29 protein-coding genes, 1 tRNA gene and 2 pseudogenes are annotated in these 48,321 nt (G+C 68.0%); 14 read left to right on the top strand and 18 right to left on the bottom strand.

The window, feature by feature from the left end:
* From AC6EXY_RS26185 to AC6EXY_RS26170, 4 genes are all read right to left on the bottom strand, one after another.
* Positions 1-1,861, bottom strand: a 1,861-nt coding sequence (locus AC6EXY_RS26185; protein WP_499842422.1) for a helix-turn-helix domain-containing protein, incomplete at its 3' end; no start/stop codon positions are given.
* A gap of 651 nt (positions 1,862-2,512) precedes the next feature.
* On the bottom strand, positions 2,513-2,737 hold the full coding sequence (locus AC6EXY_RS26180; RefSeq protein ID WP_499817800.1) for a hypothetical protein: 225 nt from the start codon (positions 2,735-2,737) through the stop codon (positions 2,513-2,515).
* 939 nt (positions 2,738-3,676) lie between these two features.
* Entirely contained in the window at positions 3,677-6,163 is a 2,487-nt protein-coding gene (gene fxsT / locus AC6EXY_RS26175; protein ID WP_499817799.1) for an FxSxx-COOH system tetratricopeptide repeat protein, read from the bottom strand.
* A 4-nt stretch (positions 6,164-6,167) separates the two neighbouring features.
* Positions 6,168-6,590, bottom strand: coding sequence for a chromosome partitioning protein (locus tag AC6EXY_RS26170; RefSeq protein WP_499817798.1), 423 nt, complete (start codon positions 6,588-6,590; stop codon positions 6,168-6,170).
* Positions 6,591-6,749: 159 nt separating this feature from the next.
* Here AC6EXY_RS26170 and AC6EXY_RS26165 point away from each other — a divergent pair, with 159 nt between their 5' ends.
* The gene (locus tag AC6EXY_RS26165; protein ID WP_499817797.1) at positions 6,750-7,520 is read left to right on the top strand and encodes a tetratricopeptide repeat protein; all 771 of its coding nucleotides are present in this window, start codon (positions 6,750-6,752) and stop codon (positions 7,518-7,520) included.
* 918 nt (positions 7,521-8,438) lie between these two features.
* Here AC6EXY_RS26165 and AC6EXY_RS26160 read toward each other — a convergent pair.
* From AC6EXY_RS26160 to AC6EXY_RS26140, 5 genes are all read right to left on the bottom strand, one after another.
* Positions 8,439-9,161, bottom strand: coding sequence for a M48 family metallopeptidase (locus tag AC6EXY_RS26160; RefSeq protein WP_499817796.1), 723 nt, complete (start codon positions 9,159-9,161; stop codon positions 8,439-8,441).
* Complete coding sequence (locus AC6EXY_RS26155) at positions 9,148-12,234, bottom strand: type I restriction endonuclease subunit R (protein ID WP_499817795.1); 3,087 nt, start codon at positions 12,232-12,234, stop codon at positions 9,148-9,150. The genes AC6EXY_RS26160 and AC6EXY_RS26155 overlap by 14 nt, the downstream gene beginning before the upstream one ends.
* Positions 12,231-13,511, bottom strand: a complete 1,281-nt coding sequence (locus AC6EXY_RS26150; RefSeq protein WP_499817794.1) for a restriction endonuclease subunit S — start codon at positions 13,509-13,511, stop codon at positions 12,231-12,233. The genes AC6EXY_RS26155 and AC6EXY_RS26150 overlap by 4 nt, the downstream gene beginning before the upstream one ends.
* Positions 13,508-15,922, bottom strand: a complete 2,415-nt coding sequence (locus tag AC6EXY_RS26145; protein ID WP_499842421.1) for a type I restriction-modification system subunit M — start codon at positions 15,920-15,922, stop codon at positions 13,508-13,510. Before AC6EXY_RS26145 ends, AC6EXY_RS26150 begins: the two co-directional genes overlap by 4 nt.
* Positions 15,923-16,491: 569 nt before the next feature.
* Positions 16,492-16,567, bottom strand: a tRNA-Thr gene (locus AC6EXY_RS26140).
* A 1,063-nt stretch (positions 16,568-17,630) separates the two neighbouring features.
* Here AC6EXY_RS26140 and AC6EXY_RS26135 point away from each other — a divergent pair.
* Entirely contained in the window at positions 17,631-18,443 is an 813-nt protein-coding gene (locus AC6EXY_RS26135; protein ID WP_499817791.1) for a NucA/NucB deoxyribonuclease domain-containing protein, read from the top strand.
* 74 nt (positions 18,444-18,517) lie between these two features.
* Entirely contained in the window at positions 18,518-18,997 is a 480-nt protein-coding gene (locus tag AC6EXY_RS26130; protein WP_499817790.1) for a hypothetical protein, read from the top strand.
* 261 nt (positions 18,998-19,258) lie between these two features.
* Here the strand turns inward: AC6EXY_RS26130 and AC6EXY_RS26125 are convergent, their stop codons facing one another.
* On the bottom strand, positions 19,259-21,205 hold the full coding sequence (locus AC6EXY_RS26125) for a hypothetical protein (protein ID WP_499817789.1): 1,947 nt from the start codon (positions 21,203-21,205) through the stop codon (positions 19,259-19,261).
* 590 nt (positions 21,206-21,795) lie between these two features.
* Here AC6EXY_RS26125 and AC6EXY_RS26120 point away from each other — a divergent pair.
* The 5 genes and pseudogenes from AC6EXY_RS26120 to AC6EXY_RS26100 all read left to right on the top strand — a co-directional run.
* Positions 21,796-21,990: pseudogene (locus AC6EXY_RS26120) on the top strand (IS21 family transposase); the annotation flags it as partial.
* A gap of 51 nt (positions 21,991-22,041) precedes the next feature.
* Positions 22,042-22,800, top strand: a complete 759-nt coding sequence (istB, locus tag AC6EXY_RS26115) for an IS21-like element helper ATPase IstB (protein WP_499817788.1) — start codon at positions 22,042-22,044, stop codon at positions 22,798-22,800.
* A gap of 1,101 nt (positions 22,801-23,901) precedes the next feature.
* The gene (locus AC6EXY_RS26110; RefSeq protein ID WP_341477269.1) at positions 23,902-24,168 is read left to right on the top strand and encodes a type II toxin-antitoxin system RelE/ParE family toxin; all 267 of its coding nucleotides are present in this window, start codon (positions 23,902-23,904) and stop codon (positions 24,166-24,168) included.
* Entirely contained in the window at positions 24,165-24,491 is a 327-nt protein-coding gene (locus AC6EXY_RS26105) for a helix-turn-helix domain-containing protein (protein ID WP_499817787.1), read from the top strand. Before AC6EXY_RS26110 ends, AC6EXY_RS26105 begins: the two co-directional genes overlap by 4 nt.
* A 1,017-nt stretch (positions 24,492-25,508) precedes the next feature.
* On the top strand, positions 25,509-25,712 hold the full coding sequence (locus AC6EXY_RS26100; RefSeq protein ID WP_101834362.1) for a hypothetical protein: 204 nt from the start codon (positions 25,509-25,511) through the stop codon (positions 25,710-25,712).
* A 233-nt stretch (positions 25,713-25,945) separates the two neighbouring features.
* On the opposite strand, the gene AC6EXY_RS26095 is transcribed toward AC6EXY_RS26100, so the two are convergent.
* The gene (locus AC6EXY_RS26095; protein ID WP_207770520.1) at positions 25,946-26,935 is read right to left on the bottom strand and encodes an ice-binding family protein; all 990 of its coding nucleotides are present in this window, start codon (positions 26,933-26,935) and stop codon (positions 25,946-25,948) included.
* A 1,094-nt stretch (positions 26,936-28,029) separates the two neighbouring features.
* On the opposite strand from AC6EXY_RS26095, the gene AC6EXY_RS26090 reads away from it, so the two are divergent.
* On the top strand, positions 28,030-29,157 hold the full coding sequence (locus tag AC6EXY_RS26090) for a hypothetical protein (protein ID WP_165818601.1): 1,128 nt from the start codon (positions 28,030-28,032) through the stop codon (positions 29,155-29,157).
* A 337-nt stretch (positions 29,158-29,494) separates the two neighbouring features.
* Entirely contained in the window at positions 29,495-30,931 is a 1,437-nt protein-coding gene (locus AC6EXY_RS26085) for a hypothetical protein (protein WP_133150845.1), read from the top strand.
* Positions 30,932-30,971: 40 nt separating this feature from the next.
* Here the strand turns inward: AC6EXY_RS26085 and AC6EXY_RS26080 are convergent, their stop codons facing one another.
* The 4 genes from AC6EXY_RS26080 to AC6EXY_RS26065 form a co-directional block, all read right to left on the bottom strand.
* Positions 30,972-31,706 carry a DUF11 domain-containing protein gene (locus AC6EXY_RS26080; RefSeq protein WP_101834370.1) on the bottom strand — a complete coding sequence of 245 codons (735 nt, stop codon included), beginning with the start codon at positions 31,704-31,706 and terminating at the stop codon, positions 30,972-30,974.
* 129 nt (positions 31,707-31,835) lie between these two features.
* Positions 31,836-41,225 carry a beta strand repeat-containing protein gene (locus tag AC6EXY_RS26075; RefSeq protein ID WP_101834372.1) on the bottom strand — a complete coding sequence of 3,130 codons (9,390 nt, stop codon included), beginning with the start codon at positions 41,223-41,225 and terminating at the stop codon, positions 31,836-31,838.
* A gap of 46 nt (positions 41,226-41,271) precedes the next feature.
* Positions 41,272-42,144 carry a hypothetical protein gene (locus AC6EXY_RS26070; protein WP_243407978.1) on the bottom strand — a complete coding sequence of 291 codons (873 nt, stop codon included), beginning with the start codon at positions 42,142-42,144 and terminating at the stop codon, positions 41,272-41,274.
* Positions 42,145-42,477: 333 nt separating this feature from the next.
* The gene (locus AC6EXY_RS26065) at positions 42,478-43,020 is read right to left on the bottom strand and encodes a hypothetical protein (protein ID WP_499842420.1); all 543 of its coding nucleotides are present in this window, start codon (positions 43,018-43,020) and stop codon (positions 42,478-42,480) included.
* A 684-nt stretch (positions 43,021-43,704) separates the two neighbouring features.
* Here AC6EXY_RS26065 and AC6EXY_RS26060 point away from each other — a divergent pair.
* Complete coding sequence (locus tag AC6EXY_RS26060) at positions 43,705-44,526, top strand: CLIPPER-2 domain-containing protein (RefSeq protein WP_165818602.1); 822 nt, start codon at positions 43,705-43,707, stop codon at positions 44,524-44,526.
* A gap of 77 nt (positions 44,527-44,603) precedes the next feature.
* Positions 44,604-45,239: a class F sortase gene (locus AC6EXY_RS26055; protein WP_165818603.1), complete on the top strand. Its 636-nt coding sequence runs from the start codon at positions 44,604-44,606 to the stop codon at positions 45,237-45,239.
* Here the strand turns inward: AC6EXY_RS26055 and AC6EXY_RS26050 are convergent.
* Positions 45,163-46,281 (bottom strand): slipin family protein, encoded by a 1,119-nt coding sequence (locus AC6EXY_RS26050; RefSeq protein ID WP_499817786.1) that lies wholly within the window; start codon positions 46,279-46,281, stop codon positions 45,163-45,165. The genes AC6EXY_RS26055 and AC6EXY_RS26050 overlap by 77 nt on opposite strands.
* Positions 46,282-46,410: 129 nt before the next feature.
* Positions 46,411-46,938, bottom strand: coding sequence for a DUF5994 family protein (locus tag AC6EXY_RS26045; protein WP_101834382.1), 528 nt, complete (start codon positions 46,936-46,938; stop codon positions 46,411-46,413).
* 35 nt (positions 46,939-46,973) lie between these two features.
* Between AC6EXY_RS26045 and AC6EXY_RS26040 the strand changes: the two genes are divergently transcribed.
* Both AC6EXY_RS26040 and AC6EXY_RS26035 read left to right on the top strand, forming a co-directional pair.
* On the top strand, positions 46,974-47,252 hold the full coding sequence (locus AC6EXY_RS26040; protein ID WP_101834384.1) for a hypothetical protein: 279 nt from the start codon (positions 46,974-46,976) through the stop codon (positions 47,250-47,252).
* A gap of 162 nt (positions 47,253-47,414) precedes the next feature.
* Positions 47,415-47,561, top strand: a pseudogene (locus tag AC6EXY_RS26035) (phosphoketolase family protein); the annotation flags it as partial.
* Here the strand turns inward: AC6EXY_RS26035 and AC6EXY_RS26030 are convergent.
* Positions 47,558-47,842, bottom strand: a complete 285-nt coding sequence (locus AC6EXY_RS26030; protein ID WP_499817803.1) for an ANTAR domain-containing protein — start codon at positions 47,840-47,842, stop codon at positions 47,558-47,560. The pseudogene AC6EXY_RS26035 and the gene AC6EXY_RS26030 sit on opposite strands and share 4 nt — an antisense overlap.
* Between the last annotated feature and the right edge of the window lie 479 nt (positions 47,843-48,321).

The raw sequence follows: 48,321 nt of genomic DNA, 5'->3' as shown, positions 1-48,321 counted from the left end.
CACCGAGCAGCCGGGTGAAGTCGGCGACCACCCGCTCCTCCAGGCTGATGGCCTCGCCGGTGCGTCCCGCCTGCCCGTAGGAGGTGGCGAGGTTGGCGCGGGCGGTCAGCGTGTCGGGGTGCTCGTCGCCCAGGAGGCGGGTGGCCTGGTCTGTCGTGTGTTGCCAGTAGGTGACGGTGGTGGTTTGCAGACCGGCGTCGAGCCGACTGATTCCGGCCCGGTATAGCAGCGGGTGCCCGTGGGGTTGCCAGAGCAGGTCGCCGGCGAGGCGGGTGAGGGTGGTGGTGTTGGCCTGCAGGGTGGTGATGAGGTCGGGGCGGGTGTAGTCGGCGGCGGGCCACACGGCCAGGAGAGCGTCAGCGGCGGCATGGCTGACAGCGGCCAGCTCCGCCGTGTTCTCCCGGATGGCGCGGGCGGTCAACGCGTGGATACGCACCGCACGGGTGCTGTCGGTGGGGGTGTGGGTAAGCAGTCCGTAGCGGTGCAGCAGCCGCACCACCTGGTAGGCCTGGTCGGCGGTGACGGGCCGCCCGGCGGTGTTGGTGCGGTGGGTGGTCAGGTAGCCGGCAACAGGGGCGGTGGCCCACAGCGTGTCGGGATGTCCGGCGGGGTCGAGCATGGCGGCCAGGGCCAGGGCAGGGCGGGCCAGCCCGGCGGGTTCGGCCGCATCGGCGGCGTCCAGGGCGAGTAGGAGGGTGACGGCCACGGACCGGCCGTAGCCGTCGGGATCGACCCCGGCGGGCATGAGGTCGCCTAGCCGGCCGTCACCGGCGGTGTAGCGGGCCAGGTAGGCGGTGCAGCCTTCTTCCTGACTGATCATGTAGGCGGCGGCGTTGGAGAGGGCGAGCGGGAGATGGCCCAGCGCCCGAGCCAGATCACGGACGTCCTCGTCCAGTAGATCCGATCGGCCGGCCTGGTCGAGCCGCTCGGTCAGATACGCCTGCGACTCGTCGGGGGTGTACATGTCGACGTCGATCTGCTGGCGTCCCGCGCTGATCAGCGCGACATCACGCAGCCGGGTGGTCGCCAACGTCCCGCCGGTCGACCGCGCCGGTGGCCACCAGCCGGCGAGCGCCGCCGGGTCGACGATGTCGTCGAGGACGACCAGCCACGACCGGCCGGTGGCGTACAGCCACTCCAGGAACGCCTGCGCGTCCGCGGTCAGATCCGTCCCGTCGGCGCCGGGCAACCCGACCCGTGCCGCGGCACGGGCATACCCAGTGATGACCTGGTCGCCGCTGGCGGCGTCCAACCAGATGACCAGATCGGTGCCCTGCGCGAGCGCCCGGTGAGCGAACCAGGCCGCCAACTGCGACTTCCCGACCCCGCCCCCACCCGCCAACACCCGCGTCCCCACCACACCCGCACCCGCGTCCCGACCTGCCCGTTGGGTCAGGACCACGTCCACGCCACTACCGTGCGCTGTTGTCACCCGGTCGCGCAGACCCTGGCGGGGTTGGAACGCCGACGCCAACGCCGGTGGCCGACCTACCACCACCGGCCACACCACAGGCGCCGCCGGCGGGACCGGCTGTGGCGGTGGCGGGTTCTCCTGGTCCCGCCGGCGCTGGCGGTGATGCTCCGCGGCCAGCTCGCGGAACTCCTGCACCGCCGCGGCCGCGCCGCTCTCGCTGCGAGTGCAAGCCCGGATCCACGCCTGGGCCAACGCCTCGTCCGGCGGCCGGGCGATCTGCCCGTTGCGGATGCTGTACAGGTGGGAGCGGCTGTACCCGATCTTCCTCGCCAACGCGTCCGCGGAGATCCCGGCCTGATCCTGCAGCCGTCTGAGGATCGTGCAGATCTCCGCGACCGGCCCGCTCGCCCCCGCCTTCGTATCTCTGTAGGACCGCTCCGCATTCACTGTTCGAGTTCGCGGCGAGTCGGTGCGTGTCCGATGCCATGCCTCGAACCAGGCTGCCTGCTCTAGGGTCGGGACGTCACATGCGGTAAGAAAGGCAGACAGCGAAAGCGCAGTTGTCCGCCCGCTTCTGATCATGTCGTGGGCCGTCGTGTGCGGCAGCGGCATGCCGTGTCGCTGCGCGCGTCGCTCCAGGCTGCGAAGGCTCACCCGTCGCTGCCGGCGGAGACTGTCAAGCGCGGCGGCGAGCTGCGTGGGTGTGTGGATGTCCTCAAGCGGGGACGGTGCGGACGTTCGCGGGGGCGCGTTCGCTTCGGAACCGGGCTGCCGGCGGCGTTCTTGCCTCCAGGCCTTGTGGTCGCGTTCCACGACCGCGCGTCGTTCCTTCCAGGCGTTCAGCTCCGCCTCGGATTTTCCGCAGGCTTTGAGGTAGGCCTGGGTGACGGGCCAGGACGGCACCATGCGTCCCTTGGCGGCCTCCGCTAGGGTCGGTATCGCGTAGTGCGTCAGACGGCTCATGGCCGCGTAGGTCAGATCAGCCGGTCGCTCCTCACGAAGAGCCTGGGCGAACGCCGCGGCGGGGCCGCCGTGTTCGAGATCGATCGGCTGTTCGGGTCGGCCCTGCCGGCGCTTGGCGGCGCGGGGCATCGCGGGTCAGCCAGCCTGCTCGTCACCGCCGTTGCCGGTCTCAGGATCGGGGGCGAGACGGTCGTCCGCATCGCTGTGGCCAGTGCTTTTCTGGATCCGGTTCGTGATCTCCCACGCGGCGAAGGCGATCGCGGAGATCAGGAGGATCGCCGCGTAGGGGTCGTAGCCGGCCAGCGCCAAGACGAGAACGGCCGTCCCGACGAGCACCAGGACCAGCAGATGCAGCCCCACGGCCCGCTGCGTGGTCTGCTTCTGGGACGCTCCATGCCCGAGGCGGGATGCCCGTGTCCTGGGCGAAGGAGGTTCCGAGGGCGGGACACTGGGGGAACGTGGCTCCTCGCCACGATCTGCAGACATGACGCAGCCTTCCGAGAGAGACATGCTGAACGAGGTCCGGACGGGTCCTGCGATGCGGCTGCCACGCCCTGTCCGCCGGTAGCCAGCCGGCGGTAACGCGGTGAAGCCACTACGCATCATCGCAGACAGGTAGCCCCATGAACGTTCTACCCACGAGGACATTTGTCTGGGCTTCCCGCGCTCCGCGCACACGCCCATGCCCAACAAAGAGTTGTTAGGCATGGGCCGTCCAGACCAACCCGCGCACCAAACCCCTAACAAACAGCAAACATGCAGGTCAGAGCATGTATGTCGACCTGCATGTTCGGGTCTGCCCGGGGCAAGCCATGGACAGACGCAGGACGGTCATCCTTGGACTCGTAGTGTGCGTGCCGTTGTGCACCATGGCTGCCCGAGACGACGTCTGATTTGGTCCGGACGGGCGACTCGGCAGGAGGGCCCTCCGCTAGCCACGGAGGGCCCTCCTCACCCTCCCGCAGCAGGCCTTGATTACATAGGCGAGATCGGGCACCACTTGTCGACGAGAGTTGGCCGCGGCCCTGGTGGGTGGGGCCTCCTCCTGGAACGCCTGCAGCCAGCACAGAGAGAACCAGTGAGCACAGCGTCGCCACTGTCAGGGCGCCCTCGCTCATGAACATCGGCTCCGGCCCTTTAATGGGCGATGACGCTTCGCTGGCGGTCAGCCCTGACTCGTCGTGCGCCTAGCCCTCGTCAACGGCGCCGGTCGGTCAACATCACCGCGCAGGAGGCTTATCGTGTGGTGTTGGGGCGTGCCCCACACCGACACTCCTGGCCGCCCCCGGCAAGATCACTCTAGGGGTCGGCGTCGCCTCGCCACTCGCGCAGCACCGCGGCCGCCGCCACAGTGTGCGGATGCTCGTCGCCGAGCAGCCGCGTGAAGTCGTCGACCACCCGCTCCTCCAGACTGATGGCCTCGCCGGTGCGTCCCGCCAGCCAGTACGAGACGGCAAGGTTGTTGCGGGCGCCCAGGGTGTCCGGGTGCTCGTCACCGAGCAGCCGCTCCCGGTCGACGACCACCCTCTCATGAAGGCTGATTGCCTCGCCGGTGAGCCCCGCCTGCCCATACAAAGAGGCAAGGGTGTTGCGGGCGCCCAGGGTGTCCGGGTGCTCGTCACCGAGCAGCCGCGTGAAGTCGGCGACCAGTCGCTCCAGCAGGCTGATCGCTTCGCCGGTGCGCGCCGCCCGCCCGTACGAGGCGGCGAGGTTGCCGCGGGCGGTCAGGGTGGACGGGTGCTCCTCGCCGAGCAGCCGCGTGAAGTTGGCGACCAGCCGCTCCGACAAGCTGATCGCCTCGCTGGTGCGCCCTGCCTGGCGGTACGAGGAGGCAAGGTTGTTGCGGGCGGTCAAGGTGGACGGGTGCTCGTCGCCGAGCAGGCGCTCCCGGTCCGCCACCACCCGCTCCTCGAGGCTGATTGCCTCGCCGATCCGCCCCGCCAGCCCATACGAGACGGCGAGGTTGCCGCGGGCGGTCAGGGTGGACGGGTGCTCCTCGCCGAGCAGGCGCTCCCGGTCCGCCACCACCCGCTCTTGGAGGCTGATTGCCTCGCCGATCCGCCCCGCCTGCCGGTACGAGGAGGCAAGGTTGGCGCGGACGGTCAGGGTGGACGGGTGCTCCTCACCGAACAGCCGGGTGCGGTCGGCGACCAGCCGCTCCCCTAGGCTGATCGCCTCGCCGGTCCGCCCCGCCTGCCCGTACGAGGCGGCGAGGTTGGCGCGGGCGGTCAGGGTGTCGGGGTGGTCGTCGCCGAGCAGGCGGGTGGCCTGGTCTGTCATGTGCTGCCAGTAGGGGACGGTGGTGGTGTGCAGGCCGGCGTCGAGCAGGCTGGTGCCGGCCCGGTAGAGCAGCGGATGGCCGTCGGGTTGCCAGAGCAGGTCGCCGGCGATGGCTGTGAGGGTGGTGGTGTTGGCCCGCAGCGCGGCGGTGAGCGCGGAGGTGGTGTGATCATCAGCGGGCCATAGGGCGAGGAGCGCGTCGGCGGCGGCATGCCTGACCGCAGCCAGCTCGGGGAAGGTTTCCCGGGCGGCGCGGGCGGTCAACGCGTGGATGCGTACCGCGTGGGCGCTGTCGGTGGGGGTGTGGGTGAGCAGGCCGTAGCGGTGTAGCAGCCGCATCGCCCGGCGGGCCCGGTCGGCGCTGACCGGCTGTCCGGTGCCACCGGTGCGGTGGGCGGTCAGGTAGCCGGTGACGGCGGGGGTGGCCCACAGGGTGTCGGGATGGCCGGCGGGGTCGAGCATGGCGGCCAGGGCGAGGGCGGGGCGGGCCAGCCCGGGTGGGTCGGCCGCCTCGGCGGCGTCGAGGGCGAGGAGCAGGGTGAGCGCGACCGCCCGGGGATAGCCGTCGGGCTGGGCGTCGGCGGGCATCAGGTCGGCCAGCTGGCTCTCAGCATGGGTGTAGCGGGCCAGGTAGGCGGCGCATCCTTCTCCCTGGCTGATCATGTAGGCGGCGGCGTGCGACAACGCAAGCGGTAGATGGCCGAGCGCGTCGGCCAGCCCGCCGGCCGGTGTCCTCTGCCCCTCGGTTTTCTTGTCCGGGTCGAGGAGGTGGGGGTGGCCGGCGTCAGTGAGCCGGTCGGTGAGATACGCCTCCGACTCGTCGGGGCTGTACACATCCACATCCACCTGGAGGCGTCCCGCGCTGACCAGGGTCGGGTCGTCGCGCAGCCGGGTGGTCGCCACCGTCCAGCCGGTCGGCCGCGCCGGGGGCCACCAGTCGGTGAGCGCCGCTGGGTCGGTCACATCGTCGAGGACGACCAGCCACGACCGGGGCGTGGTGTGCAGCCACTCCAGGAACCTCTGCGCGTCGACGGTCAGATCCGTCCCGTCGGCGCCGGGCAGCCCGACCCGTGCCGCGGCACGCGCGTAGCTGCTGATCACCTGGTCGGCGGTGGCGGCGTCCACCCAGACGACCAGGTCGGTGCCCTGCGCGAGCGCCCGGTGGGCGAACCAGGCCGCCAGCTGCGACTTGCCGACCCCACCCCCGCCGGCCAGCACCCGCGTCCCAGAACCCCCACGGCTCTGGTGGGTGAGGACCACGTCCGCGCCGCGGCCACGGGCCGCCGTGATCTGGTCCCGCAGGCCGTGGCGGGGTTGGAACGCCGACGCCAACGCCGGTGGACGGCCGACCACCACCGGCCACGCCACCATCGGTGGGTTCGGCGCGGCGTAGAAGTTATTGGTCTGGATGTTGCGGTCTCCCCGCTGCACCGCAGCCGGCCTGGTGAAGACCGTCGTCTCCTCCGGCTCGTCGGGCCGTTCGCCGGGAAGTGGTGTTCCGGCCATCGGGTTAGGCGCCGAAGGTGTTCGTCTGCTCGTTGTGGTCGCCGACCTGTATCGCAGTCGGCCCGTGGAAGGTGTTCCCGGTCAGGGCATGCCCGCCGGCCTGCCGGTCCGCTTCCCGCACCTCGGCGAGGGCTTGGGTGAGCGCGGCGGCGAAGGCGGGATTCTGCTCGGCGGCGTCCTCCAGGGCGAGCTGCAATCGCTGCCGGGTACGCGGAGACAGCTCCTCACGGCCGTCCTCGGCTTCCTGTTCGACCCGGGCCAGGACCGGGTCGTTCTCGCCGAGTGCCTGGCTGACAATGCTGTGGACGCGGTCGAGGCCGGCGTCGACGATCCGGTCGGTTTCCGCTTCCACCCTCCCGCCAACATCACGCGCCCGGCGTACCGCCCAGGCGAACAGCACCCCAACCGCCACCTCAACCCCCGTCATGACCCACTCCCGAAACCGCGTCTGTGTGCACCTGGACATGCACGATGCGCACCATCCTCCCTCATCCCACGCACCGCGGATCTCGCCTATCAGATTCTCGGTGGCTCCACGACGACCGCTGCCGGGACCGGTCTGCTGCTTGGGGATGCGGTCGGTGCGGTGGCCGCGTTCGAGGCACTGCTCGCCAACCGGCGGCGGGTCCTTGGCCCCGACCACCTCGAGACCCTGGCAGCCCGCGGCAGCCTCGCCCACTGGTGGGGTGAGACAGGGGATGCGGTCGGTGCGGTGGCCGCGTTCGAGGCACTGCTCGCCGACCGGCTGCGGGTCCTGGGCCCCGACCACCCCCGCACCCTGACCGCCCGCGGCAACCTCGCCCTCCAACGGGGTGAGGCGGGGGATGCGGTCGGTGCTGCGACCGCCCTCGAGAAGGTACTGGCCGACCAGCTGCGGGTCCTGGGCCCCGACCACCCCCGTACCCTGGCCAGCCGCAGCAACCTGGCCTCGTGGCGAGGCGAGCTGGGAGATGAAGCAGGAGATACGGTGGCCACGTTCGAGGGGCTGCTGGCCGACCTGCTGCGAGTATTGGGCCCCGACCACCCCGACACCCTGACCAACCGCGGCAACCACGCCCACTGGAAGGGCCGAGCAGGGGACGCCGTCGGCGCCGCGGCCGCCTTCGAGGCGCTGCTCGCCGACCTGCTGCGGGTACTCGGCCCCGACCACCCCGACACCCTGACCGTCCGCAACAACCTGGCCCACTGGCGGGGCCAGGCCGGGCATCCAGCGGATGCGGCAGACGCATTTGAGGCGCTGTTGGCCGACCAGCTGCGGGTCCTCGGCCCCGACCACCCCTATACCCTGGCCACCCGCAGCAATCTGGCCTCCTGGCGGCGCCAGGAGGAGAACACGCTGTTGGAAGACCGAGACTGAGGATGCGCCGGTGCTGTGCAGGTCGGAGCCTCGGCGCGTGGCTGGGTGTTGGCGTGCTGCCAAGCGCACCGCAACCACCCAGGCGACCCTTACACCCGCATGCCGACCGCAGTGTGCCGCAGTCGATCTCCGGACACGCGGTGGATGGGCTCATTGTGGGTGCGGATGTTCCGACAGGGCGCGGCACTCACAGACATGCTCCGGCATAGAAAATGCCGTGACCTGGGAGAACGCGGCATCGCCCGGCAGCTTGCGGCACCGTCAGGCACGCGCGCATGCGACTTGTAATCGAGTCGCGCCGACGTCCCGCCAGGTCATGGAGGCCGCGATCACTTGCTTTGACCTGCGATTTCTTGGCGATGGAGATCTTTTCTACTGCCTTCAAGATCGAATATGGGCTCAATATGGGCTCATTTGGCAGGATCGTGTCGATCAACGGCCTGTCGCATGCCGCCTCGACGGCAGGGAGGCGTCCGACTGGACGTGCGTGGTCCCTGCGCGAGATCCCGCGAGGCACTCGATGGGCCGAGGTTGTGGCCCGGGCTTTCAACCCATCATGTGGCGAGCGCCCGTGCCTAGCGGCGTCCTTGGCGGCTGTGTGTGATCACCGTTGGGGGTGAGCCGGTCAGGCACGATCCGGTGGGAGTACGGGCCGCCGCCCCGGCGTTCTGGCCATCCGCCAGTGGCACCGGTCCTGAGTGTCATCGGACTCACAGCCAGACGGGCCGAGCGCCGGTGCATTCCGAGAAACAGCTCTTACGTGGCGCAAGCTTCGACGACTACTCCGGCGACGGCGGCCAAGGCCACGATGACTGCGAGCGCGGCACGTCCGCCGGCACGCGTGGCCCCCTTGGCCACTTCACCAATACACAACATCGCCGCATTACCCAACACCACTGAACGTGTCCGCCAGCCCAGTCATGGCCACTGCTCCTGTGCGAGCGGCGCGTTGTTCAGCTGGTCGCGAAGGCTCCGCCAGTTCGGCATGAACTTGTCCATCAGATTGGTGAAGCGCTCGCCGTGGAGGCGTTCGAGGTAATGTGTCATCTCGTGGACAACGATGTACTCCAGGCAATCCGGGTGCTTCTTAGCGAGTTCGACGTTGAACCAGATGTGTCCGGTCTCGCGGTTGCATGATCCCCACTTGGTCTTCATCCGCCTGATTGTCCACTGCGGCACCGACACCTCCAGTTTCGGTTCCCACTTGGCAAGCAGGTTGGGGAGCGTTTGTCGCAGTTGCTCGCGGTACCAGCGATTGAGCAGTTCGCGTCGCCGTTCAGCTGTGGTGCCGGCCGGCACGTACAGCAGCAGCCGTTCACCGTCAAGCTCAAAGTGCGGCCGCCCCGGACGTTCGATGACCTTCATTCGACGGCGGACGCCCCACACGTAGTGCGACTCGCCGGTGACCATCTCACGTGTGGACTGGCGCGCAGCCGAACGAAGTTGCTCGCGCCGCTCCTTGATCCACGGCAGTCGCTGGATCACGGCCAACCGAACGCGCTCGTCATCGAGCCGGTGCGGCGCAGCGACTCGAACGCGTCCCAGCGGTGGATAGACGCCGATATGAAGATTCTTGATGTCCTTATAGATGACATCAATGTCGATACCACGGACGGTCAGGTAGGCACTAGCGGTACTCATGACGTGCCTTTACCAGATCAAATAGTTCATCAAGCCGATCGAAGTCGTCAGGCAGTACCCGAGCAAGCGCGCGCTTGACCTTCTTTTCCTTGATCGGGTTGCCCACCCACGAGTCCGGCTTGGTGTGGAGGATAGTGGTGTCTACCACAGCGGCCAGCTCCGGCGATCGATCGAAGAAGTCGACCAGGGCGCGGCGAGCACCGTTGCTGGCCCACTCCGGGTACTCGGTGTCTGCCTCGCCCGCGCCAAGCTTGGTCGCGGCATCCAGCAGCTTCGCGAGGTACGCTTGGTAGTCCAGAGCTCCCTGGCGCCGCTCTTCGAGGATGGCGTCGAGCAGCGCAGACATCTTGTCATAGTACTTGGGATTCATCGCGCGCTCGTCGATGATCACTTTGCGCATGTTGTTGGTGATTGTCGCCGCTACCGCCTCGGGGTCCTTTTTGATGCCCGGGGGAAGCTTGTCGAGCGCACCGGCGCCCATCTGGACGATCAGTTGGATCAGCCCGGCTTCCTCGAAGTCAGACACGACCTCGGATGGCTTGGCGCTGATGTAGGTGTCAAGAAGGTGGCGCATGCCGGCCTCGTACTGCTTGAAATCGACATCCTCCTTGGCGCCCAGTTTGATCTCGCCGCGCACGTCGGCGTAGTGAGCGATCTCATCCTTGATCGCTGCAGCTTCAGCATCGCTGTAGCCAGCGGCACTCATCTCGTTGGCGAGGTTGCTGTACGCGCGGGTCACGGCCGCCACAGCCTTATAAAGTTCGACTCGCTTCGGCTCGTTGGCCTTGAGTTGCTCGGCGTTCCCGTATTCACGGGCGCAGAAGTACTGCTGGTACTGGAGGGTATCCCTGGGCGGTTCGACCGGCTCACATAGTGCCCGGATCCGCTCCAAGGCCTCGTCGAGGTCTTCGCGGGCCTTCTCGATCCGGTCAGACAGCAGTCCGTCGATATCCTTCTTCTCGTAGCCCTCCAGGGCACCGCCGGTGTAGTCCGTGATCGCGGACTCAAGGGAGTTGAACAGGTCACGGTAGTCGACGACGTAGCCGTAGTCCTTGTCCTCGCCATCGAGGCGGTTGACCCGGCAGATCGCCTGGAACAGGCCATGGTCCTGCATCTTCTTATCGATATACAGGTACGTCGCGCTCGGGGCGTCAAAGCCGGTCAGAAGCTTGTCCACGACGATGAGCAGCCGCATTTGGCCCGGATCGTTGACGAAGCGCTCCTTAACCTCCTTCTCGAACTGCTCGACCTTCGGCATCGCCTTGTCGGCAGGCTCGTTGAAGTGGTCCGCGAGCATCTGCCGGTAAATCTCGTACTGGCGCAGTCGTTCAGTGGCGCCGTGGCCGGAGTCCTCCTTGGCGATGTCGCCTGCCCGTGGCGCGTACGAGGTGACGATAGCGCACTTGCCCTTGAACCCAGCCTGAGTGAACAGCTCGTAGAATTTGCATGCCTGGTAGATGCTCGAACTGACGAGTATTGCGTTGCCACGGCCATCTGACAGACGGGGCTTGATCTCCATGTCAAGCAAGATGTCATTGACGATCTGTCGAGCGCGCGGTTCTGAGCTGACGACCTTCTGCATGGTGCCCCAGCGCTTCTTGAGCTCAGCGCGGGAGAGGTCCGTCATGCCGCGGGTCTTGGCCTCAAACCACTTGTCGACCTTCTCCGGTGAGGTCAACTCCTGGTCGATACTACGCGCCTCGTAGCGCAGGTCGAGCACGACACCGTCGGCCACGCCCTCGTCATACTTGTAGGTGTGGATGAAGCTGCCGAACCGCTCTATGGTGCTGGTCTTGTCGACTTTGAGCAGGGGTGTGCCGGTGAAGCCGATGAACATCGCGCCGGGCAGAAGCGCCTTCATGGCGTCGTGCATCTTGCCCGACTGGGTGCGATGAGCCTCATCGACAAAGACGAAGATGTTGCCCTTGGCGTGGAAGTCCTTCGGGATAGTCGCGGTCAGCTCACGGATGAACTCGCTAGCGGCCTGGTCACGATTAGTGTCGTCCTCCGAGCCGCGGAACTTGTGAACCAGCGAACAGATCAGCCACTGCTCGCTCGCGTTCAGCGTGGTGAGGAGGTCAGCACCGCTCTTCGTGCGGTAGATCGACTCGTTGACCCCGCGGAAGACCTTCTCGATCTGATCATCCAACTCGGCGCGGTCGGTGATGAGTAGCACGCGGGGATCCGGCTGGTGCTCACGGATCCACTTGGCCAGCCACACCATCGTCAGCGACTTGCCGGACCCCTGCGTGTGCCAGATGATGCCGCCCTCGCGCTTGGCAATCCGCGCTTGAGCCGCTTTAACCCCGAAGTACTGGTTGTGCCGGCAGGTTTTCTTCTGGCCTGTGTCGAAGACCATAAAATCGTGGACCAGCTCAAGCAGGCGCTGTTTCGAGCAGAGCTGAGTCAGGGAACGATCGAGGGGGTCGGCGATGTCCGACGGCTCGCGCCACGCCAGCCAGTACTTCTCGGGCGTATCGATAACGCTGTAGCGCAATCCTTCCACGTCGTTGCCAGCCATCACGAGCTGCACGGTCGTGAAGAACGACCGAATGAACTCCGGCCGCTGGTTGCCGATGCTCTGCCGGATACCCTCCGAGACGGCGACCTTGGAACGCTTGAGCTCGATCGTTCCGAGGGCGATACCGTTGACGTAGAGCACGATGTCTGGGCGCTTGGTGTGCTGGCCGGACACTGTCACTTCCTCGGCCAGGGCGAAGTCGTTATCCTCTGGCCGCGCCCAGTCGATGAGCCACACCGTCTCTGTCTGCTCGCCGGCGCCAGGCTTGACTTTGACCCCGTAGCGCAGCAGCCCGTAGACATCACGGTTCGCCTCATACAGGTCACGGCCGCCACCAAGCGAAGCGTCGCTCTTCAGCTTGTCGATTGCCTTGTTGATCAGGTTGTCCGTGTAGCCGCGAGCGCGGAGATTCTGCGTGAGAAGCCCGACCTCGACGTTGGAGTTAGCTTCGCGATAACCCCAGTTGCCGAGGTACTCGTAGCCCAGCGAGTCCCGGAAGTATGCGATGACGCGATCTTGAGCTTTGCGCTCGGGTTGTCCTACGTTACTCACGCCGCGCTCTCCTTGGCCGGAAGACGGGTACGACCGGTCAGGACCTGCTGCATCATTCCTTGCTTGACGGCCTTAGCTTTATCGAGTCGGCTGCGGAGAACGAGGATCTCCGACTCGCAGTCGTTGAGCACCTGTGCTATTGCTCGCTGCTCGTCCACAGCCGGCAGCGTCAGCGCGATACTGGAGATGAACGAGCGCGTCGTTGCCAAGACCTTGGTACCCGCAGCAAGGCGAAGCAACGCACCTCGGAAAGCTGGGATGAACTGAAGGTAAGCTTTGAAGCCATCCGCCAGCACTGCCTTGTCGAACCGTGCTGCGATGGTGTGAAGACCGGGAACCACGCCCGCGTTGGGTACTGACGTTACCTCGACTGACTTGCCCACTCCGTCCGGATCCTCTGATGCATCGGCAAAAACAAGATCCCCAACCTGGAGCCGACCGGCGTTCCGTAGCAAGGTGGAACTCGCTCGTGGCATCGCCTCGTGTGTAGCGTCCAGCCTGACGCTGCTGCGAGTATGGATGTCGCCATAGTGCAGGTAGCGGACAGGTGACTCGCCGTCAAGTTGAGCCCGCGACAACGCAACTGTCCTTATGTAGCTCACGTGGTTACCGAGCAGAACCTCGCGCCACGGGTCGGTGAACCCCGGAAGCCTGGCTCTGCCAGTGAGGAGCTGCTGCATCATGGCCTGCTTGATCGCCTGCTTTTTGACGATCATCCGCTCCAGCGTGGCGATGCGGTCGTCGATATCCGTTAGGGCGTCCGCAATCCGCGATTGCTCCGTCAACGGTGGAACGACGGTCAACAACGCCGCAACGGTGGTGAGGTTGATCCCAGCCTTAGCCCCGGTGTCCGTCGATCCGACGAAACGGCGCTGCGGCTCCCAACTCGCGAGGTAGTAGGCCACGAAACGGCTATCCACCAGCCTAGGGTCCAAGCGTACCCGTGCGATGTGCTGGTTGATATACGCGGGCTTGGGGACTTTCTCATCGATATATCCGATGATCCCGATGTCGGCCGTGATGGAGACGAGGAGATCGCCAGTTTCGAGTCGTGTCCGTCGAGCCTCAGCGTCGTTGGGGTCAATCTGAACAAAGCGCAAGCTGCTCAGGTCGAGGCGAATGTTGCTTCGATTGAGATTCGTGATGCGGACGAACAAACTGCCATGATCGGAGTAGTATGCTGCCCAACCTCGCGATCCGCTAGTGACCTGGCCGCCAAGCTCACCCAACATTTTGACTTGCCAGTCCTGCGGAATCGCGGCTCTCTGGGCAATCATCGCTGAACCCCCATCGCAGCGAGATGCCCCTCGACCTTTACTTCAATTTCCGCAAGCGATGCGTTGAGCTGCTCGACCGTCTCGCCATAACGCTCGCCCAGCTCCTTGATACGGCGTACGAGTGCGAGCGTCAGCAATTCAGCCTCAGATGCCACGCAACCAGTTACCGTTGCCCGCCACTTGTCGTCGAGCACGAGTTGCTTGATCTCAGGCAAGGTGAGGTCGCCATACTTATGGAGGGTCGCCAGGTCGAGCGCCGCCTGGGCTTCCTTGGCGGCCTTCTTGGTGATGGCTTCGTCGTTGTACAGCTTGATCAGGTGTTGCAGCGTCTTGATCTCTTCTGGGTCAGTGCCTTCGTGTCGAGCCACCTTAAGCCGCGTCGCAGCAAGGCCCTTCGAGACCTTGCCGTCATCCATCGCCTCGGCCAGCAGGCCGTCCTCGGCGGCATGCTCCTCGATGTACTCCTCTACAGCGCGGCTGGATTCCTCGGCCGCTGTGATCAGCATATCGACCTCGGCCTGCTCGTCCGCAAAGTAGCGTGCGACAACGAGCGCGGGTGGTATGAGATCCATCTTGTACTTGGTGGCGCTACGCCCCGAACCGACGACAAGGTCGGGCGTCTCGGAGAGCTTGCGCTCCTTGTCCTCGATGGTCTTGCGAGGCTTTGCCGCCTCACACCAATCTTCGTTCATGATGAGGTAGACATCGTCGTGCATGACGCCGTGCCAGTAGGTCATGAGCTGCTCATAGACGTCGTACTCGTCGAGCAGGGGGGTGTCCTTGAAACGGGCCAGAAGATCGTCGCTGATCCTGCTGATCAGCTCCTTGGGGACGGTGTTGGCGTCGAGCGCTTGCAGAATGGGCCGGTGAGCGGCGAACCAATCGTCCACCTGGCCGCGCACGTCGGTGGCGAACTTCTGGAACTCGTTGGAGTCCAGGATGGTCTGTTGCACTTCGGTCACGCCGACTGCAAGGTCACTATAGCCGGGGCGGTTTGGCTTGAAGAGCGTCGCACGAAGGCTCGGGAAAGCCTCCCAGTACCCGCTGAGCATGTCAAGGTCGCGGTCTGGGATGCCGCCGTGCAGGTGAGCGTGAAGGTCTTGGATGTCCTCCGGTTCGGAGGAATCGATGTAGCGCGGGATATTGAGGTTGTAGTCGTTCTTCGGATCGGCGATCTCGTGGAGTGGCACCATGCGCGAGTAGCGCTCGATCCCGGTCTGCTTGTTGAAGACGTCGACGATCTTATGGATGTCCTGGCTGCGGAGGCGGTTCTTGTTGCCGTCCTTGATGTACCCCTTGGAGGCATCGATCATGAAGACACCGGTCCGTGCCTGGGCGTTCTCCTTGTCGAGCACGATGATGCAGGCCGGGATGCCGGTGCCGTAGAAAAGGTTGGCTGGCAGGCCGATTATGCCCTTGATGTAGCCGCGACGCAGCAGCTCTCTGCGGATCTTGGCCTCGGCGTTGCCACGGAAGAGGACGCCGTGCGGCAGGATGACTGCAGCCTTGCCGTTGCTCTTGAGGGACTTGAGAATGTGCAGCAGGAAGGCGTAGTCGCCGTTCTTCTCCGGCGGCTGGCCGAACTCGAATCGACCGTACTCGCGCTCCAAGCCGTTGCTCCACGACTTGATCGAGAACGGCGGATTGGCGACGGCGAAGTCGAAGGTCCGCAGCTGATTTCCCATGATCAGCTGCGGACTGGTAATCGTGTCGCCCTTGAGGATATCAGCATCTTCGTTACCGTGGAGGATCATGTTCATCTTGGCCAGCGCCCATGTGGCGTTATCTTTCTCCTGGCCATAGATCGTGATGCCTCGCGGCGCCTCGTCCGCCACCTTGAGAAGCAACGAGCCTGACCCGCACGTGGGGTCGTAGACCGTGGAGTCCTGCCGGGTGCCCGGTCCGGTGCCGACGACCTTGGCGAGTATGCGCGAGACCTCGGCCGGCGTGTAGAACTGGCCCTTCGACTTGCCCGACTCGGTGGCGAAGTGCCGCATCAGGTACTCGTAGGCGTCGCCGAGCAGGTCGTCGCCCTCGGCGCGGCTACCGCGGAAGTCCAAGTCAGCGAAGATCGCCACCAGCTTGGACAGGCGATCTTGCATCTCCTTGCCCTTGCCGAGCTTCTCCTCGTCGTTAAAATCGGCCAGGTCGATGACCTTCTCTAGCCCGTTGGCCTCTGCGAGCCTGCCGATAATCTTATTGATCTTGTCGCCGATCTCCTTGTCACCCTTGAGGGCGACCATGTCGTCGAAGGAGCCGCCTTGGGGGACGTCGATCAAGGAATTCCTGTCGGACTTGGCCTTGTCCGTCACGTACTTCACGAACAGCAGCGTCAGGATGTAGTCCTTGTACTGGCTGGCATCCATGCCGCCGCGCAGCTCGTCACAGCTCCGCCAGAGCGAGCTGTACAAGTCCGACTTCTTCAGGGCCACTACCACGCCACCCCCGTCGTCACGTTCGGTGACTGGCTGGCCGTCACCAGCTCAGTCAGCGGCAACCATGGGGCTCCTTGTGACCGCATCGAGCGATGCTCCCGCCTGTCCCAGGCGCCATGACAGCCCCAGCGTGCATACGCCATCGCCATCAGCCGGTCCTTTCGATCATCGCTGCGCCCCGCGGGAGCGCACGATCGGCGGTCACGCCAGTGCTACCAAGCTCGACTCTAGCGGGCATCCCGGACAACATCGTGGCGCCACGCACGGCGCCATCTCGGCGCTCACGCGAAGTTGGCATGCAGCTCCGACCGCTCGCCTGACCCCCGGTGGCTAGAACTCGGCCGGGAGCTGCAGGCGCCGCAGGACCGACCTGAACGACACCAACGCGCCACCCTCGCCCTGCTCCTGATCGAGGAGACCAATCAGGTCAAGCCCAACTCAAAGCGGCCCACCACATCCCCATAGAAGGAAATACAGACAGCGGCCACAATGTCGGCCGGAGGGTTTTCCGATCGGGTTGTTGTGCGGCTTGAAAAAGGTATTATTGGAGCCGGTGAGGGGACTCGAACCCCTAGCCGCTCGATTACAAGTCGAGTGCGCTACCAATTGCGCCACACCGGCTGGGTCAGGTAGCCCTGTCGCCTGGCCTGGGCGGGGGGCGAGCGCCGAGTTGGGTGAGGAGGCGCTGGGCGTGGAGAGCGGGGTTGCGGCGGCGGGTGATGTAGTCGGCCCCGAGGTCACGGTAGGGCTGGTCGCGGTCGAGCATGTGGAGCAGTGAGACGAGGATCAAGGTGGGTGCGGGGCCGGGATGAGGTCGCCTGGATTAAGGAGTTCTGGCGTGAGGGTGCCCGGGGGCTCGACGTCGAGTCGGGCGGAACGCCGACGCCCAGCACGTCGGGCAACGTCGCCGGTGGGCCGGTCGGCCACCGTGATGGGACGGCGCGGCTGCGGGTCGGGCCGTTCCTCGAGGACGCCGTGGGCCTGGTTCCTTGCAGGGCCGCCTGGGATGCCGGCACGCCTCCGCCGAGAGCTGAGCCGCTTCTTGGCCGACTTCGCCCCGGCGCCCGGCGCCGGCCGCTCTCACCCCGCCGCGCGGCCGGCACCCGGCACAGTGCGTCGCGTTCGACGTGCTCGGCTACCTGCAAGTAGGGCGGGAATTGTGAGAGCGGCACCCCACAATGGGGCAGAAAATCTTGCTTTGAGTTAAGCGCAAACAGTTTCTCAGTCGCCATCCGCAAGTGTTTGTGGGCATGTTCATGCGCCGCATTCGCCGGCCTCGAGCCCGTGGACGCGTGACCAGGAAAATTTGCGCGACAGCAGGCGCTTGGGGGCGACGCCCGCCCACTCCAAGCGGCAAATTTTCCTTGACGGTGACTCTCCGAATTGGCTTAGATTTTCCCCGTTCTCGTCTATTGAGTTTGCGGGAGGACCTGCCCCTATGCGCCACCGCCGAAGATTTTCCCTTGCCGTTCTAGCGATCATTGCCGCTACGGTCCTGATGGGGCTGGGTGCTGGGCCTGCTTCTGCCGCGTCACCACCGCCTGCGCCGCTGATCAGGGCCTGTCTGGCAAAAGATGCATCGAACAACGCCTACACGGATGCCGGCTGGTACCGAACTCGAGACCAGTGGTGCCGGAACTCCATCATCCGTGCCGGAGAGACCGGCAAGGGTCCGTCGGGGACCATGGCTGCGGCGGTCTCCATAGGTGTGACCACGTCGCCGACGGATCTCAGCGTGCACGTTGACATGCACATACAGCCGATCAGCTCCACGGGAACGTTGACCAACGCCTTCCTCGACGTCGAGCTCCCCTGCGCGGGGTGTACCCCTGCGGGCGTGACCAATGGGCGTGGGGCCCTGCTGTCTGGGTGGACCGCCGACGGCAACACCACCTTCGACTTCACGGCAGGCCTGGGTACCGGCGTGGACAAGGTCGTAACCCACGCCTTCCATCCGCGCTTCCTCCTCGACCGCGGTCGGCTGGTGAAGGAGTCCACGGGCACCTACTTCCGGTGCGACGCCGCCACCTACATCAGCGCCGGGACGGTCCCCGGATGTGTCTTCCCGCAGACCCATCCAACCCTGACCTACGACGCCGAGAGGCAGCCGAACGCCAAGAACACCATCGCGCACATCCGGCAGGCACTCACCCAACCGAACTCGACGCAGCCGGTATGGACAGGGGCCGACGCCGGAAAGAAGACGATTCCGTCCGTGTTGCATCGCCAGACTTCCAAGAGCAAGAACCGCGCGAACAACAGAGCTGCCGCCGCGGTGTGTCGGACAATCGATCCTGCCTACGTCAGCAAGGGGAACGACTGTGACGAGTTCCCCTTCGAGTCGACAACGGAAGGTGCGGCCAAGGGGGACAGAAGATTCTCTGCCCTGCCCGTCCCGCTCGGCGATAACCGGAGCGCGGGGAGCACACTCGGACATTTCTACACCGACCTGCGGGTGCTGGAGGGGGAGGAGTTCCACGTAGCCGTCCCACGCTAGCCCGGAGTGGTTGCCGACCAGCGCACCGGGAGGCCCACGGCGCGCTGGTCGGACCGTCTGCGACAATAATGGACATGGACAAGCCTGCCCTGCTTGCTGCATATGAGGACGAGATTGATGTCGAGTACAGCCAGTTTCTCGTGAAGGACGAGGGCATGGCGTGGCTGACGGACCGCAATCTCACCGCCCCCGAACCGCCTCTTGCCGCAGACGAACTCCTCCGGACCGGCGTGGACTGGATCTGTGTCGGAAGCAACGCGCAGGACCACACCGCGCACGCGCGACTTGAGTCGTGGCGGGGTGAGCCGGCCCGCCAGGACGGCTGGGAGCTCACGGAGGACTTCGACTTCACGGCGACTTCCGGGAGACTGCTGCTCGACACCGTCACCACAGGGCCGGCCTCCGTGGACGAGCGTCTGACGCTGCCCGCACCCGGCCGGTATCGAGGCCGGGCGTACTCCCGCGGTCGGGCCGATGCGCGCCAGGCCCTCGCGGAGACTTTCGACGTGCCCGACGGCACGGAGACCTATCTGATCCAGTTCTGGGGCGCGTGACCGCCACGGGGAGGCAGCTGTGGCTCCTCGGCGGCACGACACCGCCGGTGGCGCACGCCATACCGATATCGGGCGCCCGCTGAGCCTGCGCCACCCAATTGCGGTGGAGGCCGGTGGACGCATTCCCCTTCCGGATCACCTCGCCTGGGTCGCGGTTGTAAGCAAAATCATGACCCAGAACCGACAGGACCGGGCCCCGAGTAGTACGGCTGCCATCCCACGATCACACCGTCGCGGAACCTGACGTGTGTCCGTGCTGCTTCACCAGGTCGGACCGGACGCGATCTCCCCGTCCACCGTGAACCCAAACCGGCGCAGCCGATCATCACCCGCTTCGGCCAGCAGGCCAGACAGCCGCCAGGTGGCCGGCCCGTCGCCGGCGTCGGCACGGGCCTGCAGCCCTTGGTGATCCCCAGCCTCGACCAGCAGATCGGCCAACCGCTCGGCGGCGCCCTCGTCGCCGGCGTCGGCGCGGGCTCGTAGTAGGTCGATCGCACCCTGGCGGTCCCCGGCCTTGGCCAACAACCCGGCCAGCCGGATGGTGGCCGGCCCGTCGCCGGCGTCGGCACGGGCCTGTAGCCCTTGGCGGTCCCCGGCCCTGGCTAGCAGCTCGGCCAACTGCCAGGCGGCCTGCCTGTCGCCGGCGTCGGCGCGGGCCTGCAGCCCCTGCCGGTCCCCGGCCTCGGCCAACAGCCCAGCCAGCTGTATGGCGGCTGACGTGTTGCCGGCATCGGCAAAGGTCCGAAGAAGAGGCACGGCGATGGTGTAGATGTGACGGTCGAAGGCGGTGTAGGCGATGCGGGTGATGTCGTCGAGGTCGGTGAGGTGGTCGCGTAGGGCGATCCACAGGCTTGCCGGTACCCGGGTATGGCGGCGGGTGCGGGTGGCGTGCTGGCGGAGGTAGTCGGCGGGCTGGTAGCCGGTGAGTTGTCCCATGCCGGCGCCGATGGGCATGAGGGTGTTGGTGGCGCCGTGTAGGCGTCGGGTGGTGTAGGCGAGGGCCTGTTCGAACCAGTCCGTGGGTGCGTCGGCCTGCTCGTGGGCGGTGCAGTAGCCGACGGCGGCGGCGCGCAGTAACCCGGGCGGCAGCGGGGCGCGGGCACCGAGACGGTAGGCGTCGAGCGCGGCGGTCAGCACAGCTTTCGCGTAGGGCGGGGCGTTTCTCCAGTGGGCGAGTAGCTCGGGGGCGGCGGCGAGATGGCGGGGAAGGCTGAAGCCGCTATCGAGGGTCAGACAGGCGGCGATCCGCGCATCGTCGTCGGCGGCGGTGTCGGCGCGGCGGGCCTCGGCCGGAGTGAAGTCCGGGTCGAGGGTGACCTGTTCGGCCAGGCGCAGCACCTCCCGGGCTCCCCGCCACGGATCCGACTCACCCGCCGCAGGTTGACGCTGGTAGGTGTCGCGGAAACTCGGCCACAGCGTCCCGACCAGCACCACCGGATCAGACCCGCCCAGCAACGTCCGCACGATGCCGGCATTGAGCGCGGGGGTGGCGTCGAGATAGGTCTGCAGCTCATCCAGCCACACCACCAGGCGCCCACTCGGCCCCCGCTCGGCCAGAGCGTCCAGCTCGCCGACGCCGGCCGGATGCAGCAGCGGCCAGTCGCCGCACGCGGCACGCACCGCTTCGAACGCGGTGCGGGTCTTACCGACCGAGGACTCCCCGACCAGCAGCAGGAACCCGCCGCGGCCGGTCATCGCCGCCAGCCGGGCCCGCACCCCGTCGCCCGTCCCGTCCACGTCACGGGGCACGTAGGCCGGCAAGCCGCGCGGCGCGACCCCGTCCACGCTGATCGGCTCGTGCACCCCCAGCAGGAACGGATCAGCGTCGCCTACCCGCCGGCCGTCGACCTGCTCGCTGCGGGCCGCCAACCCGGGCGGGCGTCCCACGGGGGCGAGGATCGGCTCCGGCGGGGACGGGTTCCGCCGGGCCCGCCGGCGCTGGCGGTGATATTCCGCGGCCAGCTCACGGAACTCCTGCACCGCCGCGGCCACGGTGCTCTCACGTGCGGTGCAGGCCCTGATCCATGCCTCGGCCAGTTCTTCGTCCGGCGGGCCGACGATCTTCTCGCCGCGGATCTTGTCGACGTGGGAAGAGCTGCACCCGATCTTCTTCGCCAGTTCCCGAACGGAGATCCCGGCCTGTTCCTGCAACCGTGTGAGCATCGCGCAGATCTCCGCGACCGGCCCGCCCGGCGCCGCCTGCGCCATCACACCCCCGTGTGTCCACCCGCTGTCCACCGCACAGCCGTGGACACCCCGCCCCCGCCAGCGGTTTCCCGTCCCATTCTCCGCACACGTCCACAACCACCAACAACACCCCCACGATCGCCGAACGTGGTCCTCACGCCGGCCGGCGCCCCACCCGTCGCACCCCCTTCGTAGGAGGACCCGATGACCCCCAGCCTCCCGACCCCTCCCGACCAGCCGCTGACCCGCGCGCTGCTCACCGCCGTGCTCTCCGGCGCCACCCGCGCCCTCGTCAGCTGGCTCCTCCACCACTAACACCCCACCCGGCCGGGCCCTCGATCCGCGAGGATCCCCGCGCGGCGAGTGCCCCGGGCCACCGAACCCGGGGGCAGCTCCCACCGCGGCGGCCGCGCTCTGGCATTCGCCGACGAACGACACGACGCGGGCGTCACTGCGAGGCCCCAACCAGACGGGTCAAGTTCGCCTCCCGGCAGTTGTCGCGGGGAATGGGGCATTTCCTGCGGCAACCCGTCGGTGAGCCCTGTCCACGCCGTTGTCCCCTCCGCCGGGCGGTGGCGAGAACCGAGTCGTTCCCACCCGCCCCCGCCGGGCCTGCTGCCCGCACACCCCGTCCCCGTTCGGCCGGCGAGGCGGAGTTCTGCGCACTGGGCGACGGAGCGAGGCTCTGGCTCGTCGAGGCCGCCGCATCCGGGACGTCCCGGATGCGGGTGAAGATGGCCGAGGCCGTCACCCTCGCCGGTCTGCACGGGACCGGCACCGTCGACCGGGCGCTCGGCGCCGCCGCGACCGCCGGCTGGAACGCCCTCGGCAACGGAGGCGACCAGTGAACACCGTCTGTGCCCCACCAGCCCGACGACCTCGACACCCTGCTACGCAGGCTGCGCCTGCCGCACGTCCGCCGGCACGCCCCCGAGGTGCTGGCCACCGCGAAGGCCCAACGCTGGGAACCGGCCGAGGTCCTGCGCGCCCTGTTCACCGCCGAGGCCGACGGCCGTGACCGCGCCGGGCTGGCCACCCGCAGGGCCCACGCCGGGTTCCCCACCGGCAAGACGTTCGACGCCTGGGACCCGGCCGTGTCCTCGATCCCGGCACCGACCCAGCAGGCCCTGCAAACCCTGGAATGGGTCCAGCGCCGGGAGAACCTCGTCGTCGCCGGACCCGCCGGCACCGGCAAGACGTTCCTGCTCGAAGCCCTCGGCCAGACCGCTGTCGAGCACGGCCTGCACGTCGCCTGGTTCACCCTCGAGGCCCTCGGCGTCCTCGTCCGCGCTCACCGCGCCGACGACACCGTCACCAAGGCCGTCGAGAAGATCCTGCGCGCCGACCTGATCGTGGTCGACGACATAGGCCTGCTTCCCGTCGGACCCGACGCCGCCGAAGGCCTTTACCGCCTCGTCGACGCCGCCTACGAGAAACGGTCGATCGCCGTATCCTCGAACCTGCACCCCGCCGGCTTCGACGAGATCATGCCCAAGACCCTGGCCACCGCCACCGTCGACCGGCTCCTGCACCACGCCCACCTCTGCCAGACCAGCGGCGACAGCGTCCGCCTCGCTCAAGCACTCGCCGGCAAGGGGGTGAAAGCCCTGGCCTGATCACCTGGGCCGGAACGGTGGCCACCAGTGGGCAGATCTGGTGGCCACTACCGGGCAGGTCTCGTGACCGTCACCGGGCACATCCCAATGGCCCTTGACAGACGAGCTTACGAACGGGGGATCAGCAGCTACACGGCGTCACCTCCGGCCTGCTGGACACACGAAACGAAAGCCCCCGGGCTAGTCGCCCTCACCGGTCGAGGCGGTCGTGCCGCCAACAGCGAGGTCGGGCCATGTGAGCGGGCACGACAGGAACTTGACCCTGGGCCGACAAGCACTGCCCTTGCTCGCCATTGTGATCACCTCGCTGCCAGTGTCGTCGATGTCGGCGCCGTGACCGCGTGGGATGGCGCCATCCAGCCGGTCGGCCGCTGGTGGTCAGGTTGATCCGGCCGGCGTGACCGTGGCCGCCGCCGCGGGAACCGCCGACAGGGCCCACGACCGAAGGCAGAGCGCTTCCGGCCGGAACGCCCAAGGCGGCACGGTACTCGACGTCGCGCGCCTTACGCCGCCGCCGCGCCTCGTCCCCGTGCGTCCCGCTGTCACCCGCCCCGCTGGTCGTGGAATCCTCTCCCCCGCAGGTTGCCCCCGCGGACCTGGTGGTGCGACCGCAGCCAAGATCCGGCCGACGGTCGCTTGGCACGCAGGGACTACCGACTGACACCCGCCGGCACTCATCGCGGTCTTGTCCAGGCGGCAGAGCAGCCTTTCTGCCACCTCCGTCATGCCCGGCCCACTGCCACCGCCATGGCACGACGAACGTCACCCAGGATGCGCTGTCGATCTCTCGGACGCACCTCCGACCTGCCGGCCACGCACCCCGTCCGGTGACCCGGCTCCCCCACCGAGAAACCGGGCCTGGTACCGCATGATCATTGTGGGCACGGTGTGGGCACGGACCGCGCGGTCAAACGCGAACCTTCCCGGCATGCCCCGGCACTACAGATCGTGAAACATGCTGGTGGGAGGGCATATCCGGCATCATTCGGCATCGTCCGGCCCGTGATCGATCCGGCTTTTAACCGGTGCGTTCAGGGTTCGAGTCCCTGACGGCCCACTCATTTTCTGATCAGCCTCTGACCTGGGTGAATCGGACAGGCTGTGACCGCTCTCCTCGACGAAGGCCCCAGCCTGGGGCGGCCACTTGTTGACCGGATCAAGGGCTCACGACTCCACAACCTCAAGGAGCTCAGGCCCGCCTCAAGCGGAGCCAGTGAGGTCCGCATCCTGTTCGTCTTCGACCCGGCGCGTCGCGCGGTCCTGCTCGTTGCCGGAGACAAGGCCGGACAGTGGTCAGCCTGGTACGAAAGGGCGATCCCACTCGCCGAAGCCCGCTACGCCCACCACCTCAAGGAGCGTGACGCATGAGCTCTGCCCACGAGTACGACAAGGACGGGTTCCTCGCCGAGTTCTTCCCCGACGAGCCCGACCGCCGCGAGGTCGAGGCGGGGGCGGCGCGGCTCGTGGCGGAGAACCGCGCTCATCGGCTCGCCGAGATGCGCCGGCGTCTGGGCCTCACCCAGGCAGACGTCGCCGACCGCATGCACGTTCGACAGGAACGCGTCTCCGCCATCGAGCGGGCCAACGTCGACGCCAGCGAGCTGCGCACCCTCGCCGCCTATGTCAAGGCGCTCGGTGGGCATCTTGAGATCATCGCGGACTTTGGTGGGGAACGGCTCGTTGTCGGCTAAAGGTGTCGGCCCTGGCGTCGCCGCAGCCACGATCACGGTCGGTAGATACACCAGGGGTCACCGAATCCACCAGGTACGCGGAACGCTCGTTCGATCCGATGCGAGGTGGTCCCCGTCCGCCTCGACCTCGAACCGCGCGCCGCGCTCACCGCCCCGCGCGGCCAGGCCGAGCACACCAACGCCAGCGACGTCATCCGTCAGGCTCTCCGCACATGGCTCGACGTCGCCCGACCGGATCGGGTCAGATCGCGCTCGGTGCGACCTCGTGGCGCATCACCTCTCGGCCACCGTGCCGTCCTCGGTGACCTCCGGTGGCAACGCCCCAAACTCCCGCACCTGGCGCAGGAACTCCTCGTCCGACAGCTGGTCGACGGCTACCTCACCACCGCGGTGCGCGGCCGTGGACCAGCCCGAGACGGCGAGCAGACGCGGGGCGGGGCCGCGTCGCTGCCCAGGAGACGGTCGTCTGAGGCAGCGGGTCCTGCGGCCGAGTCTGACCGTGGGCGAGGTGGAGACGCCTGGGCATCGGGGTGCCGCATACGGTGCATATGATCGCCGGGCTGCTGCCCAGTGAGTGCGTGGGATTGGCGCGGTGATCAGGGGGGAGTCGCACTGGGCGGTGGATGCGTTGGATGGCCGTCGACGTCGGCTACCGCCGCCGCGGTGTCGGCGTGCTGGCCCGACGCAGATCCCGGCCGGCATCACAGGCGGCGTAGTCCTGCACGACCCGTTCGATCTGCTCACCGCGCGGCGCTGGGCATGGCACCCCAACGACATCCGCCCCCATGCCCTGGCCTCCGGCTGGCGGCGGGTCAGTCAGGAAGAACCACCAATCGGCCGCCGCTCGACGACGCCTTCTCATGAACGGACCCAATTCGGCGACCCAACCTTGCAGTAGGCGGCCTACCCAGGTGCCAGCCCCTGCATGTCGCTCTCATCCGAGGCCCGCTACCGAATCGTTGATCTTGCCGTTAGACTTCGCAAGGATGCTTGGCGGGTGGTAGAAGGGGGCGGAGAATGATGGACTTCATTCCCGGTGTCGGCGCCGGCTCGCTACTGCGGTCGGAGCTGCTTGCCGACGGCCGATCGACCCGGATCGGTGCGATTCACCAGATCGACTACGGCCAAGCCGTCGTGCTGACCCACGACCGTTGGAAATTCGACGCCGGGGGCATTCCGCGACCCGTTTCCTTACCCGGTCCATCAACGCGCCGTGGTTGATCTCGCCGAGTTGCTGACCAGCGTCTTTGCTGCCGCGGCGACCGCGCCTGAGCCGGCCGTCCTCGGCGGTGTCGGCCGGCTCAGTCGCGAAGGTGCGGATCCTGGCACTCCAGCAGCGCTGCCGCACCCGACCGCGCCACACAACGCCGCCCGCCCCTGAAGCCAGGCCGCTGATTCCAAGAAACGGATGTCGCCGCCCGCGCCGGTATTCGTCGGCGCGGACGGCACCGGGTTTAGTGGCCCACGAGTTCGTAGATGAGGGTTGAGACGCTTCCGGTGAATCCGGTGGTGCCGATGTAGATCGCCTTGATCTGGTGGAGGCCAGCGTTCAGGGCGGAGGTGACGAACTCCGCCTGGCCCTTGTTGTCGAGGGCAACGACGTCGATGAGCGCGTGCCCGTCAGTGAATGCGACCAGGCCGGCGGGGACGGTCGTGCCGGTGCCCGCTGACACGACGGCGGTGAAGGTGACGGAGTGCCCCGTCGGCGCGGGGTTCAGCGAGGATGTCAGGTTGGTGGTGGTGCTGACGGGTCCCTGGACGCCGATCGGGCGGGTGATCGTGTCGGTGTCCAGGGTGACGGCGCCGTTGCGGGCCAGGATCCTGCCGTCAACCGCGACGCCGGTGGTGACGGTGATGGAGGTCAGAGCGAGGACGTTGCCGCTGAGAATGGAGTAGGTGCCGAGGGTCGCGGAGCTACCGACGACCCAGAAGACGTTGGAGGCCTGGGCACCGTTGACCAGCTTCACGTTGCTTGCGGACGCTGTGATGAGGGTGGAGGCCGCCTTGAAGATGAAGACGGCGTTCGGGTCGCCCTGAGCGTCAAGGGTCAACGTTCCGGTGATCCCGAATGTGCCCGCAGGGGAGTCGTATACACCCGAAGTTTCGGTGGTTCCGCCAAGTTCCACCGGGATGGTGGCGGTGGTCGGGATCGTGGCGGCGGCGTCGAAGGCGGTGCCCAGGTCGTTTTTGGCCTGCAGCGCGGCGCTGTCGGCTTTGTGGGTTGCCCCGGTCACCTGCCCCGGCGGAAACCCGGTAACGGCGGTACCTGGGCTCAGTCCGAGATCGCCATCCACCTTGGTGGTTCCGGTGTTGGTGATTGTCGACCCGGCGAGAACCGCGTAGCTCGCGGCGGCGCCGAGTGAGACGGTCGGGGTGGCCGCGCTGGCGGCCGAGGCTCCGACCAGCCCGATCGCCCCAATCAGGACGGTGGTCGTACCGACCACGGAGAATGCGCGGATCAGCTGGGATCTGACCCGGTTTCTGTCGATGGAGCCAGTGGGAAGGCTAGCCGCGATCATGAGATTCCCTCGGGGTCAATGCGTGGTCGAACGGCTCGACCGCTAGATATCTCATAGTAGCGATATGACTACCTAAGGTAGTGTAGGTGGCTGGTCAATCGACGAGTCTTCCGTCCGTACCTCCGCTTGATCTGGCGCCCGTTCCCGACCGGCTGGCATCCCGGCCGGTCGTATCGTCGACGACGGCCGTCATCCTGTCCGGATCTGACACCGTGTAGGGCGAGGAGCTCGTAGAGGACGGAGAGCCTGTCGTTGGCACCAGGCGGCGAAGAACGAGGCCGGTCTCGACCACTTCCAGGTCCGGATGTACCACGCCTGGTACCGGCACATCACCCTGGCGATGCTCGCTCATGCCTGGCTCTCGGTCACCGCGGCGAAGACCCGTGTCGGGCGTGGTGCCGTAACGCGGCGGCGATGTTGGTGACCCCTACCTGCCGACCAGAGCACCCACACGCCGATCATTATCCGAACGTCATCACTCCGCGCGCCCGCTCACATTGCAGACCGGTGGCGAAGCCACCCAACAGCTCCCCATCCCGAGCCGCCTGCACCAAACCGCTTGAATCCGCGGCATTGGTCCCGGACGGTGGGCAGGCCGCCACAATGGCATCCCGAGCGACGCCGCAACACAAACAGATCTCTCTCCGGGATGCCATGGAATTCGGCGTATCGATCGCGTCCGGAACCTTTCTTCGCGGGACGAGCGAGTGGCTGCCTGCTGTGCCACCACGGCGCCTCTTGTCGGGACACTGACGAGATGGCGACCGAAGCCGGGAAACGCCGACCGGGAACTGCCAGAGCAGCAAGGTGTGCCGCAGATACCCTGGCAACGCTGATTGGTGAGTGAAGGTGGCCGTGCCCGGCGTCCGGCGGAGCTCCGAAAGCCGGAGGGTGGATGGCCATGAATGTCCTGAGCGCAGCGGACGGTGTGCTCGCTGCGCGCTTTTCACCGGTATCCGACCTCGTACCGATGACCGCGGTCACGAATCCTGCGTGTACCCGGGCACCCGCACCGGACCATGCGCCGGACCACCCAAATCCTCTCCGGGGCAGCAGGCTCCGGGAGTGCCCGCGGGTCGTCGCCACACGGGCGACGGCGCTCGGGCAGCGTAACTGACACGGAAGGATGGAACGCGATGCCCATGTATCTCGACCTGGGACGAAGAAACAAATCGTGGAAACGCGGGGGTGGGTGGCCGGTCATCGCCAGGTTGATGACCATTGGGGCGGTGCTGGCCGGTGCACTGGTGGTGTCGGGTGGGACTGCTTCGGCGGCGACCCTCACCGACGTGGCCTGGTCGGTCGACAACAACGTCACGGGCGCGACCGGGGTGACCTACACCTGGAGCTTCACAACCCTGACTGCGGGAACCATCGCGTCGGTGACGTTCACCGTCCCGGCAGGCACGACCGGCACGCCGACGGTCACGAACGTCTTCGGGCTCGGTGCCGGAACCGTCGCCCTGGCCTCGGACACCGTGACCTACACGGTGACCACCCCGGCTGCGGTTCCCGTCGGCACGCCCATCTTCGTCCAGTTCGGCGGGTTCACCAACACGACCACGCCCAGCCCGCCACCTGTCACCTCGACGGTGGAGACGCGGGCCGCCGGACCCGCGACGATCGACACCGGCACCAGCGGGAACGTGAACTTCGGTGACTCGAACACCGCGGTGACCATCCTGCTCGGCCGCTCGCTGATCTTCACGAACGACACCCCCGCATTCACCCTGCAGCCGGTCCCCGGTACCCCAGCAGGCCCGGTCGCCGCCAAGACAGTCACCCTGACCGTACAGACGAACGCCGGCAACGGCTACACGCTGGCCGCGGCCCTGGCTCCAAACCCGACGTTTGTGGCGGAAGAAAGTACCGCCGGGTCCGCCACGTTGACCGTGAACAAGTTCGCCGCTCAGGCCACCTTGACCCCGAGCTCCAGCTCCGGCGCGGCTCTCAGTACCCCGTACACCTCAAGCAAATATGTCGGATACGACCCGACCACGCCACAAACAATTGTGACGGCAACCGCCGGAACCAACGGTGGTCTCGACACGCTCGCCCTCAACAACCAGATCAAGGTGGACTTCAGCCAGCCTTCCGGCGCCTTCCACGGAATCATCACATACACGGTTACACCCTCCTACACCTAAAATAGCAGTCAGCATACGACAAGTTCCGGTCGGCCATGCCGGCGGGTGTGCCTGACCGAACAGGTCGGGCACACCCCTATTTTGGTACCTGTTCAGCAGGCAGACCGACAAAACCCATCGCAGGGGCGTGACCATCTTGATCGGAACGTCAGAAATAATGGCCAGACCGGAAGGAAACACAACCTACTGCACAAATAATGTTATACCAGAGAACGTCGATCAATCCGCTAGCCTGGATGTTTGACCTGCGCCCCCTTCTCGGCGGCTGCCTCCTTGCGTCGTAATAAATTGCGGGCAAGATTGGGGCGGGCGAGATTGGGGGACTGGAGAATGTGGCGTGACACGCATACGGCACCACCACGGCCGGATCCGAGCCGCCGCGACGGCCGCCGCCATGGCGACGGTGGTCCTCGGCATCGGCGTACCAGCCCGCGCGCAGGCCGCCCCGCCCGGCGCAACGGCAGCACCGCGCAGTCCACGGCTACAGGTGACCTTCGACCCGCCGGGCATGCCAACACTGGCGGTTCCCGGCCAAACCGCCCTCGCTCACTTCCTGGTCACCAACCCAGGACACGATGCCGTCCCGGTCGGGATCGGCCCAGCCATGCCGATCCCGGGCAACAACGGCCAGTTGGTCTTCGAGGACTCACCGGACCCCCGCTTCGGTTCCGGCGTCTCCTGGTCCCCGTCCCGGTTCGTCGCCAGCCCCGGCTCGACGACATCGATAGACGTGAAGGTCGCCGTCCCTCCCGCCATGGCGCCCGGTGGCTATCTGCTCGGCTTCCTCGTTCGACCCTTGGTCGGTGGCCCCGGGGTCACGGTGCTCAACCAGCTGGGTGCGCTGGTCACGCTGCGGGTCCCCGGTGACACCCACGAACATGCCAGCGTGCGTCTTAAGGACCTCGGCCGGCGGCTGCCGGTGCTGGGCCACGCGCAACTCGCCACCCGCGGGAACGTGACGCTACGCGTCACGAACGACGGCCCGTCCAGTCTGTTCGCCTTCAACGAGGTGACCGCGGACCTGCGCCCGACCGGTATCGGCCACGCCGTCCTGCGCGGGCACACCCCGCGCCTCGACAACAACCGGCGGCAACCTCCGCAGCTGTTCATGCCTGGCAAATGGGCCGACCAGGAGATCTCCTGGGGTGCCTTCCCGCTCGGCCTCGGCCAGACCCGACTCGCCGCAGTCGTGTCTTACCACGCGGACCCGTCCACAACCCGGTCCATCACGGTAACGGCCAACGTCTGGGTCGTCTCACCCTGGTGCCTGTTGGCCATCGTCGGCTGGCTGGCACTGCTACTCGTCACATCCTCCGTGCAGGCACGCCGGCTCACCCGCGGCAGCCACCGCCAGCGGCGCGCTCCCGTCGTACGAGCCGCTCGGGCCGTGACAACCACCGTCCTCGGCCTGTTCGCCGTCGCGATGGTCGGGTTCGGTGACCTGCTCATCTACGGCATACTGGTCGCCGCAGGCACGCTCGGCGTAGCGGCGGCTGCCGTCCGGCCTCGCGGTCGGCTCTCGACGGCCGCCGCCGGGCACCGCCTCCGGATTGGCGCTCTGGCGCTCGCGGCAACCGGAACCATCGCCGGAGGGTTCGCCGTCGTGACGGTCGCACAAGGTCACCCGCCCGCAGTCGCCTGGGGCGTCTTCGCCGCGGTAGCCACCTGGGTCCTCCTGGTACGCGGGCTGCTGCACCGATTCGGGAGAACGCGGGTCATCGTGAGCGGCGGACGAGCCGGCGACAACACCACGATCGCCCCCAGGCCGGCCTGAGCCGAGCCACTCACCGCGCCGTGGTCGCCTCGGATCCGGGCTATGCGTCCTGGTGGGTTTCCTCGTCGAGGCCGGGGCCCGGCGCCACCGCCCACTGGTCGTCAGGGCGGGGTCGTGCCCGTCTGCGAGACGACCATCGACGCCTCGCGACAATGCCGACGAGCAGCGCCGCGACGACACCCGCACCGACGTACAACGTCACGAGCCATCCAGGCGGACCGCCGGCGGCATGGGAGCCCGCGCCCGATGCTCCCGCGGCCCCGCCCGCGGGCAGCCGGTCGGAATCGGCGGCGCAGACGATCGGTCTGGAGTCGCCGTGCGCCGTCGCGCACGCCACGGAGGCAAGCCGTAGCTGGCCGGGCGGCAGCTTCGCCACCTCCCCGTGGACGACAACCGCGGTGTCCCGCCCGGCCGCCAGATCCGTGTGCCAGGTGACTGTCCCGGCGCTGATGACACCGTCGCGATCGGCCGAACCGAATCGCACGCCGGCAGGAAGCGTCTGGGTGACAACCAGGTCGTCGGCGTCAACGGTGCCGATATTGCGAATCTTCACTGTGTAGGTGACGCGGTCCCCCACAGCGACACTGGTATGCCCGTCATCGATCCCGATCGCCAGGTCCACGCCCGCCGCGTCTTCGTCCGGCGGCGATGGCGCGTCAGCCGCGAGGGCGGGAACGGACGTCGCAAGCATGCCGAAGGTGAACAGGGGCCCGCCGAGCAGCGCGGCGGCGAGGACCACACCTGCGCGTACCTTCCTGAGGCACAGGACGCTCATCTCAGTCTCTTTCCGATCGGCCTGTCAGCGGTGGAACGGTGGACCGGTATCCCCGCGGCGGCCGGTGCCGGTTCCCGTGAAGCCCGACAGTCCCCCGGCGAACGGCTGCCCGGTGCTCGGGACATCCGCTCACCGTGTGGCCGCTATGTAGTCCAGGGTGGTGGAGTAGGTGTCGGAGGTGACGAACGGTATGTCGATCGCATAGTCGTTGCTGACCGCGTCCCCGTCCGGCGCGGAGGCTTGTTCCTGGGAGTAGACCCCCACCGCTGCGACGTCCGACAGCGGCTGGAATCCCGACGTGTCGGGCCCCCGGACCAGCAGGGACCCCACCGCAATGGTGTCGCCGTTGCCGGGTGTCGCGGCCGTCAGCGTCGGCGAGGCGCCCTGGACCGCGACCGTGTAGCCGTCGGTGCTGTTCGTCGTGACGGTCATGGTCACCGCCCCGTCCTGGGTGGCGGTGCTGCCCGGCTCTCCCGTCAGGGTGAAGGCGCTGGTGAGATTGGTGAGAGTGAGGCTCTGTGCCAGGATCGTGATCGACGTCGTGCACACTGGTTCCTCGCCGGCGCCTGTGCAGGTGCTGCCCGCGGCCCCCGACTCCACCCGGTTCATCAGTGTCGCGCCCGGTGTCGCCGCGTCGTCGACCGTGACCGAATAGGTGATCGTCACGGCCGCGCCGGCCGCGAGGTTCCCGGTCCAGGTCAGCGCGGGCGCCGCATAGGTGACCGCGCCCGTGGTGGCGGTCGCGTCGGCGTTGTAGACCGCCTTGTCCACGACCGAGGCGAGGTCGTCGGAGATGGTCACGCCGGTGTAGGCGGCCTCACCGGTGTTCGTCGCGGTGATCGTGTACTGGACGGTCGAGCCGACGACGGCACCGGTCTGGTCCGCCGTCTTGGTGATCGTCAGGGCCGGGACCAGTACCGCGGTGGTCGTCGTGCAGGCGGCGGCACCCTCGCCGACCAGGCAGGTGGAGCCGGGTGTGGTCGAGGCGATCGCGTTGCTGGCCAGCCGGTTGCCGTTCGCGGGCAGCGCGGTGGTCACCGAGTAGGTGATGGTCGCGGTCGCGCCGACGGCGAGGTCTCCCGTCCAGGTCAGGTCAGGCGAGGTGAAACCGACCACGCCGGTGCTCGCCGCGGCGTCACCGTTGTACGCGGCGTCGTCGAGCACCTCCGCGAGGTCGTCGGTGAACGAGGCCCCCGTGTACGGCGTCTGCCCGGTGTTCTGGACGGTGACGGTGTAGTCGATCGGGCTGCCCGCGACGACGGTCGCGTTCCCGGTGCCGGTGGCGGCGGTCTTCGTGATGGTGAGCGCGGGGACGAGCACCACGACGACGCCGCCGCAGGCGGGAGCGCCGCCGCCACCGCTGGGGCAGGTGCTGCCCAGCGCATCAGAGGTCACCACGTTGAGCAACACCCGGTCACCCAGGTCCGGGTCGTTGACCGTGAACGAATAGGTGATCGTCGCGCTGGCACCGACCGCGAGGTCGCCTGTCCAGCTCAGCGTCGGCGCCGTGAAGGCCACCGTGCCGTCGGTGGCGCTCGCGTCGTTGTTGTACACGGCATCATTCAGGACACCGCTCACGTCGTCGTTGACCGTGGCGCCCGTGTAGGGGCTTTCTCCGCTGTTCGTCACGGTGATCGTGTAGGTGACGACGCTGCCGGGAGTCGTGGTCGTCGTGTCGGCGGCCTTGGCGATGGTGAGTGCCGGGGTGAGGATGTCGACCGTCACCGTGCAGTCCGGGTTCGGGCTTCCCGGCGGGCAGCTGCTCCCGGCGGTCGAGGACGACGCGACGATGGTCACCGTCTTGTCGCCGGGATCAGGGCTCTTCACCGTGGCAGACCCGGTGATGGTCACCGACTGGCCGGGTGCCAGGTCGCCCGTCCAGATGAGGCGCCCGATGGCAGGATCCAGGTTCAGGACTCCTGACGTGGCGACGGCGTCACTGTTGTAGTCCGCGTCGTCCAGCAGCCCGTCGAAGGCAGCATTCACCACCGCGTTCGTATAGGAGGTCCGGCCGGCGTTGGCCGCGATGAGCGTGAAGGAGACGACCTGCCCGGGGATCGCCGTGGACACGTTCGACGCGAAGGTGATGGTGAGCGCGCCGACCGGCACGGACACCGAGCACCGCGGGTCGGTGCTCCCGGTGGCGCAGTTGTTGCCCGCCGCGGTGGAACTGACGGTGTTCACCAGCTCGCCGTCGCCGTCGCCGGCACCCGACGCCAGGACCGTGACCGAATAGGTGATGGTGGCCGAGCTGCCCGGATTCAGGTCCCCGGTCCAGGTCAACGTCGGACTGACAAGACCGACCGTGCCGACGGACGCGGACGCGTCGTTGTTGTAGGTGGCGTCGTCGAGGACCCCGCCCAGGGCGTCACTGACGACGGCGCCCGTGTACGGCGTCTGGCCCGAGTTGGTCACCGCGATCGTGTAGGTCACGGTGCCGCCGGGCACCGTCGACGCCGCGCTCGCCGACTTCACGATCGTCAGCGCCGGGGTGAGAACGGCGACGTTCGTCGAGCAGGCGGGGTTTCCGCTGGCCGGCGGGCAGGTGTTCCCGACCTCGTTCGACGTGACGGCGGCTACCAGCAGCTTGTCGCCCGGGTCGGGAACGAGCACGGTGGCCGAGAACGTCACGGTCACCACCGCGCCGACGGCGAGATCCCCGGTCCAGGTGAGCACCGGTGCGGCATAGCCGACCGAGCCGGCCGAGGCCACCGCGTCCGCGTTGTAGGTGGCGTCGTCGAGCAGGCCGGCGAGCGAGTTGGTGACGGTGGCGCCGGTGTAGGGGGTCTCACCGCTGTTCGTGAGGGTCATCGTGTAGCCGACCGTGCCGCCCGGAACGGTGAACGTGGCGTTCGCCGAGGTCGCGATCGTCAGCCCGGGGAGCAGGACCGGGACGGTGGCAGTGCACCGGGGGTCACTGCCCCCGTCCGGGCAGTTGCTACCGGGCAGGTTCGAGGTGACGCTGAAGGCCAGGAGCCGGTTGCCGGTGTCCGGGTTGTTGACCCGGGCACTTCCCGTCACAGTAATCGTCGCACCGACCGGGATGTCTCCCGTCCAGACCGCGCCCGTCCCCCCCACGACCAGGGTCCCGGAGCTGACGGTCTGCTCGCCCGTTGGCGTGGCGTCGTCCACGAGGTCGGCGCCGTTGAACGGCACGGTGACGCCCGTGTAGGGGGTCTGACCCGTGTTGCTGAAGGTGACGGTGAACACGACCACTCCCCCCGGAGTGGTCGACGAGACGTTCGCCGAGTTCGCGAAGATCAATTGACTCACCGTCACCGTCACCGTGCACCGCGGGTCGGTGCCCGCGACCGGGCAGTTACTCCCGACCGAATTCGACTCCACCGAGTTCACGAGGATGTCGTCGCCGCCCCCGTGCTCCAGGGCGGAATAGGTGATGGTGACGGTCCCTGATGCGGGGACGTCGCCGGTCCAGGACAGCACGGGCGCCGTGTAGGTCACCGTGCCGGCGGAGGCGGCCGCGTCGGCGTTGTAGGTGGCGTTCGTCAGGACGTCGCCCAGGTCATCGGTGAAGGCCGCCCCGAGGTACGGCGTGACGCCCGCGTTCGTGACCGTGATCGTGTAGGTCACCGTCCCGCCCCTGGCCACCGAGGGTGCCCCCGCGGTCTTGGTGAACGTCAGCAGCGCCGCCGTGACGGCCGTCACCGTCGCGGTGCATCGCGGGTCGGAGCCGCCGGACGGGCAGTTCGATCCCGCCGACGACGAGACGATCGTGTTCGTCAGGGACTGGCTGCCCGTATCCGGGTTGTGGACCGTCACCGTGTAGCTGATCGTGGCGCTGGCACCCGGATCGAGGCTGCCGGTCCAGGACAGGGTCGGGGTGCTGAAGGAGACCGTGCCGGTCGACGCCGTGGCGTCCGCGTTGTAGACCGCGTCGTCGAGGACGTCGGCGAGGGAGGTGCTGAACGTGGCGGCCGGGTAGGCCGTCTGGCCGGAGTTCGTCACCGTGATCGTGTAGGTGAGCGTCGCCCCCGGTACCGCGGTGGCGCTGCCGGTGGTCTGCGCGATCGTCAGCGCCGGGGTGAGAACGGCGACGTTCGTCGAGCAGGCGGGGTTTCCGCTGGCCGGCGGGCAGGTGTTCCCGACCTCGTTCGACGTGACGGCGGCTACCAGCAGCTTGTCGCCCGGGTCGGGAACGAGCACGGTGGCCGAGAACGTCACGGTCACCACCGCGCCGACGGCGAGATCCCCGGTCCAGGTGAGCACCGGTGCGGCATAGCCGACCGAGCCGGCCGAGGCCACCGCGTCCGCGTTGTAGGTGGCGTCGTCGAGCAGGCCGGCGAGCGAGTTGGTGACGGTGGCGCCGGTGTAGGGGGTCTCACCGCTGTTCGTGAGGGTCATCGTGTAGCCGACCGTGCCGCCCGGAACGGTGAACGTGGCGTTCGCCGAGGTCGCGATCGTCAGCCCGGGGAGCAGGACCGGGACGGTGGCAGTGCACCGGGGGTCACTGCCCCCGTCCGGGCAGTTGCTACCGGGCAGGTTCGAGGTGACGCTGAGGGTCAGGAGCCGGTTGCCGGTGTCCGGGTTGTTGACCCGGACATTTCCCGCCAAAGTAATCGTCGCGCCGACCGGGATGTCTCCCGTCCAAGCCGCGCTCGTATCCCCAACGACCAGGGTCCCGGAGCTGGCGGTCTGCTCGCCGGTTCCCGTGCCGTCGTCCACGAGGTCGGCGCCGCTGAACGGCACGGTGATGCCCGTGTAGGGGGTCTGACCCGTGTTGCTGAGGGTGGTGGTGAACGTGACCACTCCCCCCGGAGTGGTCGACGGGACGTTCGCGGAGCTCACGAAGATCAATTGACTCACCGTCACCGTCACCGTGCACCGCGGGTCGGTGCCCGCGACCGGGCAGTTGCTGCCCACGGTCGACGAGGTCAGTGTGTTGGTCAGCAGCCCGTCGCCGATGCTCACGGCGTTGGTGGTGACCGAGTAGACGATCGTCGCCGAAGCCCCGGGCGCCAGGTCTCCGGTCCAGGACAGGGTGGGCGCGGCGTAGCTGGCGGTACCCGTCGACGCCGTGACGTCGGCGTTGTACGTCGCCGCGTCCAGCAGGCCGCTGAGCGAGTCGGCGAACGTCGCACCGGTATACGGGGTCGGGCCGGAGTTCGTCACGGTCACCGTGTAGGTGACGACCCCGCCGGGCGTCGTGGTCGGCGAGCTCGCGGACTTCACGATCGTGAGGTCGGGCACGAGGACGTTGACCGTGGCGGAGCACGCCGGATCACTCCCACCGACCGGGCAGTTGCTGCCGATCACCGGCGAGGTGACGGTGTTGACCACCACCTTGTCACCGGGATCGGGGTCGAGCACCGTGACCGTGAACGTGATGGTCACGGTTGCCCCGACCCCGAGGTCTCCCGTCCAGGTGAGGTTGGGGGCCGTGTAGGACAGGGAGCCGGTGGACGCGGTGGCGTCGGCGTTGTAGGTCGCGTCGGAGAGAACCCGGGCCAGCGAGTCGGTGACCGATATGCCGGTGTAGGGCGTCTCACCCGTGTTCGCCACCGCGATGGTGTATGTGATGGTCCCACCGGGCGTGATCGTGACGACGTTCGCCGTCGTCTCGATCGAAAGGCCCGGTGTCAGCACCGGCACGACGGAGGTACAGGCGGGCGCCGGCGCCCCGGCGGGGCAGGTGTTGCCCTGCGTGGCCGAGACGATGGTCGCGGCCAGGACCTTGTTACCGGTGTCGGGGTTTTTCACCGTGAGCGACGACGTCACGGTCACCGACGCCCCCGGGGCGAGGCTGCCCTGCCACACCAGGTCACCCCCGACCAGCCCGAACGTTCCCGAGGTGGTCTGGGCGTCCAGGTTGTAGGTGGCGTCGTCGAGCAGGCCACCGAGGGGGACCGTGAAGGTCGCGTTGGGGAACGGGGTCTGGCCGTCGTTCACCGCCGTGTAGGTGAAGCCGACCACCTGGCCCGGCTGGGTCGTCGTCACCGTGCTCGACGAGGTGATCGTCAGGATCGAGACGGTCACGGCGTTGGCGCAGCGCGGATCCGTGCCTCCGACGGGGCAGGTCGTCCCCACCGTCGGCGAGGTGACCGCGCTGGAGAGAATCTTGTTGCCCGTGTCGGGGTTCGCCGCCGTCACCGAGTAGGTCACCGTCACCGCGGCCCCGGCGGCGAGGTCTCCCGTCCAGGTGAGATTGGGGCTGGTGAACGTCACCGCGCCGGTCGTCGCGGTCGCGTCGGCATTGTAGACGGCGTCGTCGAGGACTCCCGCCAGGGCGTCGGTGAACGTGACACCGGAATACGCCGCGGCGGCCGTGTTCGTCGCCGTGATGGTGTAGTTCACCGTCCCGCCAGGTGCGACCGACGACGCGCTGGCGGACTTCACGATGACGATCGGGCCGGCCGTGACGGACAGCGTGACCGCCTGGGTGGCGGTGACCCCGAACGCGTCAGTCACCTGGACCGTGAACGGGTAGCTGCCGGCGGTGGTCGGGGTGCCGGACAGGACGCCGGTCGACGGGTCGAGGGTGATCCCGGGCGGCAGCGTCCCGGCGGTGACCGACCAGGCGAACGGCCCGGTCCCCCCGGTGACCACGAGGGTGCTGCTGTAGGGGACACCCACCTGCGCCGCCGGCGGCGCGGGGAACCCGAGTGTCGGCCGCGCCGCCATCACGAGGCTGACGGTCTTCGTCGCGGACAGGCCGAGCGCGTCGACCACGCGGACCGCGAACGACGCCGTGCCCGCGGTGGTCGGCGTGCCCGACAGCAGACCGGTCGAGGTGTTCAGGGTGACTCCCGGCGGCAGCGCACCGGCGCTCACCGACCAGACGAAGGGACTCGTTCCCCCCGAGACGGTCAGCTGGTCGCTGTAGACCACGCCGACCTCGCCCGACGGCGGCGGCGGGAAGGGCAGCGTCGGCGCCGACGCGATCGAGATCGTCAGGTTCTGCGTCGCTGCCTGGCCGCTGGCATCCACCACCCGGACCGTGAAGGGATAGCTGCCGGCCGCTGCCGGTGTGCCGGAAAGCAGGCCCGACGCGCTGTTGAGGCTGAGACCCGGCGGCAGGCTTCCGTCGCTGATCGACCAGACGTACGGGGAGGTGCCACCGGTGACGGTGAACTGGTCGCTGTACGCGGCGCCCACGCCACCCGTCGGTGGTGGTGGCAGTGCCAGGCTGGGCGAGCTGTTGATCGTGACCGCCGATGAGGCGGCCGACTGGGGCCCCGTCCCGGCCGCGTTGATCGCCGCGACCCGGAAGGTGTAGGTCGTGCCGCCGGTCAGCCCGCTGACGGTCTGTGTGGTGGCGGTACCCGTGAAGGTCCGGGGTGTCTGTGCCACGCCTGCGATGTATGGGGTGACGACGTAGCCGGTGATCGCGCTGCCGTTGCTGGCCGGAGTGGTCCAGGACAGGGTCGCCGACGTGCTGCCCGCGCTCACCGCCGTGATCGCCGGGGCGGCCGGCAGCGCGTACGGCACCACGGCGGCCGACTGCGGGCTCGCCGCGCCCGTGCCGACGGCGTTGACGGCCGCCACCGTGAAGGTGTATGAGCCGCCCGCGGTCAGACCGGTCAGCGTTCGGGTGGTCGTCGAGGCGTCGTAGGACACCGGCGTCTGCGCCACCCCGCCCAGGAAGGGAGTCACGACGTATCCGGTGATGGCACTGCCGTTGCTCGCCGGGGCGACCCAGGTGACCGTGGCACTCGTGATGCCCGCGGTAGCGCTCGGAGCCGCCGGTGTCGCGGGGGCGCTCGTGTAGACGTAGGAGACCACCCCGGCCACCCCGCGCGTCACGACGGTGATCCCGACGGCCGCGGCGCTCGTCCGCGCGGGCATCGACGAGATCTGCAGCGATCCGTCGCCGTTCACGGTGAAGCATCCCGCGGCCGGGCCGGACTGGCACGGCAGCAGCACCACCGGCGTGCCCGCCTGCTGCTGCGCCGTCGTCCCGATCTCGATCGCCGTCGCGCCGGAGATGTTGGTGCCGGTCACCGTGGCGGCACCACCGCCGGAGACTGTCCCCGAGGCCGGCGAGATGGCCAGGGACGTGGGTGTCGCCGGTACCGTTCCCGCCGTCGTGCTGCCCGCGAATCCGGGATTCGCGTCGTTCGAGGACGAGGTGGTGACCGAGGTCGTCTGGATCAGCGCCGGCGTGACACCGGAACCAGTCACGATCGCCACCACGGTGACGGGGGTGAGCGTCGTCCCGTTCGTGAAGGGTCCGTTGCTGTTGGTACAGGTGATACTTCGCCCCACCGGAGCCTGGCAGACCCAGCCGGTTCCGAACGCTCCCACCGGCACGACGTTCACCGGTACCGTCTCCGTCACCGAGATCGGCGACGCCTCGTCGGCTCCGGCGCTGACCCCGGCGGTCACCGTGTAGTTGACCGGGTCACCCGGCTGCGGGGTCGGGCCGTTGTAGCTCGTCGCCGCCACGTTCAACTGCGGGACCGGGTTGAACGTCACCACCCGGGCCTCGTCGAGCTCGTGGTAGTCGGTCACCGAACCGGTCGACGCCGCCCAGCCGAACGCCAGCTGGCGCGGAATCCCGGCCGAGGTGGTCCAGGATGACGGGTAGAGGCCGGCGGGCACGGTGGGCAGCGCGCCCTGCAGTGTTCGGGCCGTCCCGCCCACCGGAGTGAACACGACCTTGTAGGTCCCGGGAGCCGCCGAGACACCGCTGTTGGTCACGATGGTCTGCGCGGTGGGGTTGATGACCACCTCCACCGGCACCTTCGACGCGTTGCGCGTGGCGGCCCCCAACGCCACCGGAGGGGACGCCGTCGTCGTCGCCGTGCTGTTGATCGCGCAGTATCCGACAAGTCCAGCGCCGGGCCCGCGCACGACGACCTGGCCAGGCACCCTCCCGCCCGTGGTGGAGATGTAGGCGGGATTCGTGCACCCGGAGCCCTGGTACGTGCTGTTGCTGTAGTTCCCGAAGACGTCCAGGCCGATGCCGAGATAGCCGTTGCTCATCCCTACCAGGCTCGAGCTGGCGGGAGTGTATCCGAGCGCGCCACCCGGCTGCCCGAGGTTCGCCGGTGCCGTCGGGGCCGCCGGGTTGACCGCCGACAAAATGAATGCCAAGCCGTCCGCGTGGGTTCCGCCGTACTGGTATGTGTTGAAGGTGACGTCCAGGCCCTGCGAGGTCGGCACGCTCGTCGCCCCGAAGACCCCACCCTCGACGAAGGTCGCGGTGTTGGTGAGGCGCAGTTTCCCCGCGCCCGAGGGATCCGAGAGCGGACAGCTGTGCAGGACGCCGGTGGTCGAGTTTCCAGGCGAGGTGAGACAGGCCACGTTCGAGCCGGCGGCACCGGTCGGCAGCGCGGGCAGGACCACGTTGCCGATTCCGTCGGGGGTGTTGTTGTGGAAAGGCTGGTCGAACAGCACCGTCCCGGCGGCGTAGGCCGCGTTCGGGGTGAGCGCCGATATCGAGCCGGCGAGAACCAGGCTGACGAGTATTACGACCAGTGTCTTGAACGCCTGCCGATGCCGGATGGCCGCAGACGTCCAGGGTGGTCTCCGCCGTCTGGATACCCTTACGCCGCTCATTACTGTGAGTATAGATACTGTTGCCTAGTGTAGTTGGAGGTGTCGGCTAACGATTCGGCGTGTCGCCCTCGGGACCGAGGTCCGGTCCCAGGATGTCGTCAACCTGCGCACCGTCCGCATTGCCGGAGGTTTCGCCCAGGCCGAGCCGGCGTGGGTCGGCACGCTCCTCCTCACGCCGCAGCGCCCGGGCCGCCGTCAGCACCCGGTCTCGGTAACGCCGACGCACGAACACACCAAGAAGGAATACGGCAAGAATGCCGGCCAGTAGCCCCATCGCCCGCCACACCGGGAAGACGACCACGGTCGCCCGCGCGGTGTGAAAGGTCCCGCGCGGGCCGGGCACGACCACCTCCGCATGGCATACGCACATGAGCGGCGGGTCGTCCCACCGTGTGGTGACCTCCCGCGTCGAATCCCGCTGCACCGTGAAGTCCGGGAAAGCAACGTCACGCCCATCGACGCGGATGTTGAGATGACCCTTTCCGCGGAAGTCACGATGAACGGTGCCGGTGTCCTCGAAGGTCGCCGTGAAGTCGACGGGCCCACCGACAGCGAACCGCGGCCCCCGCAGCGAGGGGATCTTCACGGTGTCGTCGACCGGGCCCGGCACCGTGATGTAGAGGGGAGTCCCGATCCCCCGGTTCAACCTGATCTGGTTCTTGTCCTTGCCGGCCGGCACCATGAACAGCATCGCGACATGGTGGTCGCCGGGCTCGGGATGCCTGGGAACCGCGATCCGCACGGCCACCACCTGGCGCGCTCCCGGCGCCAGGTGGAACTTCACCGGGCTGGCCGATATCCAGGTCATCGCCGAGTAGGGCGCCTCCTCACGCTGGAACTGGAGGGTTCCGTCCCGTCCGGACGTGAAACCCGCCCGGTTCACCACGATGTCGAGGGGCAGCCGGCCATGGTTGCTCACCGCGAAGTGCTGATCCCTCGAGAGCTCTTCCTGCGGAATTACCAGTCTTGTCGGGCTCACCGTCAACGCGAAGTCCGGGGTCGGCGCGGGAGCCGCCGAAGGCCGTCCGGGAGGAGCGGACGACGATGCGAGAGCGGCAGGCCCCATGCCCCCCAGGGCCGCCCCCCAGACCAGAAGCATCGCGACGGCGGATACGCGCCGGCCTGGTCGAATCCGGCTGGTCACCGTCGCACCGTCGCCATGCGTTCCGCCCTCTTCTGGTGGTTGAAATCGTGTTCCGCGCCGGGTCAGCTATCCGTCATGACCGAGTCGGGCCGCCCGCAGATGCAATCACTACAGGGTCGTGGCAACATAGTCGAGGACCGCGGAGTACGTGTCAGGGATGACGAACGGAATCGTGATCTGGTAGTCGTTGGTGATGGTGTCGCCCAGCTCGGCAGAAGGTGTCGCCTGTGTGTGCACCTGCACCGGCGTACCGAACGTCAGCGGGCTGAAGGGAGTGGTGCCCGCCTGCCGCACCCTCAGATTACCGATCGGAATGGTACCCGTATTGCCCGGTGTGGCCGGGTTCAACGTCGCCGTCCGCGGCGCGACGGTCACGGCATATCCTTCGTTGTTGTTCGTGCTGACGGTCATGGTCACCGGTACGGTCGTCGTCACGGTCTCGCCCGGGTTACCCGTCAAGGAAAAGGATGGGGCGAGATTGGTCAGAGTGATGGATGAGCCGACGACGACGTTTGCGGTGGTGCTCTGAGTCGCCGTCTGCCCCGGAACCGCGTTCGCTCCACTGGCCATCCCTCCTATGACCGTAGCCACACTCGCCGTCAGGACAAGTCCGCGCCTGAGCGCTGAAGACGATCCGAGATTTTTCGACATTCCAGGCCTCGTTCCTCTCGAAGTGACTACGGAGAGTGTTCGCACCGCCATCATCGACGTCAAGGATCGCCTTCGGCGCCGGCTCCGGCCCGGCCCGCTCCCTGTGAACATCGCGGCCGTCCGCACTGGACGAACCAGTTGAAAAGCATCGGGCTGGTCGGCATGACGGCGAGTCGGCAAACGGGACGACATTCCGCGAGGGCGGTTTCCGGCCGAACCCCGCCGCCGCCGCGATTTCGGCGGCAGCCCGCCGCCGCCGCGCAGGCACGGCGAGAACCACGCGGTGATCACCGGCTGGAAACGGCCAAGCGGGGCTGGCCGGACGCACGTGGCCACATGGGCGGGTTCATCCGACAGCCGCCTCGGCGGACATCGGTCACCAGACCGCGCCGGCCGAGTTGGCCGCCGAACACAGCCGCGCTATGTTGCGCTGAGTAACTGGCCACGACGCTGGGTGGGGGACCTTGTGAGAGTGGGACCGTTGCGGGACTGGGTGGGCTGTCCGCTTTCCCTCGTACCTGGGGCCGCTGGTGTCCGCGTCCCCGCACTCCCCTGGGGCTGTCGCGCCGAGCACGCCATCGAATCGGCGACGTCATGAGCGGCCGCCAGCAGCCGACCCGCCGCCACTCGGCCGGCCAGGCGGCACCGAGGGACCTCCGGCACCGGCCACTGCCGAAGTCACTGATGGTGACCGGACTGGTGGCCGCGATGGTCGCCCTGGTGGGACCGCCCGCCAGGGCGGCGGGCGGCTCGTCCCAGACCACGGTCGGCATCGTTGTCACCGGGGCACCCGCGCTGGCCGTCACGAAGCGCGGCATCGTGGTGGACGTCCACCACGATGGCCGGATCGACACAGGTGACCTGGTGCGCTGGACGATCACGGTGTCGAACACCGGCGACACGATGCTCACCGGGCTGACCGTGAGCGACCCCGAGGCAGGTCCAGCCCGCTGTCCCACCACTCCCCTCGTTCCGAAGCAGGTTGTGACCTGCGCTGTGCCCGATCATGTGATCACGTTCGCGGATGTCGCGGCGGGCGTGGTCACCAACGTGGCGACCGCGTCCGCGACCGCTCCGGGTGGACAGGTCGTCTCACCGCCCGGATCCGCCAGCGTGCGGATCCAGGGGGCAAAGCCCGCTGTCATCTTCCTTCCCCCACCGGGGGTGTTCGGGTTCCCCGCCGCTCCTGGCGGCCGCCCCGGTTCCGATGAGCCCGCGGTGGGAGGCGCCGCGGCCGGCGGGGCCGGATCGGGAGGCGGGGCTGGCATCGGCTCAGGTAGCGGCCCTGGCGCCGCCGGGCCCGGTTCACCGAACAGTCAGGGCGGCCTGCCGTCCTCGGCGGAGGATCAACAGCGCGCACATCCGCCGGTGGCCGTGGCGGGGGGACAGCCTGACGCGCCCGGACACGGTGGCCTCACCCTGGTCCTGCTCGGCGCGATCACCGCCGCCGGTGCGCTCGCCTCGCTCGGGGTACTCGCCAGCCGGCGGACCAGACGCCGGCGTTGACCCGGCCGTCGAGGGAACGCCGCCAGACGGCCGGCCACGGCGGGTCACCGCTGACGCCGAGACGCTCGGCCGGTCCGGTGTCCGCCCTCGGCGCCCTGGCCCTCGGCGCCCTGGCCCTCGTCGGGATCGTGCTGGTCATCCTGGGATGGCCAGCCAGTCCCACTCCCCCGGCCGCTCCATTGCCCGAGGCCGACGGGCCGCACCTGCCCGGTCCGCTGCCGAGCCCCGGCGGTGCGAGCACACTCCAGAGCCCGCGGCCCCGGGCAGATCTGCCGGCGTCCAGCCTTCGGATACCAGCGCTCGGCGTCACCGCCAGAATCGGCAAGGCCACGGAGGAGAACGGCACCCTCGTTCCGCCGCGGACACCAACCGAGGTCGGGCTGTGGTCCGGTTCGGCGGCGCTGGACGCCGGTTCCGGACAAGTAACGATCGTCGGGCACGTGAACTGGCGAGGAATGCCGCCCTTCGCGTTTGGGCGCCTGGCCCACCTGCACGGCGGGGATCTCGTCTTCACCAGCGACCCACGCGGGAGACAGACCGCGTGGCGGGTTCTGCGGGTCTTCGCTCGTCCCAAGACCGACGGCGTCGACCCGACGGCGTTCGCCGGACCTCGCGGCCCACGCCAGCTGATCATGATCACCTGCGGAGGACCGTTCGACGTTCGGGTCGGCTCCTATTCCGACAATGTGTACGTAAGCGCTGTTCCCGCGTAATCCAGCCAGGAACACAACGCGATCTTCCTCCGCGCGGCGCCCGGCGCCCGGCGGAGGCGTGCGGCGTGCGGCGTGAAGGCCGTCTACCTCGCCTCGCTCCAGAAGGGCAAACCCTACGTCTGGTGGCATCTATGCCGGCAACGGCGAGTTCGCCGGCGGTTCGGTCACGGGGGGGTCGTTCGGTGGCGTCGGCTGGTCCGCCTGCGGGCGAGGGGACCGGGGCCTCGCCCGTGTCCCCGTGCGATGCCAGTGGCGCCGCGGGCGGGGGTGCCGCCGCCGACTCGCGGGCCAGGAAGGAGCCGAGTTCGGCGATGGTGGTCATCAGGGGGGCGGGGAACACGACGGTGGTGTTCTTGTCGACGCCGATCTCCACGAGACTCTGCAGGTTGCGCAGTTGCAGAGCCAGGGGGTGTGCCATCATCGTGTCCGACGCGTCGCCCAGCGCGGCAGCCGCCAGAGCCTCACCCTCGGCATTGATGATCTTTGCCCTCTTCTCCCGCTCGGCCTCGGCCTGGCGGGCCATCGCGCGCTTCATGCTGTCGGGGAGCTGGATGTCCTTCAGCTCGACCAGGGTGACCTCGACGCCCCAGGCGACCGTGGTGACGTCAAGGATCTTGCGAATATCAAGGTTGATCTTGTCCGTCTCCGACAGGGTCTCGTCCAGGGTGTGCTGCCCGACGACCTTGCGCAGCGTGGTCTGGGCGATCTGGTTGATGGCCGCGTGGACGTTCTCGATCGCGATGACGGACCGGACGGCGTCGATCACCTTGAAGTAGGCGACCGCGGACACGTCCACGCTGACGTTGTCACGGGTGATGATCCCCTGTGACTGGATCGGCATCGTGACGATGCGCAGCGACACCCTGCGCATCACGTCGACGAACGGGATGACCCATCGCAGGCCCGGGTTGCGCTCACCGACCACGCGGCCCAGCCGGAACAACACGCCGTCCTCATACTGCTTGATGATTTTTGCCGACATCGCGGCCCCGATGAGCAGCAGGACGGCGACGATGACGAGAACGGCGATCAGGGCCGCCATGGGGGAACTCCAAACGATGACAACTGATGGCAATCGCGATACGTCGGTCGCGCCGTGAGGAGCGCTTCGACCGGCACGCCCTGCGAACGGAAAAAGGGGCAGACCACCGCGCGCATTCCTACGGCATTCCTACGGCGACGTCGCGCCCGCGTGGCGCAGTATCTGTCCGGCTGGGCCGATCAGCCGGCCCGCCGTGGCCATCCGGCGAACCTCGTCGGCCGTTTCCAGGGCTGTCTGGGGAGGGATCACGAGGAGGAAGAGGCGCGGACGGTTACCGCCGGACAGCGTGACCGTGTGCGGGTCGAGTGTGCGATACCAGCTGACCTTCACCGGCGGGTAGGCGAGCGCGGTGAACCAGTGAGGGATATCCGTCCAGGTATCACCGTTGACCGACATCCGGCGGATCGTCTCGCCGGCCGTGGACAGTGCCGCGATGAGCGGGGGAAGTTCGCTGGTCAGGCGCCAGCTGCGCGGCCACCAGGCACCGTCGAACGATCCCTGTCCGCGGGCCGGGGCCCACGACAGCCTGCCGTCGCCGGGGGTCGCTCCGGCGGGCGCGCCCACCACAGCGCCTTGGAGCGTTGCGGGGGCGCCGTCGTCGTCGAACCGCGCCGACTCCGCGTGGTCGAGAAGTGCAGTAATCTGACCCGTCGTCATGACGGCCGCCTAACTCCGACGACGAGATCCGCCGGATGGCCCTGACCGGTGCCCGGCATCGACGTGGCGTCTACGCTCGTGAAATTCCGGTCACCTTTTATCATACCACTATTCCTCGCATTCACGCGATCACGACCGTCGCTGCCGGCGCGGAGGACCGTGTCGAGGATCCAGGTCGCGACCTTTTTCTCCTCATCCTCTCCGACGCCGTGCTCCGTCGCACGCGTGGAACGGGCTTTCGCGTCGCCGCGGTGTATCCCTGGTCGTTCTCGATCACCGACCGCTTTCCCGCGTGCAAGACCGAGCCGATGTGAGACGAACTGAGTCCTCTTCGGTGATGGCTCGCGGTGCGGTGCCGATCAGGAGGCGTCCCCGCCCCGGCCTCACCTGCGCCTGGTCCAGCGGGTTCCCGCCGACGGCCGGTCCCGCGCCGGCCTGGTTCTCGGTGGCGAGCAGACCCCAGCGCAGGACCGTGTGCCTGTTGGCGGGCCGCGAACTTCCTGTCCGTCGGCCAGATCTACCTGATGGGCAATCCGTAGTTGCGTGAGCCGCTGCGCGCCGGGCACGTGAAGCCGCGGCTGCTCGGGCACTGGGGCACGACGCCCGGCTGGGATCGGCGCTACGGGTCTCGTAAGGGCTGGGTGGGCATCGCCCCGCGGCCGGCGCCCTGTGTGGGCGCCGGGTGCCCATCGTTGGCGCGCAGCCCGGTCGCGCTCGGCCTGTCCAGTTCGCCCAGGATCGTCCTGGCCGCGGTGGGCAGGTCGACGTGGGTGTCGGCGGCGAGTTGCTCGAGGTGCTGATGCGCCTGCTCGGGGGTGTTGCCTTGACCGATCAGTACGCCGATGGCCTGGTCGATGGTCGACAGGGCTTTCAGCCCGCCGGGCGCGGCCGGATCGTGTGGCACCGCGAGGTCCTCGTCGAGCACGAAGGCGCTGCTGCCGAGGCCGTCGACGTCTCTGGTGAGCCAGCTCAGATCGGTCGCGAGGTCGAGGAACGCTCCGGGTGTCGCGGCGAAGAGGATCAGGAAAGCCGTGGCCGCGGGATCTCCGGATCCGAAGACGTGCGGTGGAAGTGATATCCGTAGCGAGGCACGGATGTCGTCGGGTTCGACCCTTTCCTCGAGCGCGGTGAAATTCGTGCGCCGTCCGCCGAAGGAGAGTATGGCCGAGAGGCCGAGATAGGAGCGCACGGCGAGCTTGGCATCGGCGGCGAACTGCCGCAGGGTCTGTGAGATATCCGCGCCGGGCTCGTCCAGCGATTCCGTGAGAGCGGCGAGATACGCGGCCAAAGCAGTGGAAATGTCCACAGCCGGTTTCTCCGAAGCGGCGTCCCCGAACGCCCGTTTTCGGCCACAGAGCCGAGTACCGCAGGTCGCGGTGCTGG

The sequence above is a fragment of the Frankia sp. RB5 genome (assembly GCF_059816245.1).
The sequence above is the reverse complement of the archived record's forward strand: the minus strand, read 5'-3'. Positions and strand labels throughout refer to the sequence as shown.

Excerpts from the sequence above, each read along its gene's own strand:
- fxsT (WP_499817799.1), bottom strand. The coding sequence starts at position 6,163 with ATGGCCGGAACACCACTTCCCGGCGAACGGCCCGACGAGCCGGAGGAG.
- AC6EXY_RS26170 (WP_499817798.1), bottom strand. The coding sequence starts at position 6,590 with ATGACGGGGGTTGAGGTGGCGGTTGGGGTGCTGTTCGCCTGGGCGGTA.
- AC6EXY_RS26160 (WP_499817796.1), bottom strand. The coding sequence starts at position 9,161 with ATGAGTACCGCTAGTGCCTACCTGACCGTCCGTGGTATCGACATTGAT.
- AC6EXY_RS26150 (WP_499817794.1), bottom strand. The coding sequence starts at position 13,511 with ATGATTGCCCAGAGAGCCGCGATTCCGCAGGACTGGCAAGTCAAAATG.
- AC6EXY_RS26135 (WP_499817791.1), top strand. The coding sequence starts at position 17,631 with ATGGCTGCGGCGGTCTCCATAGGTGTGACCACGTCGCCGACGGATCTC.
- AC6EXY_RS26130 (WP_499817790.1), top strand. The coding sequence starts at position 18,518 with ATGGACAAGCCTGCCCTGCTTGCTGCATATGAGGACGAGATTGATGTC.
- AC6EXY_RS26125 (WP_499817789.1), bottom strand. The coding sequence starts at position 21,205 with ATGGCGCAGGCGGCGCCGGGCGGGCCGGTCGCGGAGATCTGCGCGATG.
- AC6EXY_RS26105 (WP_499817787.1), top strand. The coding sequence starts at position 24,165 with ATGAGCTCTGCCCACGAGTACGACAAGGACGGGTTCCTCGCCGAGTTC.
- AC6EXY_RS26100 (WP_101834362.1), top strand. The coding sequence starts at position 25,509 with ATGATGGACTTCATTCCCGGTGTCGGCGCCGGCTCGCTACTGCGGTCG.
- AC6EXY_RS26090 (WP_165818601.1), top strand. The coding sequence starts at position 28,030 with ATGCGCCGGACCACCCAAATCCTCTCCGGGGCAGCAGGCTCCGGGAGT.
- AC6EXY_RS26080 (WP_101834370.1), bottom strand. The coding sequence starts at position 31,706 with ATGAGCGTCCTGTGCCTCAGGAAGGTACGCGCAGGTGTGGTCCTCGCC.
- AC6EXY_RS26075 (WP_101834372.1), bottom strand. The coding sequence starts at position 41,225 with ATGAGCGGCGTAAGGGTATCCAGACGGCGGAGACCACCCTGGACGTCT.
- AC6EXY_RS26065 (WP_499842420.1), bottom strand. The coding sequence starts at position 43,020 with ATGTCGAAAAATCTCGGATCGTCTTCAGCGCTCAGGCGCGGACTTGTC.
- AC6EXY_RS26060 (WP_165818602.1), top strand. The coding sequence starts at position 43,705 with ATGGTGACCGGACTGGTGGCCGCGATGGTCGCCCTGGTGGGACCGCCC.
- AC6EXY_RS26050 (WP_499817786.1), bottom strand. The coding sequence starts at position 46,281 with ATGGCGGCCCTGATCGCCGTTCTCGTCATCGTCGCCGTCCTGCTGCTC.
- AC6EXY_RS26045 (WP_101834382.1), bottom strand. The coding sequence starts at position 46,938 with ATGACGACGGGTCAGATTACTGCACTTCTCGACCACGCGGAGTCGGCG.
- AC6EXY_RS26040 (WP_101834384.1), top strand. The coding sequence starts at position 46,974 with ATGGCCCTGACCGGTGCCCGGCATCGACGTGGCGTCTACGCTCGTGAA.